This is a genomic window from Streptomyces sp. NBC_00038, assembly GCF_026343635.1.
GTDB lineage: Bacteria > Actinomycetota > Actinomycetes > Streptomycetales > Streptomycetaceae > Streptomyces.
Genome location: NZ_JAPELQ010000001.1, coordinates 9,450,270 through 9,507,940, shown reverse-complemented (window position 1 = coordinate 9,507,940; position 57,671 = coordinate 9,450,270). Strand labels below are relative to the sequence as shown.

The 57,671-nt window shown below is 70.0% G+C and carries 45 protein-coding genes (2 of these 45 cut by a window edge); 13 read left to right on the top strand and 32 right to left on the bottom strand.

The genetic code is table 11. The features are described from left to right. Nucleotides 1-122, bottom strand: the 5' portion of a protein-coding gene (locus OG219_RS42455; protein WP_266835836.1) for a DUF6777 domain-containing protein. 1,216 nt of this gene lie to the left of the window's left edge; only the first 122 of its 1,338 coding nucleotides appear in the window; its start codon is at nucleotides 120-122; its stop codon lies off the left edge, out of view. Nucleotides 123-240: 118 nt separating this feature from the next. Between OG219_RS42455 and OG219_RS42450 the strand changes: the two genes are divergently transcribed. Next, nucleotides 241-1,662 (top strand): lipase maturation factor family protein, encoded by a 1,422-nt coding sequence (locus OG219_RS42450; protein ID WP_266835835.1) that lies wholly within the window; start codon nucleotides 241-243, stop codon nucleotides 1,660-1,662. Here OG219_RS42450 and OG219_RS42445 read toward each other — a convergent pair. From OG219_RS42445 to OG219_RS42410, 8 genes are all read right to left on the bottom strand, one after another. After that, nucleotides 1,650-2,489: an amidohydrolase gene (locus OG219_RS42445; RefSeq protein WP_266835834.1), complete on the bottom strand. Its 840-nt coding sequence runs from the start codon at nucleotides 2,487-2,489 to the stop codon at nucleotides 1,650-1,652. The two genes, OG219_RS42450 and OG219_RS42445, sit on opposite strands and share 13 nt — an antisense overlap. Then, the gene (locus OG219_RS42440; protein ID WP_266835833.1) at nucleotides 2,486-2,800 is read right to left on the bottom strand and encodes an L-rhamnose mutarotase; all 315 of its coding nucleotides are present in this window, start codon (nucleotides 2,798-2,800) and stop codon (nucleotides 2,486-2,488) included. The genes OG219_RS42445 and OG219_RS42440 overlap by 4 nt, the downstream gene beginning before the upstream one ends. Beyond that, nucleotides 2,797-3,786, bottom strand: coding sequence for an aldo/keto reductase (locus OG219_RS42435; protein ID WP_266835832.1), 990 nt, complete (start codon nucleotides 3,784-3,786; stop codon nucleotides 2,797-2,799). Before OG219_RS42435 ends, OG219_RS42440 begins: the two co-directional genes overlap by 4 nt. Continuing rightward, nucleotides 3,783-4,538 carry an SDR family NAD(P)-dependent oxidoreductase gene (locus OG219_RS42430; protein ID WP_266835831.1) on the bottom strand — a complete coding sequence of 252 codons (756 nt, stop codon included), beginning with the start codon at nucleotides 4,536-4,538 and terminating at the stop codon, nucleotides 3,783-3,785. Before OG219_RS42430 ends, OG219_RS42435 begins: the two co-directional genes overlap by 4 nt. Further along, nucleotides 4,535-5,890 carry an L-fuconate dehydratase gene (locus OG219_RS42425; RefSeq protein ID WP_266835830.1) on the bottom strand — a complete coding sequence of 452 codons (1,356 nt, stop codon included), beginning with the start codon at nucleotides 5,888-5,890 and terminating at the stop codon, nucleotides 4,535-4,537. Before OG219_RS42425 ends, OG219_RS42430 begins: the two co-directional genes overlap by 4 nt. A gap of 68 nt (nucleotides 5,891-5,958) precedes the next feature. Then, complete coding sequence (locus OG219_RS42420; protein WP_266835829.1) at nucleotides 5,959-6,993, bottom strand: ABC transporter permease; 1,035 nt, start codon at nucleotides 6,991-6,993, stop codon at nucleotides 5,959-5,961. Continuing rightward, nucleotides 6,986-8,479 carry a sugar ABC transporter ATP-binding protein gene (locus OG219_RS42415; protein WP_266835828.1) on the bottom strand — a complete coding sequence of 498 codons (1,494 nt, stop codon included), beginning with the start codon at nucleotides 8,477-8,479 and terminating at the stop codon, nucleotides 6,986-6,988. Before OG219_RS42415 ends, OG219_RS42420 begins: the two co-directional genes overlap by 8 nt. After that, nucleotides 8,476-9,552 carry a sugar ABC transporter substrate-binding protein gene (locus tag OG219_RS42410; RefSeq protein WP_266835827.1) on the bottom strand — a complete coding sequence of 359 codons (1,077 nt, stop codon included), beginning with the start codon at nucleotides 9,550-9,552 and terminating at the stop codon, nucleotides 8,476-8,478. The genes OG219_RS42415 and OG219_RS42410 overlap by 4 nt, the downstream gene beginning before the upstream one ends. A gap of 198 nt (nucleotides 9,553-9,750) precedes the next feature. Between OG219_RS42410 and OG219_RS42405 the strand changes: the two genes are divergently transcribed. Then, complete coding sequence (locus tag OG219_RS42405; protein ID WP_266835826.1) at nucleotides 9,751-10,452, top strand: FadR/GntR family transcriptional regulator; 702 nt, start codon at nucleotides 9,751-9,753, stop codon at nucleotides 10,450-10,452. 8 nt (nucleotides 10,453-10,460) lie between these two features. Here the strand turns inward: OG219_RS42405 and OG219_RS42400 are convergent, their stop codons facing one another. The 6 genes from OG219_RS42400 to OG219_RS42375 are packed head-to-tail and all read right to left on the bottom strand — an operon-like array spanning nucleotide 10,461 to nucleotide 19,936. Next, nucleotides 10,461-13,478, bottom strand: a complete 3,018-nt coding sequence (locus OG219_RS42400) for a glycoside hydrolase family 38 C-terminal domain-containing protein (protein ID WP_266835825.1) — start codon at nucleotides 13,476-13,478, stop codon at nucleotides 10,461-10,463. A 29-nt stretch (nucleotides 13,479-13,507) separates the two neighbouring features. Further along, on the bottom strand, nucleotides 13,508-15,502 hold the full coding sequence (locus OG219_RS42395; RefSeq protein WP_266835824.1) for an endo-beta-N-acetylglucosaminidase: 1,995 nt from the start codon (nucleotides 15,500-15,502) through the stop codon (nucleotides 13,508-13,510). 28 nt (nucleotides 15,503-15,530) lie between these two features. Then, a complete protein-coding gene (locus OG219_RS42390) occupies nucleotides 15,531-16,766 on the bottom strand; it encodes a glycosyl hydrolase (protein ID WP_266835823.1) in 1,236 nt (411 codons plus the stop codon). A gap of 33 nt (nucleotides 16,767-16,799) precedes the next feature. Beyond that, the gene (locus tag OG219_RS42385) at nucleotides 16,800-17,711 is read right to left on the bottom strand and encodes a carbohydrate ABC transporter permease (RefSeq protein WP_266835822.1); all 912 of its coding nucleotides are present in this window, start codon (nucleotides 17,709-17,711) and stop codon (nucleotides 16,800-16,802) included. Next, on the bottom strand, nucleotides 17,708-18,640 hold the full coding sequence (locus tag OG219_RS42380) for a carbohydrate ABC transporter permease (RefSeq protein WP_266835821.1): 933 nt from the start codon (nucleotides 18,638-18,640) through the stop codon (nucleotides 17,708-17,710). The genes OG219_RS42385 and OG219_RS42380 overlap by 4 nt, the downstream gene beginning before the upstream one ends. Before the next feature lie 6 nt (nucleotides 18,641-18,646). After that, nucleotides 18,647-19,936, bottom strand: a complete 1,290-nt coding sequence (locus tag OG219_RS42375) for an ABC transporter substrate-binding protein (protein ID WP_266835820.1) — start codon at nucleotides 19,934-19,936, stop codon at nucleotides 18,647-18,649. 247 nt (nucleotides 19,937-20,183) lie between these two features. On the opposite strand from OG219_RS42375, the gene OG219_RS42370 reads away from it, so the two are divergent. Continuing rightward, nucleotides 20,184-21,227: a LacI family DNA-binding transcriptional regulator gene (locus tag OG219_RS42370; protein WP_266835819.1), complete on the top strand. Its 1,044-nt coding sequence runs from the start codon at nucleotides 20,184-20,186 to the stop codon at nucleotides 21,225-21,227. 44 nt (nucleotides 21,228-21,271) lie between these two features. Here OG219_RS42370 and OG219_RS42365 read toward each other — a convergent pair whose 3' ends face one another. Further along, entirely contained in the window at nucleotides 21,272-23,611 is a 2,340-nt protein-coding gene (locus OG219_RS42365) for an alpha-L-fucosidase (RefSeq protein WP_266835818.1), read from the bottom strand. 247 nt (nucleotides 23,612-23,858) lie between these two features. Between OG219_RS42365 and OG219_RS42360 the strand changes: the two genes are divergently transcribed. Then, nucleotides 23,859-25,199: an amidase gene (locus OG219_RS42360; protein WP_266835817.1), complete on the top strand. Its 1,341-nt coding sequence runs from the start codon at nucleotides 23,859-23,861 to the stop codon at nucleotides 25,197-25,199. 1 nt (nucleotide 25,200) lies between these two features. On the opposite strand, the gene OG219_RS42355 is transcribed toward OG219_RS42360, so the two are convergent. Continuing rightward, nucleotides 25,201-25,683 (bottom strand): GNAT family N-acetyltransferase, encoded by a 483-nt coding sequence (locus OG219_RS42355; RefSeq protein WP_266835816.1) that lies wholly within the window; start codon nucleotides 25,681-25,683, stop codon nucleotides 25,201-25,203. Between the two features lie 79 nt (nucleotides 25,684-25,762). Further along, entirely contained in the window at nucleotides 25,763-25,936 is a 174-nt protein-coding gene (locus OG219_RS42350) for a hypothetical protein (RefSeq protein ID WP_266835815.1), read from the bottom strand. A gap of 491 nt (nucleotides 25,937-26,427) precedes the next feature. On the opposite strand from OG219_RS42350, the gene OG219_RS42345 reads away from it, so the two are divergent. From OG219_RS42345 to OG219_RS42335, 3 genes are all read left to right on the top strand, one after another. Next, complete coding sequence (locus OG219_RS42345) at nucleotides 26,428-27,009, top strand: HD domain-containing protein (RefSeq protein WP_266835814.1); 582 nt, start codon at nucleotides 26,428-26,430, stop codon at nucleotides 27,007-27,009. 120 nt (nucleotides 27,010-27,129) lie between these two features. Further along, nucleotides 27,130-27,963 (top strand): SDR family oxidoreductase, encoded by an 834-nt coding sequence (locus OG219_RS42340; RefSeq protein ID WP_266835813.1) that lies wholly within the window; start codon nucleotides 27,130-27,132, stop codon nucleotides 27,961-27,963. A 17-nt stretch (nucleotides 27,964-27,980) separates the two neighbouring features. Further along, entirely contained in the window at nucleotides 27,981-29,594 is a 1,614-nt protein-coding gene (locus tag OG219_RS42335) for a serine hydrolase (RefSeq protein ID WP_266835812.1), read from the top strand. Nucleotides 29,595-29,607: 13 nt separating this feature from the next. Here OG219_RS42335 and OG219_RS42330 read toward each other — a convergent pair whose 3' ends face one another. The 7 genes from OG219_RS42330 to OG219_RS42300 all read right to left on the bottom strand — a co-directional run bounded on the left by OG219_RS42330 (nucleotide 29,608) and on the right by OG219_RS42300 (nucleotide 41,229). Further along, complete coding sequence (locus tag OG219_RS42330) at nucleotides 29,608-31,104, bottom strand: SDR family NAD(P)-dependent oxidoreductase (RefSeq protein ID WP_266835811.1); 1,497 nt, start codon at nucleotides 31,102-31,104, stop codon at nucleotides 29,608-29,610. 159 nt (nucleotides 31,105-31,263) lie between these two features. Then, on the bottom strand, nucleotides 31,264-32,607 hold the full coding sequence (locus tag OG219_RS42325) for a wax ester/triacylglycerol synthase family O-acyltransferase (RefSeq protein ID WP_266835810.1): 1,344 nt from the start codon (nucleotides 32,605-32,607) through the stop codon (nucleotides 31,264-31,266). 157 nt (nucleotides 32,608-32,764) lie between these two features. Beyond that, nucleotides 32,765-35,083 (bottom strand): GH92 family glycosyl hydrolase, encoded by a 2,319-nt coding sequence (locus OG219_RS42320; protein WP_266835809.1) that lies wholly within the window; start codon nucleotides 35,081-35,083, stop codon nucleotides 32,765-32,767. Nucleotides 35,084-35,143: 60 nt separating this feature from the next. Further along, nucleotides 35,144-37,744 (bottom strand): PA14 domain-containing protein, encoded by a 2,601-nt coding sequence (locus OG219_RS42315; protein ID WP_266835808.1) that lies wholly within the window; start codon nucleotides 37,742-37,744, stop codon nucleotides 35,144-35,146. A 174-nt stretch (nucleotides 37,745-37,918) separates the two neighbouring features. After that, complete coding sequence (gene glgC, locus OG219_RS42310) at nucleotides 37,919-39,139, bottom strand: glucose-1-phosphate adenylyltransferase (protein ID WP_266835807.1); 1,221 nt, start codon at nucleotides 39,137-39,139, stop codon at nucleotides 37,919-37,921. A gap of 82 nt (nucleotides 39,140-39,221) precedes the next feature. Beyond that, on the bottom strand, nucleotides 39,222-40,373 hold the full coding sequence (gene glgA / locus OG219_RS42305) for a glycogen synthase (protein ID WP_266835806.1): 1,152 nt from the start codon (nucleotides 40,371-40,373) through the stop codon (nucleotides 39,222-39,224). Nucleotides 40,374-40,494: 121 nt separating this feature from the next. Beyond that, nucleotides 40,495-41,229, bottom strand: coding sequence for a (2Fe-2S)-binding protein (locus OG219_RS42300; RefSeq protein ID WP_266835805.1), 735 nt, complete (start codon nucleotides 41,227-41,229; stop codon nucleotides 40,495-40,497). A 210-nt stretch (nucleotides 41,230-41,439) separates the two neighbouring features. On the opposite strand from OG219_RS42300, the gene OG219_RS42295 reads away from it, so the two are divergent. Next, a complete protein-coding gene (locus tag OG219_RS42295; protein ID WP_266835804.1) occupies nucleotides 41,440-42,627 on the top strand; it encodes a DMT family transporter in 1,188 nt (395 codons plus the stop codon). Here the strand turns inward: OG219_RS42295 and OG219_RS42290 are convergent. Next, on the bottom strand, nucleotides 42,617-43,873 hold the full coding sequence (locus OG219_RS42290; RefSeq protein WP_266835803.1) for a transglycosylase family protein: 1,257 nt from the start codon (nucleotides 43,871-43,873) through the stop codon (nucleotides 42,617-42,619). The two genes, OG219_RS42295 and OG219_RS42290, sit on opposite strands and share 11 nt — an antisense overlap. A 258-nt stretch (nucleotides 43,874-44,131) precedes the next feature. On the opposite strand from OG219_RS42290, the gene gndA reads away from it, so the two are divergent. Beyond that, nucleotides 44,132-45,571 (top strand): NADP-dependent phosphogluconate dehydrogenase, encoded by a 1,440-nt coding sequence (gndA, locus tag OG219_RS42285; RefSeq protein ID WP_266835802.1) that lies wholly within the window; start codon nucleotides 44,132-44,134, stop codon nucleotides 45,569-45,571. Between the two features lie 441 nt (nucleotides 45,572-46,012). On the opposite strand, the gene OG219_RS42275 is transcribed toward gndA, so the two are convergent. The 3 genes from OG219_RS42275 to OG219_RS42265 all read right to left on the bottom strand — a co-directional run bounded on the left by OG219_RS42275 (nucleotide 46,013) and on the right by OG219_RS42265 (nucleotide 48,835). Then, complete coding sequence (locus OG219_RS42275) at nucleotides 46,013-46,357, bottom strand: GNAT family N-acetyltransferase (protein WP_266835800.1); 345 nt, start codon at nucleotides 46,355-46,357, stop codon at nucleotides 46,013-46,015. A gap of 31 nt (nucleotides 46,358-46,388) precedes the next feature. Further along, a complete protein-coding gene (gene panD, locus OG219_RS42270) occupies nucleotides 46,389-46,808 on the bottom strand; it encodes an aspartate 1-decarboxylase (RefSeq protein WP_266835799.1) in 420 nt (139 codons plus the stop codon). 125 nt (nucleotides 46,809-46,933) lie between these two features. After that, on the bottom strand, nucleotides 46,934-48,835 hold the full coding sequence (locus OG219_RS42265) for an ABC transporter ATP-binding protein (protein ID WP_266836424.1): 1,902 nt from the start codon (nucleotides 48,833-48,835) through the stop codon (nucleotides 46,934-46,936). A 141-nt stretch (nucleotides 48,836-48,976) separates the two neighbouring features. Between OG219_RS42265 and OG219_RS42260 the strand changes: the two genes are divergently transcribed. From OG219_RS42260 to OG219_RS42250, 3 genes are all read left to right on the top strand, one after another. Then, nucleotides 48,977-49,963, top strand: coding sequence for a lysylphosphatidylglycerol synthase transmembrane domain-containing protein (locus OG219_RS42260; protein ID WP_266835798.1), 987 nt, complete (start codon nucleotides 48,977-48,979; stop codon nucleotides 49,961-49,963). A 66-nt stretch (nucleotides 49,964-50,029) separates the two neighbouring features. After that, nucleotides 50,030-50,791, top strand: coding sequence for a crotonase/enoyl-CoA hydratase family protein (locus OG219_RS42255; RefSeq protein WP_266835797.1), 762 nt, complete (start codon nucleotides 50,030-50,032; stop codon nucleotides 50,789-50,791). A 175-nt stretch (nucleotides 50,792-50,966) separates the two neighbouring features. After that, nucleotides 50,967-52,052, top strand: coding sequence for a mechanosensitive ion channel family protein (locus OG219_RS42250; protein WP_266835796.1), 1,086 nt, complete (start codon nucleotides 50,967-50,969; stop codon nucleotides 52,050-52,052). Between the two features lie 82 nt (nucleotides 52,053-52,134). Here OG219_RS42250 and OG219_RS42245 read toward each other — a convergent pair whose 3' ends face one another. Next, on the bottom strand, nucleotides 52,135-53,694 hold the full coding sequence (locus OG219_RS42245; protein ID WP_266835795.1) for a M1 family metallopeptidase: 1,560 nt from the start codon (nucleotides 53,692-53,694) through the stop codon (nucleotides 52,135-52,137). Between the two features lie 279 nt (nucleotides 53,695-53,973). On the opposite strand from OG219_RS42245, the gene OG219_RS42240 reads away from it, so the two are divergent. Then, nucleotides 53,974-56,193 carry an NADP-dependent isocitrate dehydrogenase gene (locus tag OG219_RS42240; protein ID WP_266835794.1) on the top strand — a complete coding sequence of 740 codons (2,220 nt, stop codon included), beginning with the start codon at nucleotides 53,974-53,976 and terminating at the stop codon, nucleotides 56,191-56,193. 121 nt (nucleotides 56,194-56,314) lie between these two features. Here OG219_RS42240 and OG219_RS42235 read toward each other — a convergent pair whose 3' ends face one another. Together OG219_RS42235 and OG219_RS42230 are read right to left on the bottom strand one after the other, a co-directional pair. After that, on the bottom strand, nucleotides 56,315-57,304 hold the full coding sequence (locus tag OG219_RS42235) for a sugar kinase (RefSeq protein WP_266835793.1): 990 nt from the start codon (nucleotides 57,302-57,304) through the stop codon (nucleotides 56,315-56,317). Continuing rightward, on the bottom strand, nucleotides 57,301-57,671 hold the final stretch of the coding sequence (locus OG219_RS42230) for an SMP-30/gluconolactonase/LRE family protein (RefSeq protein ID WP_266836423.1). The gene runs 502 nt beyond the window's last position; the window shows 371 of its 873 coding nt (coding positions 503-873); the start codon falls outside the window, past its right edge; it ends in the stop codon at nucleotides 57,301-57,303. Before OG219_RS42230 ends, OG219_RS42235 begins: the two co-directional genes overlap by 4 nt.

Sequence of the window (57,671 nt, the reverse complement as noted above, 5' to 3'; positions counted from 1 at the left end):
AGCTCACCGCTGGATCCGCCGGACGTCTGGTCCTTGTCGCCGTCGTCCCCACCGCACCCGGCGACGAGGAACGCCGCCGAGAGCGCGCAGGCCGTGACGAGGGTTCTGGTGGGTGTGCGCACCGTGTTCTCCCGTCCATCCCGGGCAATTCGTCCACCATTGTCTGCGTCACCCACTTGGACCACGCAAGCGGAGGATGGTCACCCAGCGTCACAATGGGAGGGAGAGGAGTGGTGCGGCGTGGAGTGGTTCACGGCACCCGAGTACTGGCTGAGCCGACTGGTCTTCCAGCGGGCGCTCGCCGTGGTGTACCTCGTCGCGTTCCTGGGCGCGGTGCTGCAGTTCCGCGCGCTGATCGGGGAGCGCGGGATGCTGCCGGTCTCCCGCTTCGTCGCAAGGGTGCCGTTCCGCCGGGCGCCGAGCGTGTTCCAACTGCACTACTCGGACCGCTTCTTCGCGGCCTGGTCCTGGGCGGGCTGCGCGGTGTCGGTGGCACTGATCGCCGGACTGGACTCGCTACTGCCGCTGTGGGGCGGCATGTTGCTGTGGCTGGTCCCGTGGGTGCTCTATCTGTCCATCGTCAACGTGGGCCAGACCTGGTACTCGTTCGGCTGGGAGTCACTGCTCCTGGAGGTGGGCTTCCTCGCCGTCTTCCTCGGCAACGACGAAGTGGCCCCGCCGATCGTCGTCCTCTTCCTGCTGCGGTGGGTGCTGTTCCGCGTCGAGTTCGGCGCCGGGCTGATCAAGATGCGGGGCGACGCGTGCTGGCGGAAGCTGACCTGCCTGTACTACCACCACGAGACCCAGCCGATGCCGGGCCCGCTGAGCTGGTTCTTCCACCATCTCCCGAAGCCGTTCCACCGGGCCGAGGTGGCCGCCAACCACTTCACCCAACTCGCCGTCCCCGTCCTGCTGTTCACCCCGCAGCCGATCGCCACGGCCGCCGCCTCGCTGATGATCCTCACCCAGCTGTGGCTGGTCCTGTCCGGCAACTTCTCCTGGCTGAACTGGATCACGATCGTGCTGGCCCTGTCGGCGGTCGAACTCCCCACCACCGCGCCGGACGTGTCCGGGACACCGATCTGGTACGAGGTCGTGGTCCTCGCCGCGGCCACGGCGCTACTGGCCCTCGGCTACCACCCGGTCCGCAACATGCTCTCCCGGCGCCAGGTCATGAACCGCTCCTTCGACCCGCTCCATCTGGTCAACACCTACGGGGCGTTCGGCAGCGTCAGCCGGCTGCGCCACGAGGTGGTCGTGGAGGGCACCACGGACGACCCGCCCCGGGAGGACTCGGACTGGCGGGAGTACGAGTTCAAGGGCAAGCCGGGCGATCCGCGGTACTGGCCCCGCCAGTTCGCGCCGTACCATCTGCGGCTCGACTGGATGATGTGGTTCGCGGCCCTCTCCCCCGCGTACGCCGAATCCTGGTTCGCGGGTCTCGTGGAACGGCTCCTGGAGAACGACCGCGACACGCTACGACTGCTGCGCCGCTCCCCGTTCCCCGCCGACACCCCGCCCCGCTACATCCGCGCCCGCCTCCACCGCTACCGCTACACGACCTGGCGCGAGCTGCGGGAGACGGGCGCGTGCTGGCACCGGACGTACGTGCGCGACTTCCTGCCACCGACGCGGCTCGACTCCCTGGCTCAGAGACGGTAGACGCGGGTGGCAGTGCCCTCGAAGACCTGATCGCGCTCGTCGTCTCCGAGACCTGCGGTCAAATCCCGTGTTGATTCGGCAACTTGATCGTAGGTCGCCGCCAGCGTGCACACCGGCCAGTCGGAGCCGAACATCAGGCGGCCGGGGCCGAAGGCCTCCAGGACCGTGTCGGCGTAGGGGCGGAGGTCGTCGACGGTCCACTTCCCCAGGTCCGCCTCCGTCACCATGCCCGAGAGCTTGCACACGGTGTTGGGCAGGGCGGCGAGGGCCCGGACGCCGGACGCCCAGGGTTCGAGGTCGCCGGAGGAGATGGGCGGCTTGCCCAAGTGGTCCAGCACGAAGGTGAGTTCAGGCAGGGCCGCTGCCGCTTCAGCGGAGGACGGCAGTTGGTGGGGCTGGACGATCAGGTCGTAGACGAGCCCCGCCTCCGCGACGGCGGCAAGTCCCCGTAGGACGTCCGGGCGCAGCAGCCACTCGGGGTCGGGTTCACCCTGCACCTGATGGCGGATGCCCTTGAGGTACCGGCCGCCCGGCAGTTCCCGCAGCCGCGCGAGCTCGTCGGCGACCTCGGGCGCGGTCACGTCGGTCCATCCCACCACTCCCCCGATCAGCTCACTCTCCGCCGCGAGGGCGAGGAACTCCGGGGTCTCCGCCGCCACGGTGATCGTCTGCACGAGGACGGTGCGGTCGACCCCGGCAGCCCGCGCCTCCGGTTCGAGGTCCGCGACGGTGAAGTTCCGCCTCAGGGACTGGAGTTCGGGCCCGGTGATCCAGTCCTGGTCCCGTACGGAGAGGTCCCAGACGTGGTGGTGGGCGTCGACGGTCATGGCAGCTCCCATACAACGGGCAGGCTCGCTTCCGCGCCCTCGCCGGAATAGTCGTGCACGACGTCGAGGAGCTGCGTCATCCTGGCCTGCCAGGCGATGTTGACCGGCAGTTTCTCCAGTTCGGCGAGCATCTTCCCGTAGTCCTCGCACTCCACGAGGTGGAACAGGTCGGTGCCGCTGCGCCAGATCGTCCAGGAGGTGGCCCCGGCGGCGCGGATCGCGGCGGTCAGCTCGGCGGGAACCTTGCGATGGGCGGCTTCGTACTCGGCGATGCGGTCCGCGCGGACCTTGGTGTGCAGCGCGATTCTCATGACGGCTCCCGTACGGGTACGGGCGCGTCGGAGGGCAGCAGGCCTTCCGCGCGCAGTTCCTGCCAGAAGTCCGCGGGCACCGGTTTCGCGAACTGCTCGGCACAGTCCAGGACTTCGTGCGGCGAGCGGGCGCCGACGAGGACGCTCGCCACCGCCGGGTGGGCGGCCGGGAAGGCCAGGGCGGCGGCGCGCAGGGTCGTGCCGTGCCGCTCGGCGATGGCCTTGAGGCGCAGGGCGCGGTCCAGCAACTCGGGTGGAGCGGCGGTGTAGTTGTACGTCGCTCCCGGTCTCGGGTCCGCAAGCAGGCCGGAGTTGAAGGCCCCGCCGATGACGACCGACCGGCCGCGTTCCTGTGCCGCGGGCAGCAGATCGGTCAGCGCCCGATGGTCGAGCAGGGTGTACCGGCCGGCGCAGAGCACGACGTCGACGTCCGTGTCGCGCAGGAAGCGGGTCAGCATCTCAGTCTGGTTCATGCCCGCGCCGATCGCGCCCACCACGCCTTCCGCGCGCAGCTTCTCCAGGGCCGGGTACGCCTCGCGGAAGGCCTGCTCGGAGTGGTCGTCCGGGTCGTGGAGGTAGACGGCGTCCACGCGGTCGAGGCCGAGCCGTTCGAGGCTGGCGTCCAGGCTGCGTCGTATGCCGTCGGCGCTGAAGTCCCAGAGGCGGTGGTGGGTGGCGGGCACGGCGAAACCGTCCGCCAGGTCGTCGCCGTCCACCTCGTTCGCGGGCTCCAGGCGTCGGCCCACCTTGGTGGAGACGGTGTATTCGGAGCGCGGTCGGTCGCGCAGGGCCGCGCCGAGGCGCCGCTCGGAGAGGCCGAGGCCGTAGTGCGGGGCCGTGTCGAAGTAGCGGATGCCGCCCGACCAGGCGGCGTCGAGGGCCTTCTGCGCCTGTTCGTCGGGGACCGCCGTGAACAGGTTGCCTATGCCGGCGGCGCCGAAGGACAGGGGGCTGACCTCGACGCCGCTCTTGCCGAGGGTGTTCACTGGCCCGCCGGACGCAGTCGCAGGCCTTGCATGCCTCCGTCGACGGCGAGGGCCGTACCGGTGGTGGCGCCGGACAGGGGGCTCGCCAAGTAGGCGATGGCGCCCGCGACTTCGGCTGCGGAGACGAGGCGGCCGCTGGGCTGGCGGGCCTCAAGAGCGGCGCGCTCGGCGGCGGGGTCGGTGGCCGCGTCGAGGAGTCGGCCGACCCATGGGGTGTCCGCCGTACCGGGGTTGACGCAGTTGACGCGGATGCCCTCGCGGACGTGGTCGGCGGCCATCGCGAGAGTGAGGGAGAGGACGGCGCCCTTGGAGGCGGAGTACAGGGCGCGTTGCGGGAGGCCGGCGGTGGCGGCGATGGAGCAGGTGTTCACGATCGCCGCGTGCGCGGAGGCGCGCAGATGGGGCAGGGCCGCGCGCGCCGTACGGACCATGCCGACGACGTTGACGTCCAGGACGCGGTGCCACTGCTCGTCCTCGTTGTCCTCGACGGTGCCCGCGGCGCCGATGCCCGCGTTGTTGACCAGCACGTCGAGTCCGCCGAGTTCGGCGACGGCGGCGGCCACGGCCTCGCGCACGGACGCGTCGTCCGTGACGTCGGCGCGAAAGCCGAGGAGCGGCTTCTCGACGGACGACAGGTCCAGGTCGAGGACCGCGACCTGGGCTCCTCGGGCGGCCAGGAGGTCGGCGGTGGCCCGGCCGATGCCGGAGGCTCCGCCCGTGACAAGCGCCTTGAGCCCCTCGAAGTCCGTCATGCGGCTGCTCCCTTCGGGTCGGTGAGTGACTGCTCGGCGAGGTCCGCGGCCCAGAAGGTGCCGTCGGGGAAGGTGTACTCCGCGATGGACTCGGGCCGCATGGTGGCCGAGAAGCCCGGTGCGGTGGGTGCCGTGTAGTGACCCTCGCAGATCACCACAGGGGCGAGGAAGTGGTCGTGCAGATGATCGACGTACTCGATGACCCGGTCCTCGGTGGTGCCGGAGAGCGCGACGAAGTCGAACATGGAGAGGTGCTGGACGAGTTCGCACAGACCGACGCCGCCCGCATGCGGGCAGACCGGCACTCCGAACTTCGCGGCGAGCAGCAGGATGGCGAGGTTCTCGTTGACACCGCCGACTCGTGCCGCGTCGATCTGGAGGACGTCGATGGCGCCGGCCTGGAGGAGCTGCTTGAAGATGATGCGGTTCTGGACGTGCTCGCCGGTGGCGACCTTGACCGGTGCGACGGCCTTGCGGATGGCGGCATGGCCGAGGACGTCGTCGGGGCTGGTCGGCTCCTCGATCCAGTAGGGCTCGAACTCCGCGAGCGCCTTGGTCCAGGTGATGGCCTCGTCGACGTTCCAGCGCTGGTTGGCGTCGATCGCGATGCGGATGTCCGGGCCGACCACGGAACGGGCGACCCGGCAGCGGCGTACGTCGTCCGCCAGGTCCGCGCCGACCTTCAGCTTGATCTGGGTGAAGCCGTCGTCGACCGCCTCGGCGGCGAGCCGGGTGAGCTTCTCGTCGCTGTAGCCGAGCCAGCCGGGTGACGTGGTGTAGGCGGGGAAGCCCCGCTCGACGAGCCGGGCCTGACGGTCCTGCGCACCCTGCTTTCCGCGGCGCAGCAGGTCCAGCGCCTCTTCGGGGGTGAGCGCGTCCGTGATGTAGCGGAAGTCGACCTGCCGTACCAGCCATTCGGGTTCGGCGTCGGCGAGCAGTTGCCACAGCGGCTTGTTCGCGTGCTTGGCCGCCAGATCCCACACGGCGTTGACGACTGCGCCGATCGCCATGTGCATCACGCCCTTCTCGGGGCCGAGCCAGCGCAGCTGACTGTCGCCGATCAGGTCACGGCCCAGCGAGCCCGGGTCGGCGCACAGCTCGTCGACGGACCGTCCGATCACATGCCCGCGCAGCGCGTCGATCGCGGCGACCTGGACATCATTGCCCCGCCCGATGGTGAAGGTGAAGCCGTGCCCCTCGACGCCGTCGGCCGCGTCACTGCGCAGCACGACGTACGCCGCCGAGTAGTCGGGGTCCGGGTTCATCGCGTCGGAGCCGTCGAGCTCCCGCGAGGTGGGGAAACGGATGTCGTAGGTGTCGACCGCGGTGATGCGGGCGGGGGTCGGGGACACGGAAGGCCTTTCGATCGGTGGCAGAGGATCCTCGGTGGCCGTGCGGGACTCGGAACGGCCCTAAGGCGTCAGTCCTGGGCGCGGCCCGTGGTGACGCGGGCGATCATCAGGGCGACCAGGATGATTCCGCCGTAGATGGCCTGGATCCAGAAGGACGGCACCTGGGCGAGCGTGAGCAGGTTCTGGACGACGCCGAGCAGCAGGACGCCGGTGAGGGCGCCGAACATGGTGCCCTTGCCGCCGTCGAGGCTGATACCGCCGATGACCGCGGCCGCGAACACCGTGAAGATCATGTTGTTGCCCTGGTTGGCGCTGATCGCGCCCACATAGCCGGTCTGCATGATCCCGCCGGCGGCGGCGAGGACTCCCGCGACGACGAAGACGCCGAGCATCACGCGTTCGACCCGGATACCGGCGGCCCGGGCCGCGTCCGGGTTGCCGCCGATGGCGTACAGGGCGCGTCCGACGCGGTGGTACTTGAGGATCAGGCCCGCGACACCGAAGGCCACGGCGGCCAGCCACACGGACATCGGGATGCTCAGGAACGTGGTGGTGGCCAGCGAGAAGAACGAGTCGGGCATCCCGAAGAGCGTCTTGCCCTCGGTGGCGCCGACCAGCAGCCCGCGCAGGACGATCAGCATCGCGAGGGTGACGATGAAGGCGTTGAGCTTGAACTTCACGACCAGGATGCCGTTGAAGGCGCCGACGACCCCGCCCACGACGAGGATCGCGAGGAGGGCGAACACGGCGGGGAACTCCGTGCCCCAGCCGGACTGCGCGGCGGGCAGCACCAGGAGCGCGCCGACGGCCGGAGCGATGCCGACGACCGACTCCAGCGACAGGTCGAACTTGCCGGTGATGAGGACGAGCGACTCGGCGAGCACGACCATGGCGAGCGCCGCGGAGGCGCCCAGGATGGAGATCAGGTTGCGCTCGGTGAGGAAGGAGTCGTTGACGAACGCGCCGAGTATGACGAGCAGCAACAGGGCGGGGACGAGGGCGAGTTCGCGGGCCCGGCGGAGCAGTACGGTCTTGGCGGCGCGAGGGTCGGGCACGCGTACGGGGGTGGCGGTCGAGGCCGACGGGGCCTTCGTGTCAGCCATGGTCCACTCCTTCGATGGAGGCGATCAGCTCGTGGTCGTGCCAGCCCGCCGGATGCTCGGCGACGACGCGGCCGTGGAAGAGGACGAGGACCCGGTCGCAGCGGCGCAGGTCGTCGAGTTCGTCGGAGACGACGAGTACGGCGGTGCCGTCCTCGCGGGCGCTGTCCATGCGTGACAGCAGGGACTCCTTGGACTTCACGTCGACGCCCGCGGTGGGGTTGATGAGGACGAGAAGGCGCGGGTCGGATGCGAGGGCGCGGGCCATGACGACCTTCTGCGCGTTCCCTCCGGAGAGGTCGGAGACGGGCTGCTCGGGGCCTTCGGTGTGGATGTCGAGGCGGTCGATCAGCTCGGTGGCGAAGCCGCGTTTGCGGTCGGTGCCGATGAAGCCGTAGCGGCCGAGACGGTTCAGGACGGTCATGGTGGCGTTGTCGCCGATGGTCATCCCGGAGACGAGTCCCTGGTCGTGCCGGTCGCGCGGAACGAAGCCGACGCCCGCCTTGAGCGTGGCCTGCACGTCACCGAACGGGAGCCCCTTGCCGTCCAGTCGAGCGCTTCCGCCGGTGGGCGTGTGCAGTCCGGCGAAGGACTCGGCCAGCTCGATCTTGCCGCTGCCGCTGGAGCCGGCGAGGCCGACGACCTCACCGCTGCGGACCGTCAGGTCGACGCTCTCGTACGACTCCGATGTGAGCCCCTTGGCGTCGAGGACGACCGGCGCCTCGCGGTCCGTCTTCCTGATCTGCACGGACCTTTCGGCGATCGCCTCGCCCGCCATGGCCTCCACCAGTGCCGGGCGCGGGAGTTCGGCGACCGGCGCGGTGGTGATCCAGCGGGCGTCGCGCAGGACAGTGACGGTCTGGCAGACCTCGTACACCTCCTGGAGGTGGTGCGAGATGAACAGGAAGGTGACGCCGGAGTCCTGGAGTGCGCGCATCCGGGTGAAGAGCCGCTCGATCTCGCGGTTGTCGAGCTGCGCGGTCGGCTCGTCGAGGACGATGAAGCGGGCGCCGAAGCTCAACGCCCGTGCGATCTCCACCATTTGGCGGTCCTCGACCTTGAGGTCGGCGGTGCGCGCCTCCGGGTCGACGTGCACGTCCCAGGTCTCCAGGACCTCCGCGGCCTCGGACCTCAGCCTGCGCCAGCTGATGAGGCCGCCGCGGCCGGTCGGCTGACGGTTGATGAAGAGGTTCTCGGCGACCGTCAACTCCGGTACGACGGTGGGCTTCTGGTAGACGCAGGCCACCTTGCGGCGCCAGGCGTCGCGGTCGGCGAGCGCGGGCGCCGGCTCGCCGTCGAAGCGGACCGTGCCCTCGTCGGGGGCCTGGAGGCCGGTGAGGATGGTGACGAGGGTGGACTTGCCCGCGCCGTTGCGGCCGACGAGGGCGTGCGACTCACCGGGAAACACGGCGAGTTGACCGTCTTGGAGGGCGACGGTGGGGCCGTACCGCTTGGCCACCCCCCGTGCCTCCACCAGTGGTGTACTCATCCGACCGTGTTGCCCCAGAGCGAGGAGTCGTCCACGTTGTCCTTGGTCACCAGCGGCGCGGGCAGCTGGTCCTCGAGGATGCCGCTGGGCAGCTTGACGATCTCGGAGTCGTGGTCGGTCGGGCCGGGCTTGAAGGTCTTCCCCTGCATCGCCGCCTTGATGTAGTACATGCCGTACTTGGCATACAGGTCGGCCGGCTGCGAGACGGTGGCGTCGATCTGGCCCTTGCGGATGGCGTCGTACTCCTGCGGGATGCCGTCGTTCGAGACGATGGTGATGTGGCCCGCCTGGCCGACCGTCTTCAGCATTCCCTTGGACTTGAGGGTCTGCAGGGTGGGCGCCAGGTAGACGCCGCCCGCCTGCATGTAGATGCCCTTGATGTCGGGGTTGGCGTTCAGGAGGGTGTCCAGCTTGGAGGCGGCGGTGTCGGACTCCCACTTCGCGGGGATCTCCAGGACCGTCAGCTTCGGGTACTTCTCCTTCACGCAGGAGCGGAAGGCCTCCGAGCGGTCACGGCCGTTGACGGACGCCAGGTCGCCCATGATCTGCACGACCTTGCCCGACTTGACCTGCTCACCGAGGTAGTCGCAGGCCTTCTCGCCGTACGCCACGTTGTTGGCGCGTACGACCATGGCGACCTTGCCCTTCTCGGGCGCCACGTCGACGGCGACCACGGGGACGCCCTTGCGCTCGGCCTGGTCCAGGCCCGCGGCGATCGCGGCGCTGTCGAGGGGGGCCACGACTATGCCCTCCACGCCCTGGTTGAGCTGGTTGTTGATGTCGGTGATCTGCTGCGACGGGTCGCTGTTGGAGTTGACGGTCTTGAGCGCGTCCACGCCCTCGGACTCCGCCATCTTCGGCACGTAGTCGTTGTACGACTGCCAGAACGGCGAGGTCAGCAGGGGCAGGATCACCCCGACCTTGCCGGTGCCGTCGCCATCTCCGCCGCCCGAGGCGACGGTGTCCTTGGTGCTGCCGCAAGCCCCGAGCACGAGAGTGGCGCACGCGGCCGCAGCCGCCGCACGCACCGCTCGCGACGAGTTTCGCCTGTTCCGCACAGTTCTGCCGGGCATCTGACGGCTCCTCATTGAGCGAGATCGAGCAGGACGCGTGGCCGGAGAGTCCCTCCTCCAGCCGCCGCGACGAATATTTATCAGACCACTTCGAGGTCACAACACCCCTCGACGCCAAATTTTCACGGTTTCCAGCCGTAGTGGTCCGACCACTTGCCTGGTTAGACTGCGGCGCATCCGGCAACAGGAGGAAATCGCGTGGACGAGCCCGCCCCGCAGAAGGGCACCGTGACGCAGCGCGCCATCGAGCGGATCAAGGCGATGATCGGCGAGGGCCGTCTGGAGCCGGGCCAGCGGCTGCCCACCGAGCGCGATCTCGCCGCCCAGCTGGGCATGTCCCGCAGCTCGATGCGCGAGGCGATCCGCGCGCTCACCGTCCTCGGCGTTCTGGAGGCGCGGCACGGATCGGGCATCTACGTCACACAGCTGGAGGCCGGGGACCTCCTGGAGACCTTCGGTGTGGTGGCCGATCTGTCCCGGGGTCCACGGCTGGTCGAGCTGCTCGAGATCCGCCGGATCCTGGAGTCGACGGCGACCGCGCTGGCCGCCGCCCGGATCACCGAGGACCAGCTCGCCGACGTGGAGAAACACCTGGCGGCGATGAACGCGACGGACGATCCGGAGGAGATCCTCTCGCACGACCTCGCCTTCCACCGCGCCATCGCCGGCGCGGCAGGCAACGAGACGATGGCCGCCATCCTGGAGGGCCTCTCCTCACGCACCTTCCGCGCCCGGGTCTGGCGCGGCTACCAGGAGGAGGGTGCCTTCGAGCGCACGCGGCGCGAGCACGCGGCGATTCACCGGGCGCTCGTCGCGCACGACCCGGAGGCGGCCAGGGCGGCCGCCGCCGCGCACGTGGGTGAGGTGGAGCAGTGGCTGCGGTCCCAGCTCACCTCATAGCGAGTTCCTCAGGCTCGCGTCAGCCGTAGCGTCACCAGCTCGAAGGCACGCAGACGCAGGGTGATCCGGTCGCCGTCCAGTTCAGCGGCGGTCGCGTCCGCCAACGGCCGCTCCAACAGGTCGGTCACCGTGACGCCGGCCGCCTCGAAGCCCGTCGTCAGCGTGGCGCGCGTACGAGCGCCGCGTGACTCGTGGAAGCGGACGATCACGTCACCGCTGCCGTCGTCGGCCAGTTTGAGCGCCGTGACGACGACGGCGTCCTGGTCGACGGTCACCAGCGGCGCGACCTCCTGGGAGCCGGTCACGCGCCGCTCCGGCAGGTTGATCCGCCATCCCTCGCGCACCGCGTCGCCGATCCCCGCGCCAGGCACCAGGGCGTGCCGGAAGCGGTGGACGCCCTGGTCGGTCTCGGGGTCGGGGAAACGCGGGGCCCGGAGCAGGGAGACGCGCACGGTGGTGGTCGTACCGGAGTCGGTGTCGCGGACGCTCCGGGTCACGTCGTGCCCGTACGTCGAGTCGTTGACGATTGCGACGCCCCAGCCCGGTTCCTCGATGTGCACGAACCGGTGGTTGCACGCCTCGAACTTGGCCGCCTCCCAGCTCGTGTTGGTGTGCGTGGGCCGGTAGAAGTGCCCGAACTGCGTTTCTGACGCGTACCTTTCGGCGTGCACGTCGAGCGGGAAAGCGAGCTTCAGGAACTTCTCCGTCTCGTGCCAGTCGACCTCGGTGTCGATGCCGAGCCGCCGCTCCCCCGGCGCGAGCGACAGCACCTGGGTGACCCTCGACGCGCCGAAGGACCGCACGATCCGGACCGACACGCCGTCGTCACCTGGCACGACCTCGTCGGCGTCGACCAGGTCGGTGACCGTGTTGCGGTAGAACTCGTCGACGTCCCAGGCGTCCCACATGTTCGGGAAGTCGGGGTGCAGTTGAAGCAGGTTCGCGGCCTGACCGGGTGCGACCGTCTCCCGGTCGGCCTCGATGTCGTACGCCGATACGACGAGACCCTGGGCGTCGATGCCGACCCGCAGCAGCCCGTTGTCGAGGACGAAACCGCCGTCGACCCGGGGCTCGAGTGCGGTGCTGCCCTCGACTGCCGGGGTCCGCGCGCCGCCTGCGGCGACGCCGTCGCGGCTGTGCGGTGCCGAGTTGAAGACGAGGTCCGCCGTGCCCTCGCCGGCCAGGGCACGCTGGGCCGCGTCGATGATGCCGTTCAGCTCGCCGGCGAGTCGGTCGTAGGTGGCGCGTGCCTCCCGGTGCACCCAGGCGATGGAGGAGCCGGGCAGGATGTCGTGGAACTGGTGGAGCAGCACCGTCTTCCAGATGCGGTCCAACTCCTCGTACGGATAGGGGAATCCGGTCCGTACGGCCGCGGTCGCCGCCCACAGTTCGGCCTCGCGCAGGAGGTGTTCGCTGCGCCGGTTGCCCTGTTTGGTCTTCGCCTGGCTGGTGAGCGTGGCGCGGTGGAGCTCAAGGTACAACTCGCCGACCCACACCGGGGCGTTGGGGTATTCGGCCTCCGCCTGCTTGAAGAACTCCTCCGGCGTCCCCCACACCACCGTCGCGGAGCCTTCGAGGTCCTTCAGCCTTGCCGCCTTGGCGATCATCTCCCGGGTCGTACCGCCTCCTCCGTCACCCCAGCCGGTGGGGGCGAGGGAGTGCCGGGCGACGCCCTTGTCCTTGAAGTTGCTCGCCGCGTGGGCGATCTCGCTGCCCTTCATGGAGCAGTTGTAGGTGTCGACGGGCGGGAAGTGGGTGAAGATGCGGGTGCCGTCGATGCCCTCCCACTGGAAGGTGTGGTGCGGGAACTTGTTGGTCTGGGACCACGAGATCTTCTGTGTCAGCAGCCACTTGGAGCCGGCCGCCTTGATGATCTGCGGCAGCCCGGCGGCGAAGCCGAAGGTGTCGGGCAGCCAGGCCTCGTCGTTCTCGATGCCGAACTCGTCGAGGAAGAACCGCTTCCCGTGCACGAACTGACGGGCCATCGCCTCCGAGCCGGGCATGTTCGTGTCCGACTCGACCCACATCCCGCCCGCGGGCACGAACCGCCCGTCGGCGACGGCCTTCTTGACCTTCGCCCACACCTCGGGCCGGTGCTCCTTGACCCAGGCCCACTGCTGGGCCTGCGACATGGCGAAGACGAAGTCCGGCTCGTCCTCTATGAGCGCCGTCATGTTGGAGGTCGTCCGGGCCACCTTGCGGACCGTCTCGCGCAGCGGCCACAGCCATGCCGAGTCGATGTGCGCGTGCCCGACGGCGCTGATGCGGTGCGCGGAGGGCACGGCGGGCTCGGACAGCACCCCGGCGAGCCGTGAACGTGCCGCTTCCGCGGTGCCGTTGACGTCCTGGAGGTCGACCGCGTCGAGCGCCCGGTCCACCGCCCGCAGGATGTCCCAGCGCCGGGCGGACTCCACCGGCAGTTCGGCCATCAGCTCGCCGAGCACCTCCAGGTCGAGGACGAGGTGCCACACGGTCTCGTCGAAGACGGCGAGGTCCATCCGCTCCAGCTTGTACTGCGGTTCGCTGCCCGCCGTCTCCTTGTCGCCCAACTGCGTGGGCAGGAAGGGGTGGTAGTCGAGGATGACCGGGTTGGAGGCGGCCTCGATGTGCAGCCGGACCTCCTCGCCGCCCTCGACCGGGGCGCCGATGCGTACCCATTGGTTGCGCGGGTTCAGGCCCTTCACCGGCGTCCCGTCGGGCCGGTAGACGAGCCCCTCGCACTGGAAGCCGGGCATGTTCTCGTCGAAGCCGAGGTCGAGGAGCGCCTCGACGGTCTTCCCGGCCCAGGCCTCCGGAACGGTCCCGGTGACGCGGAACCAGCTGGTGCCCCACGGAGCACCCCAGCGTGCGCCCGCCTCGATCGGCTGCGTCGGGGCCGCGAGTCCTTCCGCCACCGGGACCGGCTCGCCCGGCGCGTGCCAGACCGCCACCTCCAGCGGCACGGACTCGGGGTACACGGCGGGTCGAATGCGCTCGTCGAGGACGCGCTTGAGGCGGCGTTCGACCAGGGTGCGGTCGTCATGCATGAGAGTGCTCCGTGGGGTGTGGGTGCGGGCTACCAGGTGTGCGTGGTCGTACTTGCGGTCGAGACGGTGAACAGCTCCCCCACCGAGCGCAGTTCGAACCGTGCGGCGGTCTCTCCCTGCTCGGGGACGAGGCCGCCGACGTAGAACGCGCTCTGGCAGGTGCCGCCGAGGAAGCGGCGTGTGCCGTCAGGGAGCGTCCGGTACAGCTCGTAGTGGCGTACGGGACCGGGGGCGCCGTCCCAGGCGAAGCGCAGGCTGCCTCCGTCGGCGTCCGCGATGCGCAGGCCGGTGGGCGCCGCGGGGGTCTCCACCGCGTTCCGGACGGCGAGCCCGCCCAGCCTCCACCGCACCGGACCACTGGTCGTGGTGAGTCGCACGCCCAGCGCGCGTATCTCCCCCGACAGCCCCGTCAGCTGCACGGTCGAGGTCGTCCAGCCGCTGCCCGTGCTCACGGGGTAGTAGGTGTACGGGGGCGCCCCACCCGCTGTGCCCGGCTCGGCGGTGGCGACGGCCAGCTCGACCTGCACACCGCCGGTGTCGGTGCGGTGGGTGAGCTCGACCACCGTGTCAGCGCCGAGCGGCAGCCGTGTCGAGTACAGGTCCAGCGTGGCCGGGGCGTCGACGGCGCCGTCGACGAGGAGGCTGCTGCCGCCGCGCCAGGCGTCCGCGAAGTCGAAGGTGACGGCGGGGCGTTGGCCCGTCGTCCGCACGACCCAGCGGCGGGACGGCAGCCGGTCCTGGAGACCGAGATGGTTCCAGGCCGCGCCCGAGGTGGCCGTGCCGTTCTCGTACCACTTCAGGCCGTGGCCGGTGTTGAAGACCGTCGCGAAGGGGACGGAGGTGACGGTCGAGCGGTCGGCGACGGAGACGGCCGGGGCGCGCCAACTGGCCGTGGTGTTCGGCTTGGACGGGTCGAGGGTGGCGCCGGTCCAGAACAGGTCGTCGGAGGCGTGGAAGTCGCCGGGTGTACGGCTCGCGGGCAGGTGGTTGCGGGTCCACTCGGGCCGGTAGAAGCCGATGGAGGTGACATGGGCCGTGGTGGTCGGCACGATGGCGTTCCAGTTGACGACCTTGCTCGTGCCGCTGGCCTCCACGTCGACGCCCGCCCACAACTCGTAGCGGTTGCGCCCGAGTTGCTGCGCCAGCGTCCCGGATGAAGCCAGGGTGCTCTGCGACCAGCGGAAGTCGATGAACATGGAGTCGGCGGCCTGGAAGAACGTCTGGTTCTGGCTGTTCAGTGCGCCCTGCCAGCTCACCGAGCCGCCGACGGTCATCGAGTCGTACCAGGTGACGCGCTGTCCCTTCGCCGTGCCGAGCGCCTTGAGCTCCTTCAGGAAGCCAAGCATGTCGGTGGCGAGCGCGGCGTTGCCACCGCTCGTCTCGGGGTTCACGAACCAGCCGTCGAACCCGTACGCCTCGGCCACCGCGACGAGTTGAGCCGCCAGCGGGTAGTGCCCGGCGGCGTCCTTCTGGACCAGGTCACGGGTCCACTGGAGCTGTCCGCCGTACGCGACCGGCGGCAGGAAAATATTGCCAAGGACCGGCACCCCGTGACGGTGGGCGGCGTCCACGATGGGTGCGTTCGGGGCGAGGACCAGGCCCTCGCCCGACGAGCCGCCCCAGAAGATGAGTTCGTCGACGTACGACCAGTGGGTGAGCGCGTAGTAGTCGGCGGTGGCCGCGCCCTGCGAGGGGTTGCTCGCCGTGGGGCCGAAGGAGACGAGGGACTGGATGCGGGCCTGGCCGGAGCGGGCGGTCGTGTTCGCCGGGGTGGGTGTGAAGCGCGCGGCGAGCGGCACGGAGGAGGCGTTGAAGGCCAGGTCGGCGTCGCTCGCGGCGCTCCAGGTCTTGAGGCTGCGCCAGGTGATGCCGGTACCCGGGGTGCCGGCGGGCAGCGAGTCGGGGTACCAGTAGGACGCGTACGGCTGGAGGTCGCGGGCGGCAGCGGCGGCGACTCCCGGTAGCGCGGGGGTGAGCGCGGCCGTCGCGGCGGCGAGCAGGACGGTGCGTCTGCTGAGGTTCACTTTGTGCTCCGTATGTCGTGGGGACGGGCTACTCGGTGACCTGATCGGGTGTGACGACTTCGGTGATGCCACGGGCCGCGAGGTGTTCCTTGTCGTCGGCGCGGCTCGCGAGAACGGTGGTGGGGCGGACTCCGTCGGCGGTCAGCCGGGCGAAGGCCTCGAAGACCTGCCCACCCGGAGCACAGGCCGAACGGCCGTCCGGAGTGGTCTGTACCACCAGGGCCGTGGTCCGGGGTTCGGGTGCGTACACGCGCCGCTCCTCGATGATCCGCGCGATGGCGTGACCGGCGGGCTTGACCTGCCTGCCGTTGGTCAACAGGCCGAGGCTGTACTCGAGTTCGGGAAAGTCGGCGAGGTCGCGGCTGACGTCGTGCGAGCACCACCAGGTGACGCCCCAGACGTCGGTGCAGTCGAGGGCGTTCGCGACGGTCGCCTCGGTGAAAGCGGCCGCGTGCCCGGCCGGGATCAGCGGGGCGGGCGCGCCGACCTCCTGGAGCCAGACCGGGCGGCTCGGGTCGTCCGCCCATGCCTTGGACAGTTCGATGAGGTACGCGGCGTGATGTTCGGTGGCGACGCCCGTCCGGCCGTGGCGCTGGGCCGTGCCGTTGAACACCCAGGAGTGCACGGCGGTGACCGCGCCCAGCCGGGCCGAGTGCTCGGGCGTGAACGGCTGGTCGTCCTGGTACCAGGCGGCGTCGTACGAGGCGTGCAGATGCAGCTTGCCGGGTGCGCCCTCCTCGCAGGCGGCGAGCAGCCGCTGGAGCCATGCCCCTGCCTGGTCCGGCGTGATCCGGTCCGGGTCGGGATGCGGTCCCGCGGCGAACTGGTTGACCTCGTTGCCGATCGTCATGCCGATGAAGTTCGGCCGGTCGGCGAGCGCGGCGGCGAGCACCCGCAGGTACTCCGCTTCGCCCTCGACCACGTCCGGGTCGGTGAAGATGTTCCGCCGGTGCCAGGTCTGCGTCCACGCGGGCAGGAAGTCGAAGCTCGACAAGTGCCCTTGCAGACCGTCCACGTTGACGTCGAGCCCGCGTTCGGCTGCGGCGTCGGCGAGCGCGACGAGCTGCTCCACGGCGCGCGGGCGGATCAGGGTGCGGTTCGGCTGGAAGTAGGGCCACAGCGGGAAGACGCGGATGTGGTCGAGGCCGAGCGCGGCGATCGAGTCCAGGTCGGCGCGGACGGCGTCGAGGTCGAAGTCGAGCCAGTGGTGGAACCACCCTTCGCTAGGGGTGTAGTTGACGCCGAAGCGCACGACAGCAGGCATGCAGGATCCTTGCCAGTCAGGTGTATGGGGAGGTCAGCCCTTGACCGCGCCCTCGCCCACTCCCCGGAAGAAGTACCGCTGGAGACAGGCGAAGAGGATGATCAGCGGCGCCACGGCGATGATCGTGCCCGCGGCGACGAGCCGTTCGTCGTTGGCGAAGGTGCCGTGCAGATAGTTGAGGCCGATGGTCAGGGTGAACTTCGACGTGTCGCTGAGCACGATGAGCGGCCACAGGAAGTCGTCCCAGGCGCCCATGAAGGCGAAGATCGCGACGACGGCGAGCGTGCCCTTCACCGACGGCAGCGCGATCCGCAGGAACCGCTGCCAGGCGTTGGCCCCGTCGACGTAGGCGGCCTCCTCGATCTCGTAGGGGAGGTTGAGGAAGGCGTTGCGCATCAGCAGGACGTTCATCGAGCTGATGCAGGCGGGCAGCACCACACCGATCAGCGTGTTGTTCAGGCCGAGTTCCCGCATGGTGGTGAACTGGGCGATGATGATGCTCTCCGCGGGGACCAGCATCGCGAGGATGAAGACGAGGGTGGCCACCCGCCGCCCGCGGTAGCGCAGCCGGGCCAGGGCGTAGCCCGCGAGGGCCGAACCGACGCAGTTCGTCACGACGTTGGCGGCCGCGACCTTCAGCGAGTTGAAGGCGTAGTCCCAGACGGGGATGGTGTCGGCGACCCGCTCGTAGTTGTGGAGAGTCGGGTCGCTCGGCAGGAACTTGGGCGGCGAGGTGTAGATGTCCTCGGTCGGGCCCTTGAGCGAGGTGGACAGCTGCCACACGAAGGGCCCGACGGTGAGGGCGAGCACGGCGAGCAGCAGCAGGTAGCGCAGGGCGAGTTCCCAGGCGCGTACGCGGCGGCCCTGCTCGTCGGTGACACGACGGCGGGGCTTTCCCGGGGCTTCCGGTCGCTCGACCGGACGCGCCTTCTCCAGCACACTCACGCGTCCTCCTTCCGGTCGGCGCGCAGCACGAGCAGCATCAGCACGACGGTGACGGCGAAGACGACGACGGAGATGGCGGAGGCGTAGCCGACGCGGCCGGTCAGGCCGGTGCCGGTGCGCTGGACGAGCATGACGAGGGTGGTGTCCTCGCCCGCCGGGCCGCCGTCGGGCCCGGCCATCAGATAGACCTCGGAGAACACCTTGAAGGCGGAGACCGAGGAGAGCGCGCCGACCAGCACCATCGTGGAACGGACGGCGGGCACGGTGACCGTGAAGAAGCGGCGCACCGCGCCCGCGCCGTCCACCATCGCGGCTTCATGCAGCTCGCGCGGCACATTGGCGAGCGCGGCCAGATAAATGATCATGTAGTAGCCGAGGCCCCTCCAGACCGTGACGGCCATGGCGCTCAGCAGGAGCAGCCACTGGTCGCTGAGGAAGCCGACCTTGCCGACCCCGATCGTCTCCAACAGCGAGTTCACCAGGCCGCGTTCGTCCAGGAGCCACACCCAGATGAGCCCGACCACGACGATCGACGCGACGACCGGGGTGTAGAACGCCGACCGGAAGAAGGCCATGCCGGGGATGTTCTTCTGGACCAGCAGGGCGAGCAGCAGCGGCAGCAGGACGAGCGCGGGGACGACCCCGACGACGTACAGCGTGCTGTTGCGCAGCCCGATCCAGAACATGTCGTCGTGCAACAGCTCGCGGAAGTTGGCCAGGCCCACGAACTCGCCGGGGATCAGGGTCCGGCGGTCGGTGAAGGAGTTGACCAGCGTGGAGACGAACGGGTACAGGATGAAGACGCCTACGACCAGGAATCCGGGGGCGGCGAACAGCCAGGGACTGATGGGCAGTTGGCGCCGCACCCGCACGGCAGGGGGCCGCTTGCCGCGTCGGACTCCGGCGGAGACGGTGGAGGAACTCGCCATGTCCGGTCAGCCCTGCTGTTCGAGCAGCTTGTTGCAAGCCTCGACAGCGTTGTCAAGAGCTTCCTTCGGGCTCTCCTTGCCCTGGAGCGCCTTGGCGACCTCGTTGCGCAGCTCGGTCTTCATCTGGTCGCTGAACAGGACCGGCGTGTAATTCACCGCGTTCTTCAGGGACTTGGCGGCCGCCACCCGCACGCGCGTCACGTCGGTCCCGTCCTCCTTGGTGAAGTACGGGTCGTCCAGCGATCCCGCGGTGCTCGGGAAGATCGCGACCTGCTTGGCGAAGGACATCTGGTTCTGCGCGTCGGTGACGAAGTGCGCGAAGGCGACCGCGGCCGGGGTGTGCTTGGTCCGGGAGTTCACCATCACCCCCATCACGTACATGTTCACGTTGCCGGTGCTGGTGATCTGGTCCGTGATGCCGATGTTCTTGTAGAGGTTCGGCGCCTGCTTCTTGAAGTTCTCGAGGTCCAGGGCGCTGCCCGGGTTCATGGCGACGGCCCCGGTGAGGAACTTCTTGCCGGAGGACTCCGGAGTCGCGGTCAGCGCCTGCGAGTCCAGCGCCTTCGCGTCGTACAACTCCTTGTACTTGGTGAGGAGTTCGATCCCCTTGGTGTCGTTGAAGGAGAAAGCGTCGCCCTCCTTGTTCATCAGCTCGACGCCGTAGCGGCCGAAGTCCTCGATGGTGGGCACGTTGGCGAGGGTCGCGACCTTGCCGTCGCTCTTCTCCGCCAGCTCCAGGGCGTCGCTGAAGAGTTCGTCGTACGTCGTCGGCGGCTTCGAGGCGTCGAGCCCGGCCTCCTCGAAGAGTGACTTGTTGTAGAAGAGCGGGCCCGTGTTGAGGTACCAGGGGAATGCGTAGGTCCCGGTCATGCCCGGTATCTGGTGGCTGGCCCAAGCGCCCTCCAGGTAATCCGACTTGTACTTCGAGGCGGCTTTGTCGAGGTCGAGCGCGAGGCCGGCCTTGGCGAGCGGCGCGACGAGGTCGGGCGAGACGTTCACGACGTCGGGCAGGGTGCCGCCGGCCGCGTCCGCGCTGATCTTGTCGGGGTAACCCTCGGCGGGCTGGTCGACCCACTTCACGTGCGCGTCCGGGTACTTCTTCTCGAAGTCTGCGATCACGCCCTCGAAGTACGGCTTGAAGTTGGCCTGAAGGTTCCAGGTCTGGAAGGTGATGTCGCCCTCGACCTTGCCGGAGGCGTCCGTGGAGCCGCTCCCTTCGTCCCCGGAGCCGCAGGCGCTCAGCGGCAGGACGAGGGCGATGGCGGCAGCGGCGAGTGCTCTGCGAGGCTTGCGCACGGTGACCGGGCTCCTTTGCGGCGGGTTGGCGAACAGTGCCGGGGCAGACCTTGCAGGCAACTCGCGGGGCGAGTCAATGGATTCGGTCGAACTAAATTCATTAGTCATCCAACATGGCTGGTCAGAGACGTGTGGTCAGCCTCTTGCCATCGATCACTAATGCGCTTTAGATTGCATCAGCTCAAGCGCATTAGTACACGGCCACGGATGACGCCGGAAGAAGATCTCGAAAGAACGGGGAGCAAGGGTGCCAGCCAAGCGGTCTCCGGCGCGCCGGCCGACGATGAAGGACATCGCCCAGCGCGCCGGAGTCTCCGAGAGTGCGGTCTCCTTCGCGCTCAACGACCGGCCCGGGGTCTCCGAGATCACCCGCGACCGGGTGCGCCGGGTCGCGGAACAGCTGGGCTGGCGGCCGAGTACGGCGGCCCGCGCGCTGTCCGGGGAGGGCGCGGCCACGGTCGGCTTCGTGCTGGCGCGGCCCGCGGACACCCTCGGCGTCGACTCCTTCTTCCTCCAGCTCGTCTCCGGGATCCAGGAGGTGCTGGCGGAGCGTCATCTCGGCCTGCTCTTCCAGGTGGTGGAGGACGTGGCCGCCGAGTGCGCGGTCTACCGGCGCTGGTGGGCCGAGCACCGCGTGGACGGAGTGCTCGTCGTCGACCCGCGCGTCGACGATCCGCGTCCGGACCTGCTCGACGAGCTGGGCCTGCCCGCCGTGGTCATCGGCGGCGTACCGGACGCCCGGCACCCCGGGCTTTCCATCGTCTGGGCCGACGACGCGGCCGCGATGGCCGCGCTCGTCGACGAGCTGTACGCGCTCGGCCACCGCCGGATCGTGCACATCGCGGGCCTTCCCGGGCTCGCCCACACCGAGCGCCGGATCCGTACGCTGCGCGCCGAGGCCGAGCGCCGGGGACTGGCCGAGGTGCGCTCCGTGCCCACGGACTACTCGGACGCGGAGAGCGCGGCCGTCACCCGCCGCGTCCTGGAGGGCGGCACACCGCCGACCGCGCTGGTCTACGACAACGACGTGATGGCCGTCGCCGGAGTCGCCGCCGCCACCGAACTGGGCTTCTCCGTGCCGGGCGACGTCTCGGTGGTGGCCTGGGAGGACTCCGCGCTGTGCCGCATGGTCAAGCCGTGGCTGTCCGCGCTCTCCCGCGACACCGTCGAGTTCGGACGCACGGCCGCACAGGAGCTGACGGCGCTCCTTGACGGCGGTCCGGCCAGGACGGTGCAGGTGCCGGTGCCGCGGCTGATCGAGCGGGACAGTACGGGGCCACGCGGGGCATGAAGGGGGTGGGCGTCAGGTACGACGCCCACCTCCGGCCGCGAAACTCAGCTCTGCCACGCCACCTTGAACACCCACACGTACTGCCCGGCCTTACGGGCGGCCTCCGGTACGTCGATCACCAGCGAACCGTTGCTCACCGTCCAGGTCAGCGGCCGGTGGTAACCGAGCATGGTGACCTTGTCCCCGCTGCGGATCGGTACCGGCGCCTCGACGGTCAGCTTGCTGCCGGGCGCGGTGAGCGAGTGGATGTAGAAGGCCTTGTTCTGCTTCACCGTGAAACGCAGATCCTCGCCGAGCTCCGCCATCCGCAACCAGTACGTCGTGTCGTAGATCGCCTCGCCGTTGGTCTTCAGCCACCGGCCGGTCTCACGCAGCCGGGTCTCCATGATCTCCGGGATGGTGCCGTCGGCACGCGGACCGATGTCGAGGAGGAAGTTGCCGTTCTTCGAGACGATGTCGACGAGGCTGTGCACGACCTCCTCGGTGGTCATGTAGGCCTCGTCGGGAGTCGCCTTGTTGTAGCCGTAGCTGCGCGGGTCGAGGCCACGGCTGGACTCCCACTTGGCGACGACCGTGTTGTCGTACGTCGTGTACTCGGGGGTCGTGAAGTCGTGGAAGCCGATCCCCGAGCGGTCGTTGACCGTCACCTCGTACGGCTTGGGCCTGTTCTTGCCGTGGTTGAAGTACTCGGCGAGCACCTCGATGCTGTCGTTCACGCCGCCGATGTCGCACCAGATCAGGGCCGGGTCGTAGCCGTGGATCAGTTCCAGCATCTGCGGGGCCTGATAGTCTTTCACATAGTCCTTGCCCGCGGTGTATCCGGTGTAGGGAAGCGGTTCCAGGGTGTACGGGTTCCGCGGGGCGTGGCCCATCCACGGGTTGTCGGGGTTGAACCACTCGGGCATCGAGAAGTACAGGCCGCGCTTGAGCTCCGGCGTGAACTGCTCGGAGGCGTCGAAGAGTTCGCGGATCAGGTCGCGCTTCGGGCCCATCTTCACGGAGTTGCGGTCGGCGAACTTGGTGTCCCACAGCGCGAAGCCCTCATGGTGCTTCGAGGTCAGGACGTGGTACTGCGCGCCCGCGTCCCGGAACAGCTCGACCCACGCCCGCGGGTCGAACCTCTCCGCCGTGAACATCGGGATGAAGTCGTCGTACGCGAAGTCCTCGCCGTACGTCTCCCGGTGGTAGGCGTACACCTCGTTGTCCGGGCTCTCCATGTGGTTCCAGTACCACTCGGCGTACTGCTTGCCGACCGGTGACCAGGCGGGCACCGAGTAGACGCCCCAGTGGATGAAGATGCCGAACTTGGCGCGGTGGAACCAGTACGGCGCCTGATGACCCGTCAGCGCCTCTTCGGTGGCCTGGTAGTCGGGTACGCCGAGGGTCAACTTGCGGCTGCTCGCTCCGACTTGCTCACCGCGCCCGCTGACGACCACCTTGCCGTCCTGAGCCGTTCCGGGTGTCGTGCCCACGCGGTTGCGGATGCCTACACGGACGCGCGCCTGCTCGCCGGGGTCGAGCCGTGTCACACGCGCGGGTTCGACGGTGCGGGCGCCCGGCACGTCGACGCCGACCGACACACGGTCACCGGCGAGGACGGCGACCGTGCCGGCGTTGACCACGGTGGCCTCCACGCTCTGGGCTCCGCTCGACTCCAGGAGGGAGAAGGTGGAGTGGGCGTCGCGCAGGGCCAACGCCCGCCCCTGGGCCGCAGGCTGGAGGGAGAGGGCGAAGACGTGCAGCGAGGCCTTGTTCTCCTCGGCGGGGTTGGTGGTGGGCAGAGTGAGGGCGACCGCCTCGCGCACCGGGTCGATCCAGACCTCGGCCACGCCGATGCCGACACGGTGCTCGTCCTTGCTGCCGTCAGGTGTGTAGCGGTACGCGGCCGACAGCGAGCCGCCCGCCGAGTACCAGTCCGAACCGCCGAGCCCCGCGGTCGTCGTGGAGCCGTCCGCGTAGTGCACGGTGGCGCTGCCCGACGGGTTGCCGTAGCTGCCCGCCGTGAGGAACAGGGCCGACAGGTAGCTCCCTTTGGGCAGTTCGATGCGTTGGCCGAGGGCGACCACGTTGTTCTTGGCGCCCGCCTCGGCGGACGGGAAGACAAAGGCGATGCCGTCCACCTCGACCGGGCCCGCCGGGAGTTCCTCGCCCGGGAACGTGTAGCCCGAGCCGTCGAAGTTCCCGCCACGAGCGGCGACGGTGTCGATGGCATCGTTGTCGAAGTAGGCGTCGAGCGGCACGGGTACCGGGTCGGGGACGGGCACCCACTCGCTCCGTCGCTCGTCCGCTGTCTGCGCCGCGGCCGTGCCCGCGAGCGGAAGAGTGGCGGCTGCGGCGACCACGGCCGCGGCTCCCAGCACCTGACGTCTTGGATACGTACTCATGGGGCGGCTCCCAATCATCGGATGTCTGATGATTGAGCTGCCACCAAAACCTGTCAATGGGGCGTGCAGCGAAGAAAGTTGGGCGAGTGATCGGATGATCTCCGGTGCGGTCGAGGGTACGCGTCACCTTCCGCGTGAAGCCCCGGAAGACTGCTCCGGAGTTCCGAGGCCGCCGGCTCTCGACGGGACACCCCACCCCCGGGCAGAGTGCACCTCGTACTACTCACCAGTACGCAAGGGAGCACCCGTGACCACCTGGGTCGGCCGGACCGCCGCCGAGATCGCCGCAGCCGTACGCGAGAAGCGGGTCACGCCTCGCGAGGTGGTGGCCGAACACCTCGCCCGGATCGAGCTGCTCGACACCCGCGTCGGCGCCTTCCGAACGCTGCGGGCGGAGGCTGCACTCGCCGAGGCCGACGAGCTGGCCACCCGGGATCTCGGCGGGCTCCCCCTCGCGGGTGTGCCCGTGGCCGTCAAGGACAACCTCCCGGTACGCGGCGAGTCCAACCGCAACGGAACCGCCGCCTCCTCCGACACTCCCGCCGACCACGACCATGTCACCGTGGCCCGGCTGCGCGCGGCGGGCGCGGTGGTCGTAGGTCTGACGAACGTGCCCGAGCTCTGCGTCTTCGGCACCACCGACGGCGTGCACGGCATCGCCCGCAACCCGTGGGACACCTCGCGCACGGCGGGCGGCTCCTCCGGCGGCAGCGCGGCCGCGGTGGCCGCCGGGATGGTGCCGATCGCGCTCGGCAACGACGGGATGGGCTCGCTGCGCATACCGGCCGCCAACTGCGGTCTTGTCGGGCTGAAGCCGGGCCATGGCACGGTCCCGGCAGGCATCGGTCACGGCGACTGGTTCGGCATGTCGGAGAACGGGCCGCTCGCGACCACCGTCGAGGACGCGCGCCTGATGTTCGCGGTGCTGGCCGGCACGGAGGCTGTACGTCCGTCGGGGACGGAAGCCCGCAAAGTGGCCGTCTCCGTACGCAGCCCTCTGGTCGGCATACGGGTGACCCGTCCGTATACGGCCGCGGCCCGTGAGGCGGGAGAGCTGCTGGCCGGGGCAGGTCACCAGGTGCGGCGCGCCGACCCGCCGTACCCCCTCTCGCTGAGCACGACCTCGCTCGCGCACTGGACGGCGGGCACCGCCGTGGACGCCGAGGGCCTCGACCCGCGCCTGCTCACCCGGCGCACCCGCGTGCATGCCGCCGTGGGGCGCCGCTTCGTTAAGGGCGTTCGCAACGGCGACCACCGCGAACGGCTGCGCAAGCGCCTTGAGCCGTTCTTCGCCGAGCACGACGTGCTGATCACGCCGGCGCTGGCCCGGCGGGGTCCCGCCGCGGCGGCCTGGCACAAGCGGGGCTGGCTGCGCAATCTGCTGGTCAACACGAACTACTCGCCGCTGACTCCGCCGTGGAACCTCACCGGCTGGCCCGCGATGTCGGTGCCGTTCGGCACGCTGCCGGGCGGCGCGCCCTGCGCCGTGCAACTCGTCGGCCGCCCCGGTTCCGAGCTCGATCTCCTCGCCCTGGCCGGTCAGTTGGAGGAGCTGCACCCATGGCGGCGTACGGCGTCGATGGACTGAGTCACAGCGCGCGGTACATGATGTGCAGCCCCACCCGTCCGTGCCGGGGGTGCTCGTACGCGTCCGGCACGGTTCCCAGGACGGTGAAGCCGAGCGAAGTCCACAGGCCGACGGCCGGGTTGGTCTCGACGACGGCGTTGAACACCATGCCGCGGTAGCCGTCGGCCTTCGCTGCGGCCAGGACGTGCTCGGCGAGTGCGCGGCCGATGCCCCGTCCGCCGTGCTCGGGGTCGACCATGAATCCGGCGTTGGCGATCCGGTCGGCGGGGCCGCCGTAGTTGGGGGTGACGAAGGCCGAGCCGACGACGGTTCCGTCGGCGTCCTGGGCGACGTACACGCGCTTGCCCGGCGCCATCCACAGGGCGCGGGCCGCGTCCTCGGAGGTGTCCGGGTCCCAGGTGTAGGTCTCTCCGGCGGCGACGATCCGGTGCCAGAAAGGCCAGATCCGCGGCCAGTCGTCCGCTGCGGCTTCTCTGATCAGCATGGGCGTGAGTCTGGCACGCCCATGCTGTCAGGGTTCGCGATGGGTTCTGCCGGGGGGATCGCGATGGGTTCTGCCAGGGTCAGTCGACGCTGGGCAGGATGTGCGGCTCGGCGAGGTCGTCCTCGTAACCCGCCAGGCGGATCGGGGCCGACCGGGCCCACACGTCGAGGCTGCCGAGCGTCTTCTCGGGCCCACGGCCCGCGCGCTCCGTGCGTTCCTTGGGGCGCTGATCGCGATTCTTCTCCGGTGTCACCGCGCACTCCTTATGTGTCGGGTCACCCTTGGGACGCACAAGGCCGGTCGACAACCGGTCGCCTGACGTCCACTCGGGTGTGAGTCGAAGGCAGTTAGGGACGCGGTGGCGCCGGTAACTCATGTGAGAGCAGGCCGTGATGACCGGCTTGTCCCGTGACGGACCGTGGGTGTGGGTAGAACCCCGTGTCGCTGTCCGTCCGGTACAGACTACCCATATGAGCGGGTGCCCGCTCGATGGGGCTGAAAAATCGAGGTAACCGTCTCGCGTCAATCAGCATCCATCAGGCCCCGATCTGCGGCGATTTGAAACATTACGCCCTCTTTACCGCCACCCATTCGGCTCAATACCGACTGTGGGGGGAGGGATGCCGGAGGCCATCACGGTCACGGCTGAACACGGTGCGCAGTTCAGATCCCGTTGGCCGATTCGCAAGAACGTCATGATCTGCTGCTTCTCGGCAACGGCCTTTCTCGCGGGAGGACTGAAGCATGGAGCTGCGCAGCGTCGAGGAGCTGGTGGATCTGCTGCATGCCTGCCGGGGGGCCTGGGACACCCCGGACCGCAGTGGCGACCCGGTCGACCTGCACGATCACGCCCTGCAGACCGCCGCGCTGCTGCGCCGCGGGCATCCCGCCGACAAGGAACTCCAGGTGGCGGGCCTGGTGCACGACATCGGACACCTGCTCAGGCCGGGCGACGACGCCGGTCACGCCGACCTCGCCGCCGACGCGGCACGGCCGCTTCTCGGCGAACGGGTCTCCCACCTCGTACGACTGCATGTGCCGGCGAAGCGCTATCTGGCCACGGCCTCGCCGGGCCGCGGGCTGTCCGCGCAGAGCGCGCTGACCCTCACCGCGCAGGGCGGTGCGATGACACCTCGGGAGGCGGCCGCGTTCGAGCGCGATCCGCTCGCCGAGGACGCGGTCACGCTGCGGCAGGCGGACGACGCGGGCAAGGTGGTCGGCCTCGACGCCGGGGTCATGGAGGACTGGCGCACGGTGCTGGAACTCGTGGCGGCCCAGCACTCACGGCAGGGGGCGGGGTATCGGCCCACGGCTCGGGGCTGGTAACCGGTGGACGGCTGAGGGTTGTTGACCGGCCCACGGCTGAGGGCTGTTGACCGCCGGCCGGGAGATCTGACAGTCGGCCGAGGGCTGTTGGCTGACGGCCCGTCATGAGACCGTACGCGGATGACGTCGCCGTACGGTCTCGAAGGCAGGGCCGCCATCGTCACCGGGGCCTCGCGCGGGATCGGACTTGCCGTCGCCGAGGCGCTCGCCGGAGCGGGGGCGAGGGTGTGCGTGACCGCTCGGGATCCGGACGCGGTGGGCCTGGCCGCCGAGCGGCTCGGCGGCATCGGGCTCGCGGGTTCGGTCGCCGATCCCGCGCATCTGCGGGAGCTGACCGGGCTGACGCTGCGGGAGTTCGGGCGGATCGACGTCGTGGTGAACAACGCGGCGACGAACGAGCCGTACGGACCACTCATGGACGCCGACCCGGACCGCTGGCGTCAGGCGTTCGAGGTCAATGTCGGGGCAACCCTGCGGCTGGTGCAGTGCGCCTGGCGGGCGTGGATGCGCGAGCACGGCGGCACGGTCGTGAACGTCTGCACGGAGGGCGCGGGGCACGTCGGCCCCAACGTGGGCGCTTATGGCACGAGCAAGGCCGCTTTGCTGCACCTGACCCAGCAACTCGCGGGCGAGCTGGCCCCCAAGGTACGGGTCAACTCCGTCTCCCCCGGCCTCGTTCGTACGGAGATGGCCCGCTTCGTGTGGGAGCACGCCGAGGACGAGCTGGGGGCCGGCCTTCCGCTGGGCCGTATCGGGCGGCCCGAGGACATCGCGAGGGCGGTGGCATGGCTGGCCTCGGACGCGGCGGGCTGGATCACCGGTGCCGATCTGCTGGTCGACGGTGGGACCCGGGTCAGGGCCGCGTACACCGGCTCCCCCGGCCTCGCGGTGCACGAGCGGCTGCGGACACGGGCACCGGACGTCCAGGGGCCATCCGGCTCCGCAGGACAATGACCGCGACCGCGCGTTGAATGGTGAACATGGGTGTTCGGCGACAGGCGAGACCCCGGAGAAGGACGGCCCTGACCGCAGCGGCTGTGGCCTCCCTGCTGTCGGCGAGCTACGCGGCCTCCGGATCCGCCGCGGCATCGGATGCACCACCTCCTCAGCCGCCCCCACAGCTCACGCAGGCGAAGGTGGACGACGCCGTCGGAGCGCTCGACCACATCATCCAGGACGGCATGAAGAAGACCGGGGTCCCCGGCGTCGCCGTGGCCGTCGTCTACAAGGATCAGGTCGTCTACCTGGAGGGCTTCGGCGACCGTGAGGTCGGGGAGTCCGGAGCCGTCGACCCGGACACCGTCTTCGAGCTGGCGTCGCTGTCCAAGCCGCTGGCCTCGACCGTGGTCGCGGGCGCCGTCGGCGACAAGACCATCGGCTGGGACGACCCCGTGACCGGACAGCTGCCGCGCTTCGTGCTCAAGGACCCCTGGGTCACCGAGCACGTCACGGTCGCCGACCTCTTCTCGCACCGCAGCGGCCTGCCCGACCACTCCGGAGACCTCCTCGAAGACCTCGGCTACGACCGGACGTACATCCTGGAGCATCTGAAGTACGAGCCGCTCTCGCCGTTCCGCGCCAGTTACGCATACACCAACTTCGGAGTCACCGCCGCGGGCGAGGCGGTCGCGAACGCGAACGACACCACCTGGGAGAAGCTCGCCGAGGACGCGCTCTACGGCCCGGCCGGCATGAACGACACCAGCTCCCGCTTCACCGACTACGACCAGGCCGAGGACAAGGCAGCCACCCACGTAAAGGCCGCGGACGGCTCCTGGGAGGCCAAGTACGTCCGCGACGCCGACGCCCAGTCGCCCGCGGGCGGTGCGAGTTCCACGGCCCGCGACATGGCCATCTGGATGCGGCTGCAACTGGCGAACGGAAAGCTCGGCGGCGAGCAGATCATCCCCGCCGACCCGCTGGAGCGCACCCATCTCCCCGAGATCGTCAGCAGCCCGCCGCATGCCCCGGCGGGCCGCACCGGCTTCTACGGCCTTGGCTGGAACGTCAGTTACGACGACCAGGGCCGGCTGCGCCTGAGCCACTCCGGCGCCTTCGCACTCGGCGCGAACACCAACGTGTCGTTGCTGCCCGGCGAGGAACTCGGCATCACGGTGCTCACCAACGGAGTGCCCGTGGGGCTGGCCGACTCGGTCGCGCTCGACTTCTTCGACACCGCCCAGTACGGCAAGCCCACGACCGACTGGCTCACCCTGGCCGCACAGGTGTACCAGCAAGGAGAGGAGGCGGGCCGCTCCCCCACCGACTACACCAAGCCCCCCGAGGACGCGGCCGACGCCCAGCCCGACGACACGTACACGGGCACCTACGACAACGACTTCTACGGTCCGCTCACCGTCACGGCCGCGAAGAACGGCGACCTGACGATGAGCCTCGGCCCCAAGCCGACGACCTTCCGGCTCACGCACTTCGACGGCGACACGTTCAGCTTCGAGACGGTCGGCGAGAACGCGACCGGCCTGTCCGGCGTCACCTTCAACACCGACTCGGACGGCGCGAAGGCGGGGAAGGTGACGGTCGAGGCCTTCGACGAGAACGGCCTGGGCACCTTCACCCGCTCTTGAAACAGCGGTCAGGTCACCACTTGCCGGGCGCGTAGTCCTTCATGAACACGCCGTACAGGTCCTCGCCCTGCTCACCGCGGACGATCGGGTCGTACACGCGGGCCGCGCCGTCGATGAGGTCGAGCGGGGCGTGGAAGCCCGCGTCGGCGAGGCGCATCTTGTCGGGGTGGGGGCGTTCGTCCGTGATCCAGCCGGTGTCGACGGCGGTCATCAGGATACGGTCCTTCTCGAACATCTCCTGGGCGCTGGTGCGCGTGAGCATGTTCAGGGCGGCCTTGGCCATGTTGGTGTGCGGGTGGCCCGCGCCCTTGTAGCCGCGGTTGAAGACGCCCTCCATGGCGGAGACGTTCACGATGTACGTGCGGTTGGCGTCGGCTGCCGACATCGCCCCGCGCAGGCGGCTGATGAGGATGAACGGCGCGGTGGAGTTGCAGAGCTGGACCTCGAGGAGCTCGACCGGCGTGACCTCCTCGACGGACTGGATCCAGCTGTTGGTGTCGTGCAGGTCGGGGACGAGCCCGCCCGCGTCGATCGCCGTACCGGCCGCGATCCGCTCCAGGGACGCCGAGCCGGACACCAGCGCAAGGTCGGTGACTTCCTTCGCGGTCAGCGCGCCGCCCCCGGCGACCGGGAGTGCGGCCACGGCGCCGGAGCCGAAGGTGCCGATCACCTCGGCGGGCGGCAGCTCTCCGGTGGGCAGCGGGCCCGATTCGGCGGCGAGCAGCTCGCTGTAGGCGCCCGGTGAGCGGCGTACGGTCTGGGCCGCGTTGTTGATCAGGATGTCGAGCGGGCCCTCGGCGGCGACGGACTCGGCGAGCGCGACGACCTGGGCGGGGTCGCGCAGGTCGATGCCGACGATCTTCAGGCGGCCGATCCACTCGTCGCTGTCGGGCATGGCCTTGAAGCGGCGGATCGCGTCGTTCGGGAAGCGCGTGGTGATCGTGGTGTGCGCGCCGTCCCGCAGCAGCCGCAGCGCGATGTACATGCCGATCTTGGCGCGGCCGCCGGTGAGCAGCGCGCGCTTGCCGCTGAGGTCGGTGCGGGCGTCGCGGCGGGAGCGGTTCTCGGCCGCGCACTCCTGGCAGAGCTGGTGGTAGAAGTAGTCGACCTCGACGTACCGCTTCTTGCAGATGTAGCAGGAGCGCGGGCGCTGGAGTATCCCCGCGATCTCGCCGGCGTCGGTCACGGAGGAGGGCAGGATGCCCTCCGTCTCGTCGTCGATGCGCTGGGCGGAGCCGGTGGCCGTGGACTCGGTGACCGCCTTGTCGTGGGCGGTCTTGGCGGCCCGGCGGTCCTGGCGGCGGCGCTGCTTGACCGTCCGGTACACGCCCGCGGTGGCGCGGCGGACGGCGATGGCGTCGGGGTGGTCGACGTCGATCTTGTCGAGCTCGTCGAGCACGCTGAGGCAGACGGCCAGCCGCTCCGGGTCGATGCCGGGCCCGTATGACGCCTCCGCGACCTCTGCCGTGCCCACGGCGGGGGTCGCCGGGCTGTCCTCTGTCACCGTCATCGCCGTTGCCGTTCCTCGGGTTCCGCGCCGCGCTCGAACCGCGCTCGCTTTCGAAGGCGGAATTTTACGGAGCAATCGTGCGTGACACCAAACCCGCGATGATCACCGGTGTTCTCAGAGCCTGTGTCACATCCCCCGCCGGGGATGTGACACAGGCTCTCAGGGGGCGCAGGCGGCGTTCAGGGCCGCCACCTCCTCGGTCAGCGCGCGGGCCAGCACGTCGAGGTCCGGGACGGCCTTCGCGTCGGCCACGAGCCCGTAGTGGACCTGCCCACGGTACGTCGAGACGGCGACCGCGAGTGCTTGGCCGCGGGCCAGCGGGGCGAACGGGAACACTTCGGTGAGCGGGCAGCCGCCGAGTTTCAGGCCGAGGCTGGGCAGCGGCACGCTGGTGACGAGGATGTCGAAGAGCAGCCGGGCCGCCTGGCCGACGACGGGTCCGCCGATCCGGTGCCCGAGCGGCGGCACATGGTCGGCGAGCAGCGCGACGGCGCCCGCGCCCCGGTTGGGCCCGGCGTCCTTGTTGCGGTCCATGGCCGTACGGACCGAGCGCAGCCGTCCGAGCGGGTCCGGGTCGTCGACCGGAAGCCGTATCAAGTACCCGGAGAGCCGGTTGCCCTGCGGGTGCGCGGTGCGCGGGCGGCGCTTGGAAACGGGGATCAGCGCGCGGGGCGCGACGCCTTCGCTGCCGTCGCCGCGCTCGTCGAGCCAGCGGCGCAGGGCGCCCGCGACGACGGCGATCAGGACGTCGTTGACGGTGCCGCCGACGGTCTTGCGGACACGGTGCACGTCGTCGAGGTCGATGACCACGCCCGCGGTGCGGCGGGTGCCGGTGGGCTCCGAGGTCAGGGCGGGTGAGGACTGTACGCCCAGGGTCGCGCGTGCGACCGAGGCGCCGATGTCGAGGGCCCGGCCCACGTCGGAGAGGGTGCCGCGGACCAGGCCCGGCAGCTTGCGGACATCCGGGAAGAGTCCTCGGGGCGGCTCGGCGGGGCGCGGGCGGGGCTCCGGCAGGTCCATCGGGTCCATGATCGCGGCCGCGAGCATCAGCGCCCTCAGCCCGTCGGCCAGTGCGTGGTGGAACTTGAAGAGCACGGCGAAGGACACGCCGTCCTCGCCGGGCAGCACATGCGCCTCCCACGGCGGCCGGCCGCGCTCCAGCGGGCGTTCCATGAGCCGGCCGGCGTCCGCGTGGAAGTCGGCGGTCGGCGCGTGCAGCCGTACATGGTCGAGCGGCTCGAAGTCGGGCGCGGGCTCGCGGGTCGCCCCGCCGAAGGCGGGCGGGAAGGTGAGCGGGAAGGCCAGCGGCTGCCATACGTCACGGATCCGCATGCGCAGTCCGGGGACTCCGGCCGCGCGGGCCGCCAGCAGGTCGGCGGCGTGCGCGCCCGCGGTGGGTGAGTGGGCCGTAAAGACACCCAGGGCGCCGAGGTGCATGGGGTGCTGGGCGGACTCGATGTTCCAGAACGCCAGGTCGAGTGGTGCGAGCAGGTCGGAGGTCAAAGGCTTGCTCTCGCGTCGACGACGGGTGAGCAAGCAGTCAAACCCGGACAGGTGATTACGGTCAAGTACGATCAAGCTACGCTCAGTTAACAGCAGATTAAGTCCAGCTACCGGTCCCGCCCCCGCGGGAGGGGCGGGACCGGTGTGCCCTATGAGCTCAGTTCAGTGCCGGTGGGGCCGCCTCCGCGGACGTCCCCCACCCGGACGGCTCCGCGCCGACCGTGAATGCGAGCGAGCCGATGCCCCGGAGCGCGTCGGTCGTCAGGTACGTACGGCCGTACGAGGACCCGTTCACCTGGGCCGACTGGATGTACCGGTCACTGTCCGAGGTGCCCGGCGCGGTCACCGTCAGGGCGCCGCGCGGGTAGTAGCGCCGGTCGAGCGTGAGGTCGACCCGCTCGAATACGGGCGTCGACAGGCCCCAGGTGTCGTAGCCGGGCTGCACCGGGAAGATCCCGATCGACGACAGGACGTTCCAGGCGGACATCGTGCCCAGGTCGTCGTTGCCGGTCATTCCGGTCGGCGCGTCTGTGAACAGGGTCAACGCAGCATGCACCACGTCGGTCGTCTTCCACGGCTGACCGGTCGAGAGATAGGTGTACGGCGCGATCAGGTCGGGCTCGTTCTGCGGGTTGTACTTGTCCGCGTTGTAGTAGTCGTACGGGCCGTTGACCCACACCTCCCGCGCCGTCCTCGCCGGGTCCTGAAGGAGCTGCTCGTACGCGAAGAACGAGTCGAGCCGGTCGTTGGCCGCCTGCTTGCCGCCGATCAGGTCGACCATCCCCGGCAGGTCCTGCGGCACGAGCCACTGGTACTGCCAGGACGTGCCCTCATGGAATCCCTCGCTCTTGGCCGGGTCGGCCGGCCCCGTGAACGCCCCGGACGCATCACGCGCACGGAAGAATCCGGTCGAGCTGTCGTAGATCTTCCGGTAGTTCTCGGACCGGGCCGCGTACCGTGCCGCGTCGGCGTCATGTCCCAGATCCCGCGCCATCGCGCCGAGCATCGCGTCCGACAGGGCGTACTCCAAGGTCGCGGACGCACCGTGGTCGTAGTCGGAGTCGCCTGGCTTCGCGTGCGGGCGGTCCTTGATGTAGGGCACGTAGCCGTTCGCGATGTACTCCTTGTTGGCCTCGCGCCCCACCGCCGGGGAGTCGGCGGGCGGAACCCCGTCGGCGTTCTTCTTCAGCGCGCGGTACGCCCGCTCCTCATACCCCTTCAGCAGCCCCTGCTGGTAGGCATTGGTCAGGAACGGGGTGACCGGATCGCCGGTCATGATGTTCGTCTCGACCGTGCCGTACCCCCACTTGGGCAGCCAGCCGCTCTCCTCGTCGATCTTGATCACGGAGATCGCCATGTCCCGTGCCTCACGCGGTGCGAGCAGGGAGAGAAGCTGCGACTGGGTGCGATAGGTGTCCCACAGCGACCAGTTCTGGTAGTACGTGAACCCCTGCGCGCGGTGGATCTTCTGGTCCCAGCCGGTGTAGCGGCCGTCGGCGTCGCTGCCGATGTTGGGCGCGAGGAAGGACCGGTAGAGGGACGAGTAGAAGGTGCGGCGCAGGGTGTCGGTGCCTCCCTGGGCGCGTACGTCGTTCAGCCGGTCCTCCCAGGTGCGGTGGGCCGCGCCCCGGACGGTGTCGAACGAACGGCCGCCCTCGGAGCGGAGGTTGAGCGCCGCGCCTCGGGCATCCACGTAACTGAGCGCGGTGGTCGCCTCCACCGTGCGGTCCTTCGTCGTGTCGAAGCGGACGAAGGCGCCGTCACGCCCCGCCTGGGACCCGGTGGTGACCGTCTCGCCGTCCCAGGTGCCGTACGTGGTGAACGGCCGGTCGAAGCGGGTGATCGTGTACACGGTGTACGGCTTGGTGTCCTGGCAGAAGCCGCTGCCCGTGATCGCGGTGCGCACGGTCCGGTTGTCGAGGATCTCGACCTTGGTGGAGACCGTCCTGTGCAGCGACTGGCCCGCGTTGAGCAGGACGTTGGCCTTGTCCGTGGCCGGGAAGGTGTAGCGCTGCACACCGGTGCGGGCGGTGGCCGTCAACTCGGCGTCGATGCCTGTCTTGAGGCCGACCTTGTAATAGCCGGGGCTCGCGGATTCCGTGTCATGGCTGAACTCGGCCTCATACCGGCCGTAGTCCGTCTCGGTCACGTCACCGGTGGTCGGAAGGACGGGCAGGTCTCCGCCGAGTCCGCAGCCGACGCCCGAGAGATGGACGAGGGAGAAGCCGCGGATGTGGTTCTGGGAGTAGTCGTAGCCCGTGTTGTGCCCGGTGTCCGGGGAGAACTGCACCATACCGAAGGGCACGGCGGCACCGGGATACGTGTTGCCGTCGTTCTCCGTGCCGATGAACGGGTTGACCAGATCGGTGAGTGGGCCGGCGCTCGGTCCGGCGGCCTGGGCGGCGGGGGCGCCGAACAGCGCGGACGCCGCCACCGCCCCCACCACAATCAGGCGCAGGTGCCGGGCCCATCTCATGGGACTCGTATGGTTCGTGGGATTCATGGGACTCAAGGGGTGGCCTCCGTTGTCATGACGTCAGGGAGTCGGGCAGTTCGCCGGGGTCGCCCGGGACGCGTCACGGATCAGTGCCTCGTGTGCGGCCCTCAGGCGCTGGACGTCCGGCTTCATGACCTTGCGGTCGTAGGTCAGGAGCCCGTTGAGCTCACCCTCGACGTCCGAGATCTGCGTGTAGACGGCGCCGTTGGAGCCCTGGCAGGCCAGTTGGCGCACCTCGTCGAGCCGGGCCAGGTAGTCGTCCGTGTAGGTCGCCGGGTCCACGTCGACGTACGACTGCTGCACCGACCAGGCATGACCCGGTACCGCGAGCCCGAGGCCGCCGTACTCGCCGGTGACCAGCGCCCGTTTCCCGTCGGGGGCGGGCGGCAGCGCGGGGCTCGGATAGCCGTGCTCGTCCATGATGTCGCCGGTGCCGCCGTCGGCTCCCAGGTTGAGGCCCGACATGCTGTTCACCAGCCGTGTCGGGTCCCAGGACTTGGCCTGGTCCGCGATGCGGGCCTCGTCGTACTGCCCCCAGCCCTCGTTGAAGGTCACCCACATGACCACCGACGGGCTGCTGATGTGCTCGTCGATCAGCTGCTTCATCTCGCGCTCGTACTCGGCGCGGGCCGCGGCATCCGGGTTCACCCCGGCGGTCATCGCCGGCATGTCCTGCCAGACCAGCAGGCCTAGCCGGTCGGCCCAGTAGAACCAGCGGTCGGGCTCCACCTTGATGTGCTTGCGCACGGCGTTGAAGCCCAGCTCCTTGTGCGCCCTGAGGTCGTACGCCAGGGCCTCGTCCGTCGGCGCCGTGTGCAGGCCGTCCGGCCAGAAGCCCTGGTCCAGGGTGGCCATCATGAAGACGGGTTCGCCGTTGAGGACGGTGCGCGGGGTTCCGTCGATCTTCTCCACCGCGATCGAGCGCATACCGAAGTAGCTGCCGACACGATCGCCGCCGACGGTGACCCTGAGGTCGTAGAGGAAGGGGTCGTCCGGGGACCAGAGACGCGGATCGGCGATCTTCAGTGTCAGTGGCTGTCCGGTGCGGCCCCTCACCGTCGCGACCTTGTTCTTCCCGTCGTACGCGGTTGCCGTGACCGCAAGACCGTCCCGAACGCCCTTCGCCTCGATGGCGAGTTGGCCGTTCGCGACGTCGGGCGTGAGCTTGAGCGAGTCGACGTGGTCCGGCGCGACGGGCTCCATCCACACCGTCTGCCAGATGCCGGAGGACGGGGTGTACCAGATGCCGCTGGGGTCCAGGCGCTGCTTGCCGAGGGGAGGGTTCTCGCCGTTCGCCGAGTCGGTCGGGTCGTACACGCCGACGATGAGTTCCTGGGTGCGGCCGGGCTTAAGCGCGTCGGTGATGTCGGCGCTGAACTTGTCGTAGCCGCCCTGGTGTTCGGCGACCTTGACGCCGTTGACGTACACCTCGGACCGCCAGTCGACGGCGCCGAAGTTGAGCCGGAGCCGTTTGCCGGAACCCACCTTCCAGTCGGCGGGGACGGTGAAGGTGCGGCGGTACCACATTCGGTCCTCGTGCCGCTCGATGCCGGAGAGCTGGGATTCGACCGGGTACGGAACGAGGATCCGCTCACCCAGGTCCTTGCCGACCGGCGGCTCCTGTTCCGCCGTGGCCGGGGCGAACTGCCAGCGCCCGTTGAGGTTCCGCCAGGCGTCGCGGGTCAGTTGGGGCCTGGGGTACTCGGGGAGCGCGTTGTCCGGTCCGACCTCGTCGGCCCAGGGGGTGCGCAGTTCGTACGTGGAGTGGTTGGGGCCGCTGCTCCAGAAGGCGCCGATCACCTTGCCGGCGGTGGCGAGTCCGCCCTGGCCGTCGTAGCGGACGTCTGCGGTGCCGCGTGCGGTGCCGGTCTTGTTGCCCACGACGGGCTCTTTGAGCGTGACCAGGAGGGCCTTGGGGTCGGCGGGGTCCAACTCGGCCGCGCTCAACGGCCACTTGGCGCCGCCGATCACCGCTTCGAGGTGGTCGGTGACGGTGGCCGGGGGCGCGAGCAGGTCATAGGCGAAGTCGAGCCTGAGGGTGCGTCCGTCGGCCAGGACCGTGGTCGCGACGGCGCCGTCGTAGTCGTACCCGTCGGGCAGGCGGAACGCGGACTGCGGGACGGCGACCTTGCTGCCGCCGGGCTCGGTCCAGCGCAGGTGGAGGTTGGAGCCGCCGTAGTGCTCGAAGTACTCGAGCTTGAAGTCGTAGGCCTGGCCCGCCGTCAGGTCGACGGGTTCGGCGGTCTGTTCGCGGTCCCAGTCGTCGACCCAGTGGTCGATGGTGAGCTTGCCGTCGATCCAGAGACGGAAGCCGTTGTCGCCGATGACCGAGAACGTGGTGAGACCGGTCTTCTCGGGCACGATCTTTCCGGTCCACCGGACACTGACATCGTTGTCCTGGCCCGTGGCGGACTTCAGGCGGGATTCCAGGTTGTCGAAGTCGAGGTTGGGGTCGAAGCCGGTGGCCTTGAGCTCGTGGAAGTCGAAGGCGCCGGGGGCGGACTGGGTGTAGTAGTCGCCCTTCAGTCCGTGGATCTCCACGGGGTCGTCGGCCGCCGCGGGTACGGCGGTCAGGCCGGCGAGGCCGAGGGCCCCGGCGAGCAGTAACGCGAGTCGGTCTCTGAGTCGTCTGATGCGCACGGATCCTCCTCGTTGAGGACGGGTGTGGCGGCTCTTGCCCAGGCGGTACAACGTTGTCATCAACGGCAGTTGGCATGACAACATGGGAAACGTTTCCTGTCCAGGGACATGACAACGGACATGGCAACGGCCTTGGTGGGTGATCGTCCACCCACCAAGGCCGTTGCCACACTCCTACGACACGCGCTGGCCCTTCCCGAGCGCGATCACCCCGCCCTTGGAGACCGTGTAGAGCTCCGAATCCCGGTCCGGGTTGACGCCTATCGTCGCGCCCGGCGGCACCTCGACGTTCTTGTCGAGGACCGCGCCGCGCACCACCGCACCCCGCCCTATGTGGACGTTGTCGTGCAGGATCGAGCCCTGCACGACGGCCCCCGGGTCGACGACGACTCCCGGCGAGAGCACGGACCTGGTGACCTGCCCGCGGATCAGACAGCCGGCGCTGATGATCGACTCGCTGGCGATGCCACCGGCGTTGAATCTCGCCGGCGACAACTGCCCGGAGTGGGTGTAGATGGGCCAGCTGCGGTTGAAGAGGTTGAAGGCGGGGCGTTCGGCGATCAGGTCCATGTGGGCGTCGAAGTACGCGTCGAGGGTTCCGACATCGCGCCAGTAGCCCTGGTCCCGGGTGGTCTCGCCGGGCACGTGGTTGTCGCTGAAGTCGTAGAGCTGCGCCTCGCCCCGCTCGGTGAGCATGGGCAGGATGGAGCCGCCCATGTCGTGCACGGAGTGCTCGTCCTCGGCGTCCCGCTGGAGCGCCTCGATCAGGGCCTTGGTGGTGAAGATGTAGTTGCCCATCGAGGCGAAGACGGACTCGGGATCGTCCGGGAGGCCCGGCGGATCGGCGGGCTTCTCCAGGAAACCCTGCACCGTCTGGCTGTCGGAGCCCGGGCTGATGACGCCGAACTGCGAGGACTCGGTGCGCGGCACCCGTATGCCCGCCACGGTCACACCCGCGCCGCCCTCGATGTGCTGGGCGAGCATCTGCCGCGGGTCCATTCGGTAGACGTGGTCGGCGCCGAACACCGCTATGTAGTCGGGCCGTTCGTCGTGCACCAGGTTGAGGGACTGCAGGATCGCGTCCGCGCTGCCCAGGTACCAGCGCGGGCCGAGCCGCTGCTGGGCAGGGACGGGGGTGACGTAGTTGCCGAGCAGGCTCGACATCCGCCAGGTCGTGGTCACGTGCCGGTCCAGCGAGTGCGACTTGTACTGCGTCAGGACGCAGATGCGCAGGACGTCGGCGTTGACGAGGTTGGAGAGTACGAAGTCGACCAGGCGGTATGTGCCGCCGAAGGTGACCGCGGGTTTCGCGCGGTCCGCGGTGAGGGGCATGAGCCGTTTGCCCTCTCCACCCGCAAGTACGATTCCCAGCACCGAAGGTCCACCGCGCCGCATGCCGCCGCCCCTCTGAACACGGTCGAGCCAAACTCTCCTCGCGGAGCCTGGCCCCTGTTGCTGAACTGCGCCTGTCCGATGGTTACCCCGGTTTGAGGACTTCTTCGTACAACTGGACGGTCCGCCTGGCGACCGCGTCCCAGCCGAACTCCCGCACCGCGCGCTCCCGTCCGGCCTCACCCATGCGCCGGGCGGCCTCGGGGTCGGCGAGCACCGAGTCGAGGGCGCGTGCCAGATCGGCTTCGAGGTCCCCCTCGACCTCCACCAGGACGCCGGTCACACCGTCCTCGACGACCTCGGGAATCCCGCCGACCCGGGACGCCACGACGGCCGTTCCGCAGGCCATCGCCTCCAGGTTGACGATGCCGAGCGGTTCGTACACCGAGGGGCAGACGAACACGGCGGCGTGCGTGAGGAGTTGGATGACGTCCGGGCGGGGCAGCATCTGCGGGATCCAGTGCACTCCCTCGCGTACGCCGCTCAGTTCCTGGAAGAGGTCGCGGAACTCCCGGTCGATCTCCGGGGTGTCGGGGGCGCCCGCGCACAGCACCACCTGCACGGCGGGGTCGATGTCCCGTGCCGCGCGCAGGAGGTGGGGCACGCCCTTCTGGCGGGTGATGCGGCCGACGAAGAGGATGTACGGGCGGCCGGTGTCGAGGCCGATGCGGTCGAGGACGTCCGTACCGTGGTCCGGCCGGTAGAGGTCGGTGTCGATGCCGTTGTGTACGACTCGCACCTTGGCCGGGTCCAGGGCGGGATAGCAGGTGAGGATGTCCTCGCGCATGGCGCCGGAGACGGCGATGACGGCGTCGGCGGCCTCGATGGCGGTGCGCTCGGCCCAGCTGGAGAGGGCGTAGCCGCCGCCGAGCTGCTCGGCCTTCCAGGGGCGCAGCGGCTCCAGCGAGTGGGCGGTCATGACGTGCGGGATGCCGTACAGGAGCTTGCCGAAGTGGCCGGCGAGGTTGGCGTACCAGGTGTGCGAGTGGACGAGCTCGCGGCCTTCGAGGGCGGCGGCGATGGCAAGGTCGACGGAGAAGGTGCGCAGGGCGTCGTTGGCGCCGTCCAGCGCGGGCCAGGGGCGGTGGCGTACGACGCCGCTCCCGGCGCCCTCGCCCCAGCAGTGCACGTCCAGCTCGGTGAGGGCCCGCAACTCCCGGGCGAGGAACTCGACATGGACGCCCGCCCCGCCGTACACGTCCGGCGGGTACTCCCTGGTCAGCAGTCCAACTCGCACACAGAACCCCTGTCGTAGCGGCCGGTGCCCCTCATGGTCACTCACCTGGGGCGGTTGGGGAAGAGCACGGCTGTTCCCAACGAGGCTTTCCCGCTCCGGGGTTTCATGAACGCGGTTGCCGTCAATGCTCTGGCGGTCGGGTGAAGCAGCAGTCGCCGCAGAGTCCCCCTCCGGGGAGGCGGTAGTAGAGGCAGCAGCTGCGGCGGCGGAGCGTGCTGGGGTCGAGGGTGCCGGAGAGGTCGGGATGGGCGAAGAGGTCGGCGGCGAGCGCACGGGCCCGGTCACCCACCTCGGTGCGGCCGTTGGCCCGGGCCCAGCGGTCGAGCTGGCGCACGGCGCCTGCCAGCGCCGATCCCGCGTTGCCCCACAACAGACCTGCGGAGATGCGGTACCGGGAGCGCAGGACCGCCGCCAGGGGGTCCAGATGACCGGCCCGTACGACCTCGCCGATCGCCGCGGCGGGCAGCGGGCGCACCTCGGACAGCCACAGGTCGTCCGGAGCGCTGCCGTCCGGATCCCAGTGCAGCAGCCGTGGGTCGAGGTCGGGCAGCCGTCCGTACAGCGCGGCGGCGCCCAGCGCGACCGACCACAGGCGGGCGGCGAGAGCCTGGTGCGCCACGGAGACGGCGATCCGCAACTCGGGCGCATGAATACTCTGCGTAACCTTGTGGATACGAAAAGTTATCGGATCCGCGTAAACCCCTTTGTGGGTGTCGAGTCGGGGCGCCGTATACGACCGCGCGAGCGTGGGCAGCGGGCCTCGCGGGGGTACGCCGGTGCGTAGTACGAAGAAGCCGCCGAGCGGGCCGAGCGCCGCGAGTTGGGGGTCGAGGTCCACGAAGAGCAGTAGTACCAAGGCCCCTAGGGGATAGCACCAGCGGGTCCGCGTCCCGTGTCGCCCACCTTGGGTATGACAGAGGGCGATTCGTACTCCATCGGCAGTAGGACCCAATGACTGCTCAGGTACGACGACGCGAACAGTTTCGCGAGGCATCGTAGTCACTATGGAAGCCGACCGTTCGTCGCGACGGGCCCAGCGCCCCCGCCGTACGCAGAGGAGGGACTCATGAGTGCCCTCGCTTTGTCCGTGTTGCTGTCGTTCGTCTCCGCCGTCGCGTATGCGGGCGGAGCGATCGTGCAGGAGCAGGTCGCGGTGACCTCCCCCGACCAGACGTACGCGCCGCTGCGCAGGCCCATCTGGTGGGCGGCCGTGGCGCTGAACGGCCTCGGCGGACTGCTGCACGTGGCAGCGCTCGCCTACGGCCCGCTGAGCCTGGTGCAGCCGCTGGGCGCACTGACCATCGTGTTCGCCCTTCCCATGGCGGCCCTGTTCGTCGGCCGCAAGGCCGGGGCGACCGCCTGGCGCGGCGCGATCATGGCCACGGTGGGTCTCGCGGGCCTGCTGTCGCTGGTCGGCTCCTCCGATTCGCAGTCCCTGGGCAGCACCGAGCGCATGGTGCTGGCCGTGGTGACCGGCGGCGCGGTGCTGGCGCTGATGCTGGCGGGACGCGCCGCGCACCGGCACCCCGCCGTGCGCAGCGTGCTGCTCGCGGTCGCGGCGGGTATCGCCTTCGGTATGTCCTCGGTGTTCACGAAGACGGTCGCGGTGGACTGGACGAACCAGGTCTCGCTCTCCGACCTCCCCAGCCTCGCGGTGATCGGCGTCTTCGCGACGGCCGGCATGCTGCTGTCCCAGGCCTCCTACAAGGACGCCGGGCTCGCGGCACCGCTGGCCACCCTGACGGTCGTGAACCCCGTCATGGCGGCCGCCGTCGGCATCACGATGTTCGGAGAAACCTTCCGCTACGGCACGACGGGCACCGCCCTCGCACTGGGCTGCGGCGTCGTCGCCGCAGGTGGCCTGATCCTGCTCACGACAGAGCGGATCGGCGGCACGCGGCGCTCGGCGGCGGCACCTGCAGGGCTCGCGGCCGATTCGGCTCCTGTCACGGCTGAGCCGGCGGTCCCGGTCCCTTTGGCGGCCGCGAACCCCTCCGCTCTCTCGGACTCCGGGTCAGCCACCGAATCAGCCGTCGAAGAGCTGCTCGCGGGGCTTCCCGGGCAGGCCGTCGGCACGGACCGCGAAGACATCCTCGTACCGGGTCCGCCGGGTCCGATGACGGCCACGACGGCGGTGAGCGCGCCTGAGGACACCGAGCCCGCGGACCAACCGCCCTACTACAGCCCCATGTACGGCGGGCCCTACGTGCCGCTGCCCTTCGTCAGCCACCGCCGCACCCGAGTCAAATCCTGACCCCGCCCGCCCTCAAGTAGGCGACCGGGTCGACGTCGGTACCGAAGCCGGGCCCCGTCCGCACCTCGAAGTGCAGATGCGGGCCCGTGCTGTTGCCCGTGGACCCGGAGCGCCCGATGCGCTGGCCGCCCGTCACGCTCTGCCCGGCCTTCACGGAGATCGCGGAGAGGTGGGCGTACTGCGTGTACCGGCCGTCGGAGTGCCGGACGACCACCTGGTAGCCGAAGGATCCGCCCCAGCCCGCGCTGACGACGCTGCCGGCCGCGACCGTCTTCACGGAGGTGCCGGTGGGCACGGGGAAGTCGACGCCCGTGTGGTAGCCCTTCGACCAGGAGGACCCCGAGGCGTGGTACGGCGTGCCGGTGGCGGCGTTCACGGGGGCGACGAGGCTGGAGGCCTTGTCGGCCGTGGTGGAGGACGCCTTTTCCGTCGACGATTTCGGGGTCGTCTTGGGCTTGGGGGTCGCCTTGGGTGTCGGAGTCGGCTTGGGCTTCGGGGTGGTCGCGGGCTTCGGAGTCGCAGTGGACTTCTTGTTCGTGGTGGGCGTCGAAGCGGACGCGCCCCCGGTGTCCGTCGTGGCGGCCCCGCCGCGCAGGCTCAGCCGCTGCCCGGGGAGGATCAGATCCGGGTCGGAGCCCACGGTCGTGCGGTTCGCCGTGTACAGCTTCTGCCAGCCGCCCTGGACGTCCCGGGAGTCGGCGATTCCGGAGAGCGTGTCGCCGCGGACGACGGTGTACATCTCGGCGGTGCCCGCCTGGGACTGAGGCGTGGTCTGCGGCTTCACGTCCTGCACGGAGCGCTTGGTGCCTTGGGCGCTCTTGGCGCTCTGCGACGTGGCCGGGGAAGGGCTGATGTCGGGGGTGTCGCCGCCCCGGGTCAGGCCGGCGCGGACGGAGCACACCGGCCAGGCGCCGGGCCCCTGGCCCTTGAGCACCTTCTCGGCGATGGCTATCTGCTGGTCCCTGGTGGCCTGATCCGCGCGCTGCGCGAAGGCCCTGCCGCCGTAGGCCTCCCAGGTGGACTGGCTGAACTGCAGCCCGCCGAAGTAGCCATTGCCGGTGTTGATGCTCCAGTTGCCGCTGGACTCGCAGGCCGCGACCTTGTTCCAGGTGCCCACGTCGGCAGCGTGGGCGACACTGGTTCCGACGAGCGGGAGCGCGATACCTGCACCGCCGGCCGTGACAGTGAGTGAGGCGCGGTTGATCCTGTTCGGCTGATACCGGCGGTGCCGGCCGCGTTCGGCCATGACGGAGCCCCCCTCGACATGCTCAGGAGCGGCAAAAGTAAGCGCTGCGAACAGGCCATGACAAGGGGGCAATCAGCCGACCCATCACCTCAAGTGACCAGGAATCCACCAGGGTTACGCGGCCGATGAGGCGAGTGGGGCCTCTGCTGCGTACACAACACTGCCAAGCCGGGGTGCGCGGACGCCGGATCATGGAGTGGCGTAATACTGGCAGGCAGGACGGCATTGATGATTACAGCAGCTATGGGAGCCAACCGTATGAGCACTTCAGCCCAGATCGGCGTCACGGGTCTCGCGGTCATGGGGCGCAATCTCGCCCGCAACTTCGCGCGCAACGGCTATACCGTCGCGCTCCACAACCGCACCGTGGCAAAGACGAACGCCCTGGTGGAGGAGTTCGGTCACGAGGGCGAGTTCGTGGCGGCCGAGACCGCGAAGGAGTTCGTGGCGGCGCTGGAGCGGCCGCGGCGCCTGGTGATCATGGTGAAGGCGGGCGAGCCGACCGACGCGGTGATCCAGGAGTTCGCCCCGCTCCTGGAGCCCGGCGACATGATCGTCGACGGCGGCAACGCGCACTTCGCGGACACCCGGCGCCGGGAGCGTGAACTGCGCGAGCTGGGCCTCCACTTCGTCGGCACCGGCGTCTCCGGCGGTGAGGAGGGCGCGCTGCTCGGCCCGAGCATCATGCCGGGCGGCTCGGTCGAGTCGTACGGCTCACTCGGTCCGATGCTGGAGAAGATCTCCGCGAAGGCGGAGGACGGGTCCCCGTGTGTGACGCACGTCGGTCCCGACGGCGCCGGGCACTTCGTGAAGATGGTGCACAACGGCATCGAGTACGCGGACATGCAGCTGATCGGCGAGGCCTACCAGCTGCTGCGTGACGTGGCCGGCTACTCCCCCGCGCAGATCGCGGACATCTTCCGCACCTGGAACACCGGGCGGCTCGACTCGTACCTGATCGAGATCACCGCCGAGGTCCTTTCGCACGTGGACGCGGCGACGGGCAAGCCGTTCGTGGACGTGGTGGTGGACCAGGCGGAGCAGAAGGGCACGGGCCGCTGGACCGTGCAGATCGCGCTGGACCTGGGCGTTCCGGTGTCCGGCATCGCGGAGGCCGTCTTCGCCCGCTCGATCTCGGGCCACGCGGCGCTGCGGGACGCCTCCCGCGGGCTCGCCGGGCCCACGGCTTCCCCGCTGGGCGAGTCCGAGGCCGCGGCCTTCGCGGACCGTGTGGAGCAGGCGCTGTACGCGTCGAAGATCGTGTCGTACACGCAGGGCTTCCACGAGATCATCGCGGGCAGCGACGAGTACGACTGGAACATCGACCTCGGCTCTGTCGCCTCCATCTGGCGAGGCGGCTGCATCATCCGGGCGGCGTTCCTGGACCGGATCCGCGCCGCGTACGACACCCGGCCCGACCTGCCCAGCCTGCTGTCCGACGAGACGTTCGCGCAGGAGATCGCCGCCGCGCAGGACGACTGGCGCGAGGTGCTGGTCGCCGCGACCCGTCAGGGCGTCCCCACGCCCGGTTTCGGCGCGGCCCTCGCCTACTACGACGCCCTGCGCGCCGAGCGCCTGCCCGCGGCCCTCACCCAGGGCCAGCGGGACTTCTTCGGCGCGCACACCTACCGGCGTACGGACCGGGAGGGCTCGTTCCACACGCTGTGGGGCGGGGACCGGTCCGAGGTGGCGGGCTGATCGGGTCCGAGCGCGACGGTGGCCCGGTGCGGAGGGTTCCGCACCGGGCCACCGGTCTGTTGTGTCGCCTGCGGCTTACGCCCTAGGACAGCGGTCCGGGCTGGGGCTCCGGCTCCGGTACCGGGTCGGGGCCCGGCGGCTTCGGGATCGGGGACGGTGACGGGAAGGGGTCGGGTGACGGTGACGGGTGGGGGTCCGGGTTCGGGACCGGATCCGGGAAGGGCGCCGGGCGGTCGGGGCCCGGGCCCGGAGTGGGACCCGGCTTCACGGGGTCGGGAAACGGGTGCGTCATCGTGTCCTCCAGCCAGTCGGTACGTCGGCCCTGGACTTTTCCCACGCGTACCCGGCCCCCGCGCACTCACTCACCCCGTCGCGCGAGGGATGGCGACCAGGTGGAGCAGAGCGGGCCGACCGGACGCGGGCGTCGGGGGCGCCCGGACGTCAGAAGCGCCCCGGGTGCGCATCGAGCCACTGCACCGCCGCCGTCAGCAGCTCCGGGTCGGCAGCCGGGGCCTCCTCGGGGTGGCGTGCCGCCCACTTCACGACGTACGGGCAGAGCGGCGCGACCACGATGCCCTCGCGGGCGGCGATGGCGTACAGCTCGCGGGCGAGGGAGCCCGCGATGCCCCGGCCCTCGTGCGCGGGTTCCACGATGGTGTGCACGGGGACGAGGGCGCGCCCGGGGGCTTCCAGGACGAAGTACTCGATGTGGCCGACCACTTCGTCGCCGGCGAACGCTTCCAGGCGGCCGCCCGCCCGGTCGTCGCGGATCTCGATGTCGCTCATGGGCACCACTCCTCGGTTGCCTCTGGTGAGGTCAGGCCACCACGGCCTGCGGGCTGCGCTCCTGGTCCGAGTCCGGCACCGGCTCGGACGGGTCGGTGCCGAGGGCCACGATCCGGTTGTCGCGGTCCACGTGCACGACCCGCGGCCGCAGTTCCCGTGCCTCGGCGTCCGAGACCTGAGCGTAACTGATGATGATCACCAGATCACCGGGGTGCACGAGATGGGCCGCCGCTCCGTTGATGCCGACGACTCCCGAGCCGCGTTCACCCTCGATGACGTACGTCTCCAGGCGGGCTCCGTTGGTGACGTCGACGATGTGGACGAGCTCGCCGGGCAGCAGATCGGCCGCGTCCAGCAGGTCGGCGTCGATGGTGACGGACCCGACGTAGTGCAGGTCGGCCTGGGTGACGGTGGCGCGGTGGATCTTGGACTTGAACATGGTGCGCAGCATGAGCTGTTGCTCCTGTGGGTACGGAGGGTCGCGTCCCGGTGAGGGGTACGCGCCGACGCCCGCCAGGGTACGGCGGGAGTCCGGCCGGTGCTACGCCCCCGGCTCCCCGGAGGCAGCGATCTCCGTCACGCCACCGCCTCGCCCGCCGCCGCGATCTCCGTCACGCTCCCCCGGGAGTTCTTGAACTGCGTCCGATACAGCTCCGCATACCGCCCGTCCACCGCCAACAACTCCTCATGCGTGCCCCGTTCCACGATCCGCCCGGCCTCGACGACGAGGATCACGTCGGCGGCCCGCACGGTGGACAGCCGGTGGGCGATCACCACGGCGGTCCGGCCCGCCAGGGCCTCCGTCAGCGCCTCCTGGACGGCGGCCTCGGAGGTGTTGTCGAGGTGGGCGGTGGCCTCGTCGAGGATGACGACGCGCTGGCGGGCGAGGAGCAGGCGGGCGATGGTCATGCGCTGGCGTTCGCCGCCGGAGAGCCGGTAGCCGCGTTCGCCGACCACGGTGTCGAGACCGTCGGGCAGGGAGAGCACGAGGTCTTCGAGGCGGGCCCGGCGCAGGACGTCCCACAGGTCCTCCTCGGTCGCGGACGGCCGGGCCAGCAGCAGGTTCGCCCGTACCGAGTCGTGGAACAGGTGCCCGTCCTGCGTGACCATGCCGAGGGTGTCCCGCATCGACTCCGCGCTCAGGTCGCGGACATCGACGCCGCCGATGCGGACGACGCCCTCGTCGGTGTCGTACAGCCGCGGCAGGAGCTGCGCGATGGTCGACTTGCCCGCGCCGGAGGAGCCGACGAGCGCGACGGTCTGGCCGGGTTCGGCGCGGAAGGAGACGCCGTGCAGGACCTCGGCGCCGCCCCGGGTGTCCAGGGAGGCGACCTCCTCCAGGGAGGCCAGGGAGACCTTGTCGGCGGAGGGGTAGGCGAAGCGGACGCCGTCGAACTCGACGGCCGCCGGCCCCTCCGGCACCTTCCGTGCGTCCGGCTTCTCCTCGATGAGCGGCTTGAGGTCGAGCACCTCGAAGACGCGCTCGAAGCTCACCAGGGCGCTCATGACCTCGACGCGCGCTCCCGCGAGTGAGGTGAGCGGCGCGTAGAGGCGGGTCAGCAGCAGGGCCAGCGAGACGACGGCGCCCGGTTCCAGGCTGCCGCGCAGCGCGAACCAGCCGCCGAGGCCGTAGACGAGCGCGAGAGCGAGGGCGGAGACGAGTGTCAGAGCCGTGATGAACGCCGACTGCGCCATCGCCGTACGCACGCCGATGTCCCGTACCCGCCTGGCGCGTTCCGCGAACTCGGCGGACTCGTCCTCGGGGCGCCCGAAGAGCTTGATGAGTGTGGCGCCGGGCGCGGAGAAGCGTTCGGTCATCCGGGTGCCCATCGAGGCGTTGAGGTTCGCGGCCTCCCGCGTGAGGCGGGCCATCCGGCTGCCCATCCGGCGCGCGGGCACGACGAAGACGGGCAGCAGGGCGAGCGCGAGCAGTGTGATCTGCCAGGACAGGGTCAGCATCACGGCGAGGGTGAGGACCAGCGTGACGACGTTGCTGACGACTCCCGACAGGGTGTTGCTGAAGGCACGTTGGGCGCCGATGACGTCATTGTTGAGTCGGCTGACGAGCGCGCCCGTACGAGTACGTGTGAAGAACGCGACAGGCATGCGCTGCACATGATCGAAGACAGCGGTCCGCAGATCGAGGATGAGTCCCTCGCCGAGAGTCGACGAGAGCCAGCGGCCGAGGAGTCCCAGCGCCGCTTCGGCGAAGGCGATGACTGCGATGAGCACGGCAAGACGGATGACGGTGCCGTCGTCGCCGTCGGACACGATCACGTCCACGACGCGCCCCGCGAGCACCGGCGTCGCGACGGCCAGCAGCGCGGTCGCGATGCTGAGTACGACGAACTGGCCGATGCGGCGGCGGTGCGGACGGGCGAAGGCGGCGATGCGGCGCAGCGTCGCGCGGGCGAAGGGGCGGCGTTCCTGCTGCGCGTTCATGACGCTGTGCAGCTGTGTCCAGGCTGTGGTCTCCATACTCATGGAGGTGACCGTATGACCTCAAGCAAAGTTGAGGTCAACCACCGGTCGGCTCCCGTTTCGTCTTGCCCAGCACGTCAGCCGCCGTCTCCACGCCCGCAACCCCCCGTTGGTACGAAGTGGAAAACCTCTCCCAATGTGACAGCCGTACGACTCCCCCGGGCGCTCCCCGGTCGCCCCGCCTTCCGGTCGACCCTCCGATCGGCCGTCCGGCCGGTCCTCTGCCTGCTCCCGCTCGCCCTCGTGATCGTGGTCGCCGTGCAGCACTGGTCCGTGCTCGCGGAGGGCTTCCATCATCTGGCGACGGCCCAGTGGCCCTGGCTCGTGGCCGCGGCGGCCGCGACCTGTGGGACCTGGGTCGCGGCCGCCGTCACCCGCCAGGGCGCGGTGATGGAAAGGCTGCCCGTACGCCGGCTGCTCGCCACGCAGTTCGCGGCGGGCGCCGCCAATCACCTGTTCCCGACAGGCCTGGGCGCGAGCGCGGTCAATCTCCGGTTCATGACGGTGTGCGGCGTCCCGCTCGCCCGCTCCTCGGCCGCGCTCGCGCTGTACCTGCTCGCCGAGTCGATCGCCCGAGTCACCCTCCTGACGGGCCTGTTGATCGCCTTCCCCGGCGCACTGCGGATCGGAAGTCTCCTTCCGGACGGGGCAGTCGGACCGTTGCTGCTCGGCATCGGCGTGGTGCTGGGCGTCGCGGCGCTGGCTCTCCTCCTGGTACGGCGGCTGCGTAGGGCCGTCTTCTCCTTCCTGCGCACGGCCCTCGGCGAGGCGCGCTCCGTGCACACCCGCCCGATGCGCGCGCTCGCCCTGTGGGGCGGTTCGCTCGCCTTCCCCACGCTGCAGGCGGCCGGACTGGTCGCGGTCGGAATGGCGTTGGGGCTGCCGGTGCCGCCCGCGTACATGGTGGTCGCGTACCTAGCGGCGACGGTCGCGGTCGCGCTGGTGCCGACACCGGGCGGCATCGGCTCGGTGGAGGCCGCGCTGATCATCGCGCTGGTGGCGGCGGGCGGCCCGGTGGCCGTGGCGACGGCGGTGGTACTGGCGTACCGGATCATCACGGTGTGGGTGCCGTTGCTGCCGGGGGCACTGACGCTGGGGGCGCTGGTCCGCCTGAAGGTGATCTGAGCACGCGCGTTCGCGCAGCCGGGGATAGCCTTGGGATACAGCAGCCCGGAGAAGGGTTCCTCAGCGATGCCGGTCCGGATCGAACGTCAGGGTTACGTCACCACGGTCGTCCTCTCCCGTCCCGAGGCCCGCAACGCGGTGGACGGGCCCACGGCCGTCGAACTCGCCGACGCCTTCCGGGAGTTCGAGGCCGACGGGTCGGCGAGGGTGGCGGTGCTGTGGGGCGAGGGCGGCACGTTCTGTGCGGGCGCGGACCTCAAGGTGATCGGTACCGAGCACGGCAACCGGGTGGCCGAGGACGGCGACGGGCCGATGGGGCCCACCCGGCTGCGTCTGTCCAAGCCGGTGATCGCGGCGGTCGCCGGGCATGCGGTGGCCGGGGGTCTGGAGCTGGCGCTCTGGTGCGATCTGCGGGTCGCCGAGGAGGACGCCGTCTTCGGGGTGTTCTGTCGCCGCTGGGGCGTACCGCTCATCGACGGCGGCACGGTACGGCTCCCGCGGATCATCGGCGCCGGCCGGGCGATGGACATGATCCTCACCGGCCGTCCGGTACCCGCCACCGAGGCCTACGAGATGGGCCTCGCCAACCGCCTCGTTCCGACCGGCCGCGCCCGCGCCGCGGCGGAGGAACTGGCCGCCGACATCGCCGAGTTCCCGCAGGCCTGCCTCCGCAGCGACCGCGCCTCCGTCCTCGACCAGGAAGGCCTGGTCGAGACCGCCGCGATGCGCGGCGAACTCCGGCACGGGATGGGCGTGCTGACCGAGAGTCTTGAGGGCGCCGCACGGTTCGCGTCGGGGGCCGGGCGGCACGGCTCGTTTCGTTCGTAGCAGACCACACCTGGTGACGGACATGCCCGCTGATGCGGCAGGATGAGCGGTCGCCCCCGGACGACGATCACCAGTCCGGGCATGATCGTGCATTCCCGGATTCGAGCAGGTGGCAAGTGACGACACATCACATCCGGCCCGCGGGCCTTCCCTTCGGTCGCACGGGAGGCGGGCGATGAACCGCACTCTCACCCTGGACGACTGGATGATCGCCGGCATCGCCGTGGTCGCGGGCCTCCTCGTGGCCTTCCTGTCGCGCATGTTGCTGCGCTGGCTCGGCAAGCACGCGCTGCGCACCAACTGGAGCGGCGACGACCTCATCGTCGCCGCGCTGCGAACTCTCGTACCCGCGGCGGCTGTTGCCGGCGGAATCGCGTCGGCGGCCGCGGTACTTCCGCTGAACTCCTCGGTCGGGCACAACGTCAACCGGACCCTGACCGTGCTCCTCATCCTGGTCTCGACGATCGCCGCGGCCCGGTTCATCGCCGGCCTGGTCCGGTCGCTGGCCCAGTCCCGGTCGGGCGTCGCCGGTTCGGCCACCATCTTCGTCAACATCACCCGGGTCGTGGTGCTGGCGATGGGCTTCCTCGTCATGCTGCAGACGCTGGGCATCTCCATAGCCCCGCTGCTCACGGCCCTGGGCGTGGGCGGTCTTGCGGTCGCGCTGGCCCTCCAGGACACCCTCGCCAACCTTTTCGCGGGCGTGCACATCCTCGCCTCGAAGACCATCCAGCCCGGGGACTACATCCGCCTCAGCAGCGGTGAGGAGGGCTACGTCGTCGACATCAACTGGCGCAACACCACGGTCCGTCAGCTCTCCAACAACCTGGTCATCATCCCCAACGCCCAGTTGGCGGGCACCAACATGACCAACTTCAACCGGCCCGAGCAACAGATGACGCTCCTCGTCCAGGTGGGCGTGGGCTACGACAGCGACCTCGACCATGTCGAGCGGGTGACCACCGAGGTCGTCGCCGAGGTGATGACCGAGATCGCCGGCGCCGTCCCGGACCACGAGCCCGCCGTCCGCTTCCACACCTTCGGCGACTCCCGGATCAGCCTCACCGTGATCCTCGGCGTGGGCGAGTTCAGCGACCAGTACCGGATCAAGCACGAGTTCATCAAGCGCCTGCACAAGCGGTACCGGGAGGAGGGCATCCGAATTCCGGCGCCCGCGCGGACGGTGGCCCTGCAGCCGGGCGGAGCGGAGGTCCTGCAGTCGGGCATCCCGCAGCAGCGGGACTCCACGACACGGGTGTAGAACCGGGCGGAGCGAGCCCGCCCGGCTCAGTGCCGTACGTCGTCAGGGAGTGGCGTACGTCGTCAGAAGGTGCCGTACGTCGTCAGAGGGTGGCGGACGAGTCGGGGTAGTGGCCGGGCTCGCGGTTGCGGGGGGCGACCAGGCTCGAGGGCACCGGGGTGACCGTCCAGTCGGGGTGGTTCGGCATCCGCGGTGTCTTCGTCCCGTACAGCCAGTCGGTCAGGAAGCCGGACTGGTCCTGCCCCGAGATCTCGGAGGCGACCGCGATGTAGTTCTCGGTGCTCGCGTCGGAGTCGCGGTAGCGCTCCAGGAAGGTGCGCTCGATGCGGCTGAAGACGTCCTCGCCGACGAGCTCGCGCAGCGCGTACAGGACGAGTACGCCGCCCAGGTAGCGCTGGCTGTCGAAGAGGTTGGCGGCGTTGGGCGCGGCGACCGGTCCGGAGGACTTCCGCCACAGGTCGCCCCTGGCGTACGTGTCCTTCATGCGGGCTTCCATGGTGGTGAGGCCGAGCGAGTCGGTCCAGCCGCGCTCGTAGCGGTACAGCAGTCCGTAGAAGTCCGCGTGGCCCTCGTTCAGCCACAGGTCGGCCCAGGTGGAGGGGCTGACACTGTTGCCGAACCAGGAGTGGACCAGCTCGTGCATCATGTGCGAGCCGATGCTCTTCTCCGCCTGGAGCAGGAAGTTCGGCTTGTACAGCGTGAGGGTCTGCGTCTCCAGACCCGTGAAGTCGAAGGCGCTCGGGTCGTCCGTGTTGCACGGCAGCAGGCCGTACGTCTCGAAGGGGAAGGCGCCGAGCCGCTGCTCCAGCCACTGGACCAGGCCGGGGGTCAGGGCGAGCGCGGGTTCGAGGGCGGCGGCCCGCGCGGTCGGGACGACGTCGCGCAGCGGCAGTCCGTTCGGGCCCTGCCGGTCCTTCACGGTGTAGTCGCCGACCGTGATCTGCACCAGCTCGGTGGCTATCGGGGACCGGGACACGTACGTGTAAGCCGTCCGGTCGCCCTCCAGGCTCTCCGTGCGGACCAGGCTGCCGCTCGCGACGCCGCGCAGGCCGGCGGGGACGGTGATCCGGAAGCTGAAGGCGGCCTTGTCCGTGGGGTGGTCGTTGCACGGAAAGACGGTGTGTGCCGAGTCCGGCTGGGGGCACACCGCGAATCCGTCGGGTGTGGCTACCCAGGCGGTGTGCGCGAGCGTCTTGCGCGGGTCGGCGGAGTACTCGACGCAGACGGTGACCCGGGCATGCTCCGGCAGGATCCGGGCCGGCGTGACGCGAAGCTTCTCGTCCACCTGCTCGAAGGTGGCCGGGCGCCCGCCGACCCGCACGGCGTGGATGTCCAGGCCGAGTGAGTCGAGCGAGAAGCGGGAGAGGGCCTGGGTGGTGCTGAGCGTGAGGGTCGCGGTGGCCTCGACGAGCTGGGTCGTCGCGTCGTACGCGAAGTCGAGGTGGTACGCGTTCACGCGGTAGCCGTCGTTGCCGAGGGCCGGGAAGACCGGGTCGCCGAGGGTCTCCGCGCCCGGGGTGCCCTCACTGCCCCCACTCCGTAAGGCCGGGGCCTGGGCGTGGGCCGGGGATCCCGCGGCGAGCGCGGCGGCCGTGCCGAGCAGGGCGGCCGCGGGGGCCGTCACTCTGGTGCGATATCTCATGGTTCGCTTTCGTTCGGACGGCCGGGGCCGGCGCCCTGCCGTCGGAGCAGGTGGACGATCTCCTTGCTTGACCGCAAGATCGAGCAGTGTGGTTGCCTGCGGCGCGCCACTTCCTGCTTTCACTTGTCCTTCCTGCTTTCACACGTGCCTCGGTCGTCCCGATCGGATGCGGTCTGGGGGCACTGTTCACCCGGCCCGGGGCAGACCCCTGTCGAGCCGGGGTCACTCACGAGATATCTTGATGTCGAGCAATGTTGCAGACGTGGAGCGGAGCACCCGGTGACTGACTCGACCATCATTTACACGCACACTGACGAGGCCCCGGCCCTGGCGACATATTCGTTCCTGCCGGTGGTCCAGGCCTACGCCTCGCAGGCGGGTGTCACTGTGGAGACCCGTGACATCTCGCTGGCCGGGCGCATCCTCGCCCTTTTCCCGGAGTTCCTCGCCGAGGACCAGCGCATCCCGGACGCGCTCGCGGAGCTCGGTGAGCTGGCGAAGACGCCCGGGGCGAACATCATCAAGCTGCCGAACGTTTCGGCCTCGGTCCCCCAGCTGAAGGCCGCGGTCGTCGAGCTGCAGGGGCAGGGCTACGCGCTTCCGGACTACCCGGAGGACCCGAAGTCGGACGAGGAGCGCGACATCCGCGCCCGTTACGACAAGGTCAAGGGCAGCGCCGTGAACCCGGTACTGCGCGAGGGCAACTCCGACCGCCGCGCCCCCGCGTCGGTCAAGAACTACGCGAAGACCCACCCGCACCGCATGGGCAAGTGGACGTCCGAGTCCAAGACGAACGTCGCGACCATGGGCGTCGACGACTTCCGCTCCACCGAGAAGTCCGCGGTGATCTCCGCGCAGGGCTCGCTCCGTATCGAGCTGGCCGGTGACGACGGCTCCACCACCGTGCTGCGCGAGTCCGTACCCGTCCTCGCGGACGAGGTCGTGGACGCGTCCGTCCTGCACGTCGCGCCGCTGCGCGAGTTCCTCACGGCGCAGATCGCCCGTGCCAAGGCCGAGGGCGTGCTGTTCTCGGTGCACCTCAAGGCCACGATGATGAAGGTCTCGGACCCGATCATCTTCGGTCACGTCGTGCGCGCCTTCTTCCCGAAGACGTTCGCCAAGTACGGCGAGACCTTCGCCGCCGCCGGCCTGACCCCGAACGACGGTCTGGGCGGCATCTTCAAGGGCGTGGAGTCGCTGCCCGAGGCCGCCGAGATCAAGGCGTCCTTCGACTCCGAGCTCGCCGAGGGCCCGGAGCTGGCGATGGTCGACTCCGACAAGGGCATCACCAACCTGCACGTGCCGTCCGACGTGATCGTCGACGCGTCCATGCCGGCGATGATCCGCACCTCCGGCCACATGTGGGGCGCCGACGGCCAGGAGCACGACACCCTCGCCGTCCTCCCGGACAGCAGCTACTCCGGCGTCTACCAGGTCGTCCTCGACGACTGCCGCGCCAACGGCGCCTTCGACCCGGCGACCATGGGCACCGTCCCGAACGTCGGTCTGATGGCGCAGAAGGCCGAGGAGTACGGCAGCCACGACAAGACCTTCGAGATCGCGACCACCGGTACGGTCCGCCTCGTCGACGAGGCCGGGAACGTCGTCCTGGAGCAGGCCGTCTCCGCCGGCGACATCTTCCGCGCCTGCCAGACCAAGGACGCCCCGATCAAGGACTGGGTGAAGCTGGCCGTCACCCGCGCCCGCGCCACCGGCGACCCGACGGTGTTCTGGCTGGACGAGACCCGCGCGCACGACGCCGTCCTCATCGAGAAGGTCAAGCGGTACCTTCCGGAGCACGACACCGAGGGCCTGGACATCCGCATCCTGTCCCCCCAGGACGCGACCAAGCTCTCCGTGGAGCGCATCCGCCGCGGCGAGAACACCATCTCCGTCACCGGCAACGTCCTGCGTGACTACCTGACCGACCTGTTCCCGATCCTGGAGCTGGGCACCAGCGCCAAGATGCTGTCGATCGTCCCGCTGATGGCGGGCGGCGGCCTCTTCGAGACGGGCGCCGGCGGCTCCGCGCCCAAGCACGTGCAGCAGCTCGTCAAGGAGAACTACCTGCGCTGGGACAGCCTGGGCGAGTTCCTCGCGCTGGCGTCCAGCTTCGAGCACCTCGCGACGACCACGGGCAACGCGCGTGCCCAGGTCCTCGCCGACACGCTCGACCGTGCGACGGCGACCTTCCTCAACGAGGACAAGTCGCCGACCCGCCGCGTCGGCGGCATCGACAACCGCGGCAGCCACTTCTTCCTGTCCCTGTACTGGGCGCAGGAGCTGGCGCAGCAGACCGACGACGCGGACCTCGCCAAGGCGTTCGCCCCGCTCGCCGAGACGCTGAGCGCGCAGGAGCAGACGATCGTCGACGAGCTGAACGCGGTCCAGGGCTCCCCCGCCGACATCGGCGGCTACTACCAGCCCGACCCCGCCAAGGCCGCCAAGGTCATGCGCCCGTCGGCGACCTGGAACGAGACGCTCGCGACCCTCGCCTGACGTGTCGTCCGCGGGCTCTGGTCCGCGACTTGTGCCGCCCCGGCCGGATCTTCCGGCCGGGGCAGTTCCGTTTGCAGGCGGTTCTGCGCGTGGCTCGATCAGGGTGCTGCAGCGGCCGTTGTCAGGGACGCCCGCAGCCCTCTGCCGCCCACTCGTGCGCCGGGAGGTCGAGGAGTCGTTTGATCCGGGCCCTGTGCGGCAGAGGACCGTGATCACCCGTCACCTTGAGTGCCGACGTGGCCGTGATGTGTCCGAGCCGGAGCGCGCTCCGCATGTCCCCGCCGCTCAGCAGGCCGGTCAGAAATCCGGCGGCGAAGGCGTCGCCCGCGCCGACGGGCTCCACCACGTCCGTGCGCAGAGCGGGCACGGTCCAGGTGCCTTCGTCGCTGAAGGCGATGGCCGAGGTGCCGCCGTCCTTGACGACGAGGAGTCGCGGGTGCGGCAACAGCTCCCGTACGTCGGCCGGTTCGAGGCCGGGGTCCCAGAGTTCCTGTGCCTCGTCGAGGCCGACGAAGGTGATGTCGGCGCGGTCGGCCAGGTCGCGCAGCAGGGGGGCGGCCGTCCCCGGCGGCCATAGCGCGGGGCGGTGGTTGACGTCGAAGCTGACGGCGTAGGGGCGCTCGCTCGGCGGGGTGGCGAGCGCCTGTACGACCAGGCTCCGGCAGGACGGGGACAGGGCCGGGGTCACGCCGGTGAGATGTACGACGGAGGCCGACCTGAGTTTGTCGTCGTCCAATACGTCGGGGCCCAGGGCCGAGGCCGCCGAGTTGCCGCGGTAGTAGCGGACGCGGGTACGGGTGCCGGCAGGCTCCTTCACGAGCAGGCCCGTGGGCCGCTCCGGGTCGAAGCGCACACCGCTGACGTCGACGCCGGCCGCGCCGACCGCGGCGCGCACTCGCCGCCCCAGAGCGTCGTCGCCGAGCGCCGAGAGCCAGGAGACGGGGATGCCCTGGTCCGCCAGGTACATCGCCACGTTCGACTCCGCCCCGGCCACCGACACACGCAGATCATCGGCCGTCTCCAGTGACTGGGACGGAGCGGGGGCCAGAGCGGCCATGGTTTCCCCGATGCAGACCACCGGCCCTTCTGCAGGCCGCCAGAAGCTCGTCATGACGCCTCCGGGGCCGGGGCATGACGACGGTAGGCGTGCGCCGGCCCGCCCGGTACGTCGACCCGGACGGTGAACACGGCGCCGTCGTAAGGGCCGGGCGCGGCGAGTCCCACGCGGGCGGTCGTGATGTGGAGGAGGTCCTCCTGCAGGCATACGCCGGCGGGCTGCAGTGCGGGCAGCCTCAGTGTGCGGTCGAGGCGGCCGCCCGGCAGGTACCGGCGTACGGTTCCCGTGCCCCACACCGCGACCCACACCGCGCCTTCGGCGTCCACGACCATTCCGTCGGGGCTGCCTTCGTCGACGGTGACGAACACCTCCGGGGTCCCGAGGCCGGCGGTGGCCGAGTCGACGGGGTAGCGCCGGACGA

Excerpts from the sequence above, each read along its gene's own strand:
- OG219_RS42445 (WP_266835834.1), bottom strand. The coding sequence starts at position 2,489 with ATGACCGTCGACGCCCACCACCACGTCTGGGACCTCTCCGTACGGGAC.
- OG219_RS42440 (WP_266835833.1), bottom strand. The coding sequence starts at position 2,800 with ATGAGAATCGCGCTGCACACCAAGGTCCGCGCGGACCGCATCGCCGAG.
- OG219_RS42430 (WP_266835831.1), bottom strand. The coding sequence starts at position 4,538 with ATGACGGACTTCGAGGGGCTCAAGGCGCTTGTCACGGGCGGAGCCTCC.
- OG219_RS42420 (WP_266835829.1), bottom strand. The coding sequence starts at position 6,993 with ATGGCTGACACGAAGGCCCCGTCGGCCTCGACCGCCACCCCCGTACGC.
- OG219_RS42415 (WP_266835828.1), bottom strand. The coding sequence starts at position 8,479 with ATGAGTACACCACTGGTGGAGGCACGGGGGGTGGCCAAGCGGTACGGC.
- OG219_RS42410 (WP_266835827.1), bottom strand. The coding sequence starts at position 9,552 with ATGCCCGGCAGAACTGTGCGGAACAGGCGAAACTCGTCGCGAGCGGTG.
- OG219_RS42400 (WP_266835825.1), bottom strand. The coding sequence starts at position 13,478 with ATGCATGACGACCGCACCCTGGTCGAACGCCGCCTCAAGCGCGTCCTC.
- OG219_RS42390 (WP_266835823.1), bottom strand. The coding sequence starts at position 16,766 with ATGCCTGCTGTCGTGCGCTTCGGCGTCAACTACACCCCTAGCGAAGGG.
- OG219_RS42380 (WP_266835821.1), bottom strand. The coding sequence starts at position 18,640 with ATGGCGAGTTCCTCCACCGTCTCCGCCGGAGTCCGACGCGGCAAGCGG.
- OG219_RS42365 (WP_266835818.1), bottom strand. The coding sequence starts at position 23,611 with ATGAGTACGTATCCAAGACGTCAGGTGCTGGGAGCCGCGGCCGTGGTC.
- OG219_RS42355 (WP_266835816.1), bottom strand. The coding sequence starts at position 25,683 with ATGCTGATCAGAGAAGCCGCAGCGGACGACTGGCCGCGGATCTGGCCT.
- OG219_RS42345 (WP_266835814.1), top strand. The coding sequence starts at position 26,428 with ATGGAGCTGCGCAGCGTCGAGGAGCTGGTGGATCTGCTGCATGCCTGC.
- OG219_RS42340 (WP_266835813.1), top strand. The coding sequence starts at position 27,130 with ATGACGTCGCCGTACGGTCTCGAAGGCAGGGCCGCCATCGTCACCGGG.
- OG219_RS42335 (WP_266835812.1), top strand. The coding sequence starts at position 27,981 with ATGGTGAACATGGGTGTTCGGCGACAGGCGAGACCCCGGAGAAGGACG.
- OG219_RS42330 (WP_266835811.1), bottom strand. The coding sequence starts at position 31,104 with ATGACGGTGACAGAGGACAGCCCGGCGACCCCCGCCGTGGGCACGGCA.
- OG219_RS42320 (WP_266835809.1), bottom strand. The coding sequence starts at position 35,083 with ATGAGATGGGCCCGGCACCTGCGCCTGATTGTGGTGGGGGCGGTGGCG.
- glgC (WP_266835807.1), bottom strand. The coding sequence starts at position 39,139 with ATGCGGCGCGGTGGACCTTCGGTGCTGGGAATCGTACTTGCGGGTGGA.
- OG219_RS42295 (WP_266835804.1), top strand. The coding sequence starts at position 41,440 with ATGAGTGCCCTCGCTTTGTCCGTGTTGCTGTCGTTCGTCTCCGCCGTC.
- OG219_RS42290 (WP_266835803.1), bottom strand. The coding sequence starts at position 43,873 with ATGGCCGAACGCGGCCGGCACCGCCGGTATCAGCCGAACAGGATCAAC.
- gndA (WP_266835802.1), top strand. The coding sequence starts at position 44,132 with ATGAGCACTTCAGCCCAGATCGGCGTCACGGGTCTCGCGGTCATGGGG.
- OG219_RS42275 (WP_266835800.1), bottom strand. The coding sequence starts at position 46,357 with ATGAGCGACATCGAGATCCGCGACGACCGGGCGGGCGGCCGCCTGGAA.
- panD (WP_266835799.1), bottom strand. The coding sequence starts at position 46,808 with ATGCTGCGCACCATGTTCAAGTCCAAGATCCACCGCGCCACCGTCACC.
- OG219_RS42265 (WP_266836424.1), bottom strand. The coding sequence starts at position 48,835 with ATGGAGACCACAGCCTGGACACAGCTGCACAGCGTCATGAACGCGCAG.
- OG219_RS42255 (WP_266835797.1), top strand. The coding sequence starts at position 50,030 with ATGCCGGTCCGGATCGAACGTCAGGGTTACGTCACCACGGTCGTCCTC.
- OG219_RS42250 (WP_266835796.1), top strand. The coding sequence starts at position 50,967 with ATGAACCGCACTCTCACCCTGGACGACTGGATGATCGCCGGCATCGCC.
- OG219_RS42245 (WP_266835795.1), bottom strand. The coding sequence starts at position 53,694 with ATGAGATATCGCACCAGAGTGACGGCCCCCGCGGCCGCCCTGCTCGGC.
- OG219_RS42235 (WP_266835793.1), bottom strand. The coding sequence starts at position 57,304 with ATGACGAGCTTCTGGCGGCCTGCAGAAGGGCCGGTGGTCTGCATCGGG.